Source organism: Bacillus sanguinis, assembly GCF_018332475.1.
Classification (GTDB): Bacteria; Bacillota; Bacilli; order Bacillales; family Bacillaceae_G; genus Bacillus_A; species Bacillus_A sanguinis.
Window position 1 is genome coordinate 1 of sequence record NZ_BOQB01000036.1, and the last position, 51011, is coordinate 51011.

Here is a 51011-nt window from a genome sequence, read left to right on the forward strand (position 1 = left end):
GTGATGATGATGATCATGGTGATTGTGCCCACCATGGTGGTGATGTCCTCCATGGTGGTTATGTCCTCCATTATGATGGTGACCTCCATGATTATGACGATAATACAATCCGTTATTTTCTATATAATTCATTAATCCCCTCTCCTTTTCCATTTTCTCATCTTAATAGGTATTATATGAATAGTGCGGACCTTATTGGTAACCTATATAATAAGAAGAATCCGCGTAATACGGATAACCATACCTTAGGCTTCATCATGCATCTGCCACAAACCTATGATCTGATTATTTCCTTTCCTATATAAAGGGCAAGTTTTTTGTCCCGCCGCCAACGTTTATTAACTAGCAAATAGCAAGATAATAACGTAACAATATACTGTATGTAGGACAAATGCGGAAAGCATGGGGAAAATGTCTATATTTTGTAAAAAAAACAAAACACTTTATAATAAGAATGTCGGATTGTACCTTCTTATATGAAAAGTCTATATTTAAGAAAGATTAGAGGAATTATATAGAAATGAAGAAACCTATCGTCCAATTACTATTAATATTTACAATTGTATCTATCGTTCTTTTCCTATTAAATACATCTTATATTTCGTTATATACATTTGTCGGCGTTCTCTGGTCCATCACAATTGTAGGAATTTCATTCGTTATTTTTATCGAAAATAGATCTCCTCAAAGTACCTTAGCCTGGTTTTTAGTATTAGCACTTCTTCCCGTTATAGGTGTACTTTTATACTCTATTTTTGGGCGTAGCCGTTGGAGAAGAAAAAAGCATCTCCATCGTTCAGAAGAGCAAAGAAAGTTATTCCGTGAAATATTAGAAGGAAGACGACTAGAGTTATCACTCAAAGTCCCATTAAGTGAACGCTCTGTCCATTTAACAGAAGTCGTACAAAAATTTGGAGGCGGGCCTGCAGCAGATAGAACAACTACAAAGCTTTTAACAAACGGAGATCAAACATTCTCAGAAATTTTGCAAGCGATCGAGCAAGCAAAACATCACATACATATTCAATACTATATTTATAAATCTGATGAGATTGGTACAAAAGTTCGGGATGCGTTAATAAAAAAAGCAAAATCTGGTGTTATTGTACGCTTCCTTTATGATGGACTCGGAAGTAATACGTTAAGAAGACGGTTTTTACAACCTATGAAAGAAGCTGGAATTGAAATTGTTGAATTTGATCCTATTTTTTCAGCTTGGTTACTTGAAACCGTCAATTATCGTAACCACCGTAAAATCGTCATTGTAGATGGAGAAATCGGTTTTACTGGTGGACTCAACGTCGGTGATGAATATCTTGGTCGTTCAAAAAAATTTCCCGTTTGGCGTGACAGTCATTTAAAAATAGAAGGAAAAGCACTATATAAATTACAAGCAATCTTTCTAGAGGATTGGCTCTATGCATCTAGTGGATTGAATACTTATTCTTGGGATCCATTTATGAATAGACAATACTTCCCTGGTAAAGAAATTTCAAATGCAGAAGGTGCTGTGCAAATTGTAGCGAGCGGACCAAGCTCAGATGATAAAAGCATTCGCAATACATTATTAGCTGTTATGGGATCTGCAAAAAAATCGATTTGGATTGCTACACCATACTTTATTCCAGATCAAGAAACTTTAACATTATTACGTTTAAGTGCAATATCGGGCATAGATGTACGCATTTTATATCCTGGTAAAAGTGATAGTATTATTAGTGATCAAGCATCTCAGTCCTACTTCACTCCACTTTTAAAAGCTGGTGCCTCCATTTATAGTTATAAAGATGGCTTTATGCATGCAAAAATTGTACTTGTTGATGATAAAATTGCAACAATTGGAACAGCAAATATGGACGTACGCAGCTTTGAATTGAATTACGAAATTATTAGCGTACTGTATGAATCAGAAACTGTTCATGATATTAAACGTGATTTTGAAGATGACTTTAAGCATTCTACTGAAATTAAATGGAACGCTTTCCAAAAGAGAAGTATCAAAAAACGAATATTGGAGTCTTTTATGAGACTTATTTCTCCGTTACTGTAAGCAATCAATGTACTATTGATTGCTTTTTCTTTTATATTTGTCCTCCTTCCTTTTCTTTGCATACCATATTAAAACAAGTTATCATAAGATGTATTACTTTATGAAAATAATGTTAGGTGGGACATACATGTTAGAACAATTTCATATACATGCAGATTTAAAACAGCAGCTTTCTACAATTCACGAAAAGAATAAACAAGAAGCTGGTGAAAATGCACATTTAATCGGTACAAAAATATATAAAGCATCTGATAATAGCATTATCGAAGATGCCATTACAGCACTTCTTCTTGGCAAAAATATTCTATTAAAAGGACCGACTGGTAGTGGTAAAACAGTACTAGCTGAAACTCTTTCTTCTTTATTCCAAAAACCAATGCATAGCATTAACTGTTCTGTCGATTTAGATGTAGAAGGTATTTTAGGATACAACACACTACAAACGAAAGATGGCGCATCTGAAGTTACATTCGTTAACGGTCCTCTTATGAAAGCAATGAAGAACGGCCATTTCCTATATATTGATGAAATCAATATGGCAAAACCTGAAACATTACCACTTCTTCACGGTGCATTAGATTACCGTAAAATGATTACAAATCCATTTACACAAGAAGTTGTATACGGTGATGATGAGTATCGTGTAATCGCAGCAATTAATGAAGGCTACGTTGGGACAAGTGAACTAAACGAAGCGTTAAAAAACCGTTTCGTTATTATTGAAGTTCCTTACATCCAAGGTGATACATTAAAAGAACTATTATTAGCAGAATCAAAATTAAAAGACACTGCAACAATCGAAAAGTTCGTTGCATTTGCAAGCGATCTTATGCCTTTAGCTCGTGATGGCCGCGTAAGTGAAGAAGCAGCAAGTATTCGTGGCATTATCGATGCATGTGATTTAGGTGTATATATTCCTGTTATGCGTGCAATTGAACGTAGTATTATCGCAAAATTAAACGATGAAACAGAACAAATGACTGTCCGTGAATTAGCAGAAAGTTATTTCTTTGAGGGATAATTTATGAGACAAATTTTTAGTGACAAAAAAATTGATGCGTCGCTGTTTCTACAAATGGAAAACTTAATGTATGCTCTTCTCAAAGAAGACGATGCCTACCTTGAGTATGGCTATAAAGCATACTACGACGAAATTGAAAAAAAGGTTGTCATTAGTCACTTTTGGGATGATCGAAAAGAAGAGGATACAGTAATCGGATTAAAAAGCGAAGTGTTTTTAAAAGCACTTGGTAATAAACATTACTCGGACATGACTTTAATTCGTTCTTATGCGATTAAATTACAAGAATCACCCTTAAAAAAGTTTTTAACACAATTATTTGTTCTATTAGAAGATTTACGTGTTGAGGAAATCGTAAAAAACTTACGCCCTGGCACAAAGCATATTTTTAAAAGAAGAAAAGAAATGTATCGCAATTACTTTGGTTCACAAAATGAAATCAATCGTGTTCGTAACTATCACGGTGATCGTCTATTTTGTCTCTGCTATCTTTCATTAACGAGCGATAAATATGAAATGTTTAATAATGAATATTTCGAGCAAATTGAAGCTATTCTGCATGAAACATTCCAAGCTCGTAATACGGAAGATATTATGTATATCGTTGAGAAAATTCGCTATCGTTTAGAGGAGCTTCTTGAAAGTGATATGCTTAACAATTATTTCGGACATGCTCCGCTCTACTTATCTGTTATTGCAGACGAAAAGAACTGTCGCGTCGAAGAGTTAGCAAATGATGATACGCAGCTCATAGATGACGATGAAAATAAAAACAAAATGGATGAAAGTTTCTCTACATGGCATCGTGAAAATAAAAATAACGAAAACGAGAACTTTTTACGCTTTGAATTAGAAAGCGGAACAAAAACAAACATGATGGGCGATACTGCTCGTGAATCAGAAGATGGCGACCAAGCACTTGGTTCTGTACAAGGTACTTCTCAAAAGAGTACACAATCCAACTTTGATGGTGCTGATACGGAAGAATCAAGAGCTTCACACGCTTCTAGCCAAAACGAGGGTGCATACGGTAAGTATAACGTTGGTGCTTCTCATACATTTAAAGAAGCTCGCAAAGCAAATACCGATGAGAAAAAAGATTACCAAGCTATCAAATCAGTCGTTAATAAAGATGTAAAAGAATTAAAAAAAATTATCGAAAAAACGATTGAGAATAAAACGAATGCAAATAGTGATAAATATTACGGAAGACTTCGTAAGAAATTCCTTCGTATTTATACTGAAAAGCAGCCGCGCATGTTTTATAAAAAAGGACAAGAATCACAAGAACTTGACGTTGCATTCCAACTACTAGTGGACTGCTCTGGTTCTATGTATAACAAAATGGAAGAAACGAAAAAGAGTGTGGTCCTATTCCATGAAGCATTGAAATCTTTAAAAATCCCGCACGCTATTAGCGGATTTTGGGAAGATGCTTCTAGTGCTAAGCCTGAAGATAAGCCGAACGTTATCCATGAAGTTGTAACGTATAAAAACTCAACGTTACCAAACGTTGGTCCCGAAATTATGCAGCTTCGCGAAGAAGAAGATAACCGCGATGGATATATTATTCGTATCGTTTCTGAAAAACTTGCAAAAAGACCAGAAAAGCATAAATTCTTACTTGTCTTTACAGACGGTGAACCTTCTGCGTTAGACTATCAACAAGATGGTATTTTAGATACGCATGAGGCTGTCAAACTTGCTCGGAAAAGTGGTATGGAAGTAATCGGAATCTTCATCGAAGAAGGTGAAGCGAAGGAAGCAACTTATCAATTAATGAAGAACATTTATAACCATCACTTCTTAGTTGCAAATCACGCTGAAGATTTACGTCTGAAGATTAAACCACTATTGAAAAAATTATTACTGAAGACGATTGAATAGAAAAACAGGAGCGTTGTCGCTCCTGTTTTTTCTTTCGATCACTTTGTTTCTGGTTGAAACTTGTATGGAATGGATACTTCTAATAATGCCTCGAATCCACCATCGTAGAATGGGAATCGTTCATTTGCGATTGTTCGATCCACCCACTCTATTGCAGAAATTTCTTCTTCATCTTCTGCAGTAAGTTCACCTGTTACTACATTTGCTCGGAATGTAAACAATAGCGCATGATTCCCTGCCTCTTCAAAGAATTTTTCATTGATCGCAACAAGTCCACCTGCCACAGTAGTTACACCTGTCTCTTCTTTTACCTCCCTTACTAGAGCTTCCTCTAATGTTTCACCCTTTTCAACAGCTCCGCCCGGTAATGACCAAACGTTTTGTTCTGCATTATGTACCATTAATACTTTATCCGTTTCTTCATCATGTATTAGTGCATATACGACGTCAACTCTTTGCATGAGACTTCTCTCCCTCCAAAAATAATGAAGAGCCAATTCCTAAGAATCGGCTCTTCCTCTCAATTCATCACTAACTCAGCTGTGAGCTTTTTTTTTAACTTAGCCAACATGTCCGTTGTCATTTTGTCTAAATCGTATTCTGCTTTAAAGCCCCACTCTTTCATTGCTGCCGTTGCATCAATTGAGTTTGGCCAGCTATCAGCGATTGTTTGACGAGCAGGATCTACAGCGTAATCCATTGTAAACGTCGGAATGTGTTTACGAATGGATGCTGCGATTTGCTCTGGCTCAAAGCTCATTGCTGTAATATTGAACGCGTTTCTATGCACAAGTTTACTTGGATCAGCTTCCATTAATGAAATAATCGCTTGTAAAGCATCTGGCATATACATCATATCCATGTATGTTCCTTCTGCAATGTATGAGGTGTATGTGCCTTTTTTAATCGCCTCATAATAAATTTCAACTGCATAGTCAGTTGTTCCGCCTCCTGGAGGAGCTACGTAAGAAATTAAACCTGGGAAACGTACACCACGCGTATCAACGCCAAACTTTTGATGATAATAATCACATAATAATTCTCCTGCTACTTTGTTTACCCCATACATCGTAGTCGGACGCTGAATTGTATCTTGTGGCGTATTATCTTTCGGCGTTGATGGACCGAATGCACCGATAGAACTTGGCGTGAAAAACTTACAGTTTAATTCACGAGCTGCTTCTAATGCATTTACAAGTCCGCCCATATTTAAATTCCAAGCAAATAACGGATTTTTTTCCGCCGTTGCTGAAAGTAAAGCTGCTAAATGAATAATTGTATCTACTTCATTACGTTTTGCGATATCATGTAGCTTTTGTCCATCTGTTACATCTAACGTTTCAAATGGACCAGATGTTACTACTTCACTATCTGTTTCACGAATATCTGTTGCAATAACATTTGATGCGCCGTATACATCACGAAGTTTCATTACTAGTTCAGAACCAATTTGCCCTAAAGAACCGGTTACTAGAATTTTTTTCATTTTCCCCACTCCTCATTTGCAAGCTATTCAAAAGATGCCTTTACTTAAATGATGCCCATTTCTTTCCCTACTTTTTCATACTTACGAATTGCTTCATCTAACATTTCTTTCGTATGAGCTGCTGTTGGCATATTACGAACGCGTCCGGTTCCTTTAGCTACAGTTGGGAACACGATAGATTTTGCATATACGCCTTCTTCATTTAGACGTTTACTAAATTCTTGTGTTAATACTTCGTCACCAATAATACAAGGTGTAATTGGCGTTTCACTTTCTCCAATGTTAAAGCCAAGTTCTTTTAACCCTTGTTTTAAATAGCGGCCATTTTCCCATAGACGATCATGTAACTCTGTGCTTTCCATTAAAATTTCAATTGATCGCATACATGCAGCTGCATCAGCTGGTGTTAATGCTGTAGAGAATAAGAATGGACGTGAACGAACTTTTAACCAGTCAATTAAGTTTTGTTTCCCTGCTACATATCCACCAATTACCCCAATTGCTTTTGATAATGTACCAATTTGGAAATCAACTTTGTCAGACAGACCGAAATGTTTTACAGTTCCTGCACCTTTTCCAAGTACACCTGAACCATGTGCATCATCTACATATGTCATTAAATCTAATTCTTCTGCAATCTCAACAATTTCTGGTAGTTTTGCAACATCTCCATCCATTGAGAAAACACCGTCTGTAATTACCATTAATTTATTGTAAAGCCCTGATTCTTTCGCCGCGATTGCTTTTTGGCGTAAATCTTCCATATCAGAATGTTTATAAACAATAATTTTTGCTTTTGATAGACGACTACCATCAATAATAGAAGCATGGTTTAATTCATCTGAAAGAATCGCATCATTTTTATCCATAACAGCTGAAATCGCTGCCATATTACAGTTAAACCCTGATTGATAAGCAATCGCTGCTTCTGTATGTTTAAACTTTGCAATTGTTTCTTCCAATTTAATATGCAAATCTAAAGTACCGTTAATTGTACGAACAGCTCCTGCTCCAACACCGTACTTATGAATGGCACCAATTGCAGCTTCTTGCAAACGGCTATCTGTCGCTAATCCAAGATAGTTGTTTGAAGATAAGTTAATATATTCTTTTCCGCCAATTGTAATAATCGGTCCATTTGAACTCTCAAGCGGATCAATTACGTTATAAAGCCCCTTTGATTTTAAATCCTCTAAATTTTCTTCTAAAAATTTCGCAAGTGTTTTACTAGACATCGTGAAGCCTCCCATCGTTCATGTAAGCGAATTATTGTCTTAATAGTTCTAATAATCCCTCTACTAGCTTAACACGTTTTCAGAATTTATTATAGAAAAATAGTTTAAAGTAACCGCTTACAATTCTAGATTATATACGATTCATTACAAGAAATCTATCATTTACTTTTCATATTTGGAACCTTTACTTTTAGCGTTCAACACCCTGTTATTACTTCTTCATTTGAAAGCTTACAAATGAGCGGGAAAAGAACGAGCTGGCTCGTCGATGATTATTTTAAAACGGGAAAACGCGTTGAACCTTGGATTGGTCAAGAAGTTATTAAATATCACCGCACAACGGAAGAATATTTTACACTATTACAACAAGCAGGCTTTACAATTACATCCCTAAAAGAAGCTACACCAAATCAAAACTATTTTCAAAGCGCGGAAGAATATGAACGTCGTTTACGTATTCCCCTCTTTCTCTTATTCTCTTGTCGAAAATAAAAAAGACGATGATTTCCTCATCGTCTTTTTCTTTATCTCATTGCATGAGCAACTTCTTTACGTACACGTCTTCCTTTTCCATGTGGGATACAAAGTGGCGTCCCAAATAACGGATCCGTACTAATTTGACATTCCATTCGGAATACATCACGTACTAGTTTCTCATCTACTACTTCTTCTGGCTTACCTTGTGCATATATTTGTTTATCTTGAATGGCTACAATATTATCTGCATAACGGCATGCTAAATTTAAATCATGTAGTACCATAACAATTGTTCTTTGTTCTGTTTCATTTAATTCGAATAATAAATCTAGCACTTCAATTTGGTGAGTCATATCTAAATAGGTAGTAGGCTCATCCAATAAAATAATATCTGTATCTTGCGCAAGCGTCATTGCAATCCAAGCACGTTGACGTTGTCCACCTGAAAGAGCATGCACATCACGCTCAGCAAATTCTGTCATACCTGTTGCTGCAAGTGCTTTCTGTACCATTTCCTCATCTTTTTCTGACCATTGCTTCAGCCATGTTTGATACGGATAACGTCCTTGCTTTACAAGTTGCAATACTGTAAGCCCTTCTGGCGCTTGCGGTCCTTGCGGTAAAATTGCCATTTGACGAGCGATTTGCTTCGTTTGCATACTTTGAATGGCTTGATTATCTAACAAAATGTCACCAGTTGTTGGTTTTAATAATCTAGCTAGTGAACGCAATAAAGTTGATTTCCCGCAACCGTTAGAGCCGATAAAGATTGTAATTTCACCTTTTGGAATTTCTAAATTCAACTCATCAATAATAATTGTTTCACCATAAGACAACGTCAAGCGTTTCGTCTCCAATGCTTTTTGCATATTCATCTCCCTTTATGAATTCCGACTTTTATAAAGTAAATAAATAAAATAAGGTGCACCAATTGCTGATGTAAATACCCCTGCTGGAATTTCAAGTGGGGTGAAAACTGTACGCCCAATTAAATCTGCAGCAAGTACTAAAATCGCACCGACAATAGCCGCAACCGGGAGTAATGCACCGTATAAAGAACCAACTAGTCTTCGTGAAATATGAGGTGCCATTAAACCGACAAATCCAATTCCACCAGCAAAGGCAACTGCTCCACCAATTAAAGCTGTACTAAGTAATAACATAAATATGCGAGACTTCGTTAAAGGAACACCAAGCCCTACCGCAATATCATCCCCTAGCTCTTGCGCATTTAAATGTCTAGCAGCTATAAACGATATTACCGTTAAAATGATAACCCACGGCGCAAGTACCATGACGTTTTGCCAAGAAGAACCGTAAACAGTGCCTGTAATCCATACATTCGCTTGACTCGCTTGATAAATTGGCGCTAACAACATAAACAAAGTCGTTGCCGCTTTCGTTAATGCCCAAAAGCCAACACCAATTAAAACAAGACTAATCGGTGATAATCCGTCATTTCTCCATGCAAATAAATATACAAAAAGTGCTACAATCGTTGCCCCAATAAAAGCGGCTAACGGCATATAATGAATGCTTACAGTTAGCGCATTATTTTTATCACTAAATATAGCTAAAAATAATACAACTGCAACACTTGCCCCGCCCGTAATCCCGATGATATCCGGAGAAGCAAGTGGATTTCGAACGAGGCCTTGTAAAATACACCCTGCTACAGCAAGTGCGATTCCTACAAGGATGGCAATTAAAATACGCGGCATACGAAATTTATTTACAACCATATTTGACATCGCATCACCATTTCCAGTAATAGCTTGCCATACGTCATAAGGAGCAATTTTCATATCCCCCATGCCTGCACTCGCAAAAAATAATCCTATTAAAACAACTAGTAAACTCACTAAGACGATACAAGCTCGTTTATACATTAAAAACGAGAATCCGTCTTTTCCTATACGAAACGGGATATACTTCTTCATTTGCTAAGCCCTCTCTTACGTGCAATATAAATAAAGAATGGTGCCCCGATAAATGCTGTCATAACCCCTACTGGTACTTCTTGTGGCATAATGACATACCTAGCTGCTATATCAGCTAAGATTAATAGTATTGCACCTAACAAGCCGCTATATGGTACTCTCCATCTGTGATCGACCCCAACAAGAAACCTGGCAAAATGTGGGGTAATAATACCAATAAATCCAATCGGACCAGCAACTGCAACTGCCCCACCAGACAACAGGACAATAATAAGTAGTACGAATGATTTCATTAAAATCGTTCTTTGTCCAAGTCCTTTCGCAACGTCTTCCCCCATCATTAATGTATTTACTTTCCCTGCCATCATAAGAGATGCGATCCAACCTATTAATAAATATGGGAATACAGATTGTAAAATTTCTAACTTTCTTCCTTGCACAGATCCGGCAAGCCAAAATAATACTTCTTCAAGCGCCTTTTCATTTAAAACAAGTAATCCTTGTGTTAATGATGAAAATAACGCACTAATTGCGACCCCTGCTAATGTTAACTTAAGAGGAGTTGTCCCTTCTTTTCCTAAAGAACTAGAAGCAAATACAAGCACAGCTGCAATTGCTGCCCCTAAAAAGGCAATCCACGTGAAAGCTGATAATGACGTCACGGAAAAGATAACAATTGCTACAACTATGAAGAATGCAGCACCTGAATTTAATCCAATAAAATCTGGAGAAGCAAGTGGATTCTTCGTTAAAGTTTGCATAAGACAACCTGCAATGGCTAAACTAGCTCCAACACTAGCTGCAATTAATGCCCTTGGAAGACGCACATTTTGAATAATAATATGTTCATTGGAACCATTAAAATGGAAAAAAGCATCCAACGCTAATTTCCAACTCGTATTTGTATATCCGAAAATAATACTGCCCCAAATACAAATAATGACTGCAATGATTCCAACAAATAATCCAATCCATTTTGCTCGATTTGTTTTTAATAACATGCAGCGTTTCCCCTTCAATGTATAATGATACGTTGTTAGTTTATTTCAACTTAATTCGCATTGTCAATAAAACTGATAATCATTTTCAGCGATATGTATTGACAACCGAGCAACAAAGTTTTAATATCATGCTTGCTATTGAAAAAAATTCTCAATATGTAGGGGGTACATAATGGATTTCATGCGAAAGAAATCGTTTACAGTATTTGTATTTTTACTAGCCTTTTCATTACTTTTAAGTGCTTGTGGAAAATCAAATACGAAAGAGGAAACAAAAGAAGATACGAAAAAAGAAATGATTACGGTGGAACATGCAATGGGCAAAACAGAAGTTCCTGCTACTCCAAAACGTGTAGTTATTTTAACAAATGAAGGAACTGAAGCTTTACTTGAACTAGGTGTGAAACCAGTTGGAGCTGTAAAATCATGGACTGGTGATCCATGGTATCCACATATTAAAGATAAAATGAAAGATGTAAAAGTTGTTGGTGATGAAGGACAAGTGAACGTGGAAACAATCGCTTCTTTAAAACCAGACTTAATTATCGGTAACAAAATGCGTCACGAAAAAGTGTATGAGCAACTAAAAGCAATTGCACCTACTGTGTTCTCTGAAACGCTTCGTGGCGAATGGAAGGATAACTTCAAATTTTATGCAAAAGCATTAAATAAAGAAAAAGAAGGTCAAAAGCTTTTAGCTGATTACGATAAAAGTATGAAAGATTTAAAAGCTAAATTAGGCGATAAAATAAATCAAGAAATCTCTATGGTTCGCTTCATGCCTGGTGATGTTCGTATTTATCACGGCGATACATTCTCTGGTGTTATTTTAAAAGAACTTGGATTTAAACGTCCTGGGGATCAAAATAAAGATGACTTCGCAGAGCGTAACGTATCTAAAGAACGTATTTCTGCAATGGATGGCGACGTATTATTCTACTTCACATTCGATAAAGGAAACGAGAAAAAAGGTTCTGAATTAGAAAAAGAATATATCAATGATCCACTATTTAAAAATTTAAATGCAGTGAAAAATGGTAAAGCATACAAAGTCGACGATGTTATTTGGAATACAGCTGGCGGTGTAATTGCTGCTAACCTACTATTAGATGATATCGAAAAACGCTTCGTTAAATAATATTTTTCTAACCAGCTCCTCTCCTATGGAGCTGGTTATTTTTCGATTCATTTAAATGTCACATTATTTCATTTTGTATTTTTATTCCCAATATGTTATATTATAAAAGTAAATAGAATATATTTTCTCTATATCAGAATAAATATTTTAATCTAAATTTTCTGATTAATCACTATTTTATGTTCTTTTAGAATTCAATTATTACATTTGAAAACGCTTATCATCTCGTTTTCAGGGCAAAATACAATAACGGTCGAAGAAAAATAGAACTTTTTCAGAAATTTTCTTTCTATTTCCATATAATTCTATTGACTTCTAAATATTTTGTGAATTAAAATTATTACATAAATATCCGTTATACAGGATTAGGGGGAAACAAACATGGATGCAGCTTTAAAATTAGACAAAGCTGGAGAGCAACAATCACCAAAAAAACATCCACCAGGATTATATTTGTTGTTCTTTACAGAGGCATGGGAAAGATTTAGTTATTACGGAATGCGTGGCTTATTAGTTCTTTATTTAACAACGAGCTTAGTAAGCGGCGGTTTAGGATTTGATAAAGCAGTTGCTGTACAAATTTACGGTATTTTCACAATGTTAGTATACTTCACACCAATTATCGGTGGTTGGTTAACTGACCATTTCATTACAAAACGCCATGCCATTACCATTGGTGGTATCATTATGGCACTTGGTAACTTTGTACTATTTTCAATGAACACTAAAACTGGACTATTTTTAGGATTAGGATTATTAGTTATTGGTAACGGATTCTTCAAACCAAATATTTCGACTTTATTAGGTCAATTATATAGCGACAACGATTCTCGTCGTGATAGTGCATTCACTATCTTCTACATGGGAATTAACTTAGGAGCTTTTATCGCTCCATTCATTTGCGGTTATTTCGCAGATTATAAATACGGATTCTTAACAGCTTGTATCGGTATGATCATTGGTCAGATTGCATTTAATACATTAGCACCTCGTTACTTAGGATCAATCGGAACAACTGTTGTCGGTAAAAAGTCTAAAGAAAAAAATGCAAAAGTAATTGAGAAAAAACCTTTAACAGCACAAGAGAAAAAACGTACAGCTGCAATTTTAATTTTAACTTGTTTCGTTGTATTCTTCTGGGCAGGATTTGAACAAGCTGGTAGTTCTTTAACACTTTACACAGATAAGTTCGTGGATCGTACAATTGGTGGATTTACAATTCCAACACCTTGGTTCCAATCTATAAACCCATTGTTCATTATCTTACTAGCATTACCGGTTTCTGCATTATGGATTAAACTTTCAAAAACAAAAAATGGTGACTTAAAAATCCCAACAAAAATGGCATTAGGTATGATTTTACTAGGGGTTGGATATTTAGTTCTAACTTTAGCTGTATTAAAAACTGGTAGCGATGAAGGTAATATTGCAATGAAAGCAAACTTATTCTTCATTATCTTCACTTACATGTTCCATACAATCGGTGAATTATTCTTATCACCAATCGGATTATCTATGGTAAGTGCAATCGCTCCTCTTAAATTAGCATCATTATTAATGGGTGTATGGTTAGCTGGTACTGGCTTCGCAAACTTATTAGCAGGACAATTAGCTGCTTTCACTCAATCTTTAGGATACTTAGAAGTATTCGCAAGCATCGGTATTATCGTAATCGTGCTAGGATTAATACTTCTTATGTTCTCTAAGAAAATTGCACATATGATGGAATAAGAAATAAAAAGACGCTTCTAAAATTAGAAGCGTCTTTTCTATTACTTCTCCTCTAAAGCCGTCACGTTCACGTGAACGCTTTCTCCGGGATTAGATACATCATACACTTGAGCAACTCCACTATGCTCGTCACAGCTCTCAATCCATACTGGTACGCCCTCATATGTAACGTCAATTCTACTTGAAGAAGATAAGATTTGTTTCACACGTTTTACATCCATACTACTATTCCTCCTTTTCCTTACTACACTCCTTTCTATCTTTTCTTTTCCCTTTAGAATATATTCCATAAAACAACATGTTAATTAATAGCCTTTTCTTCTTTACATGTTAACATTTACTCTCATATCACCTTTCTGACAAATAAAAAAAGACGTATATCCCACACGTCTTTTTTCCATAATATTCAAATTTTAAGAAAATAATGTTTTTACAACTTCACTTACTTTATCATTATGAATTTGATAATACACTTCTAGTCCTCGTCTTTCAAAGCGCACTACTTTATTTTGTTTTAATTTCGTTAAATGTTGTGAAACCGTTGATTGCGGAATTTCTAATACTTCCTGTAATTGTGTTACATTACAAGTTCCTCGTTGCATTAGTTCCATTACTAGGCGTAAACGTAACGGATGCGCTAGCGCTCTTAACATTTGTACATCTTCTTCTGAAATACGACATTCGAATTGATTTTGGCTCATAAAGTTCCCCTCATTTTCGTTTTTATTTTCTTTTTATTTATTTATATATCTGTTCTTATATTTCCTGTTACGACATAACTTTATCAACTTATAAAGCCGAAAATTTTTTCCATTTTAACCAACAAAGAACTCAGGAAAAATTCCTTGTTGATTTTGAATATTATACTATATGATATAACGAAAAAGCAAAACAGCGGGCTGCAAATACTTTGCTTGCAAACGTTGTTTTATCAGGCTTTTTGTTATATTTTTATCTCATTGCAACGTGCAGTAATGATATCGTAAAATACCATCTATAATTGATAACCTTTCGTAAAGTAGTTGGAGTATATTTAACCTCTTTGTTACACTAAAAGGAATTTTCAGTAAAAAAAGATACCGTAACATTAAAAATTAACTTATTGCTTTTTAATTCGTATTTAATAGCTTGAACTGTGACGGAATACTTCCTATTAAATGCATTCACTGTCCCCTTTCGGACTTGATCAAATAGGACAAGCTACACCAACCTAGCAAATCTGTATCCTTCCCTATTCGATACAAAGACGGCTTCTACTATAGAGCTGTAAGATCAATAATAAAAGAAAACAATATGTAAATAATTTATCTAGCGCGCTCAAATCTATTTGAGCGCGCTTTTTGTCTACTTTATGAACAAAGCATCCCTTTTAACACTATTATGGAATAATTATACTTTTTTACGTTGACAATAGTGTTGAAGGAGAATATACTAAGCATGTAAGTTGATTGTGAATAGTTTCACAAATAATGTGAATTTCTTCACATAAAATAGATAGGAGTTGTCATTATTATGAGTACTTGGACACAAATTTATGACCCACTAGACAATATTTGGTTATCTGCACTAATCGCAGCACTACCAATTTTCTGCTTCATCATTTGTTTAATGGGACTAAAAATGAAAAGTTATATCGCTGGTCTTTACAGTGTGATCGTCGCTATTATTCTTGCTATATTCGTTTATAAAATGCCAGCAACAGTAGCTGTAGCATCTGCCGGATTCGGTGTTTTATCTGGATTTTATCCAATTTGTACTATCGTTATCGCAGCAATTTTCCTTTATAAATTAACTGTTAAAACAGAGCAATTCAATGTCATTCGTGATAGTATTTCAAGCATTACAAATGACCAACGTTTACAAGTATTATTAATCGCTTATTCTTTCGGTGCTTTCTTAGAAGGCGCAGCTGGGTTAGGGGTTCCAGTTGCTATTACAGCTGCATTACTTGTAGGTATGGGCTTTAATCCATTAAAAGCAGCAGGTATTTGTTTAGTAGCAAACATCGCTGGTGGTGCTATGGGTGCTATGGGTATCCCAGTTACAGTACCAGCACAATTAACTGAGCTAGACGCATTAACTATCGGTCGTCAAACTGTTCTTATTTTACCATTCATTAGTATTGTTTTACCTTTCCTACTTGTTTCAATGGTGGATGGAATTAAAGGTATTAAAGAAACTTGGCAAGGTATTCTTGTAAGTGGTGTTTCTTTCGCAATTACTCAGTTCGTCGTAACTTATTTCTTAGGTGCAGAACTTACTAATATTTTCGCAGCCGTTGTAAGTATGGTCTCTCTTGCATTATTCTTACGTGTTTGGCAGCCAAAATCTTCTGCTAAAGAAGAAAAACAAGAAGAAAAAGGATCTCATACATTCAATCAAATTTTATATGCTTGGTCTCCATTCGTATTCTTAACTGCATTCGTAACAATCTTTAATTTAAAACCAATTAAAGCTTTATTTGCTCCGGATGGCGCACTAGCAAACTTAGTATTTAACATTCAGTTCCCTGGTCTTCATAATGCTGTTATGAAAACTACACCAATTACAAAAGCTGATACACCTTTCGCAGCTGTTTTCAAGTTTGATGTATTCTCTTCTACAACTACTGCAATTGTATTAGCAATTATCGTTTCACTTATCGTTTACCGCGTAAAAGGTAAAATGATTAAAGAACTAATAGTTGAAACAATGAAAGAACTAAAAGCTCCAGTATATACAATTTGTAGCGTTATCGCTTTAGCTTACGTAGAGAACTACTCTGGTATGTCATCTACACTTGGACTTGCATTCTCTTCTACTGGTAATGCATTCCCAGTTCTTTCTCCAATCTTAGGATGGATTGGCGTATTCATTACAGGATCAGTAGTATCAAGTGGTTCATTATTCGCACCGCTTCAAGCAGTAACTGCAGATCAATTAAACATCGTTCCTTCTACACTCGTTGCTTTAAACGTAGTAGGTGGTACAATGGCGAAAATGGTTTCACCACAATCTGTAGCAGTTGCTTGTGCAGCAGTTGGACTAGTTGGTCAAGAATCTGCCTTATTTAAAACAGCAATGAAATACAGTTTAATCTTCTTAGCTGTTATTAGCTTACTTCAATTAAACGCTGTATTTAATATTTTTTAAAAATTAAAATAAATCACAATAAAAAAGGAAAAAGTCCCGTTACAAATCGAGATTTTTTCCTTTTTTCAATTTCCTAATAAATCATTTTCTTTATATTGAGCATAAAATTTTTGTATCTACATTGTTAAAAGACAAATATAAAACTGATAGAAGAGTGAATAATAAACTAATTTGTGCAAGGATCAAACTAGAAAACAGCTCTTTTTCTTCAATCTAAATAATTCTGTGTAGGCTTTAATTTCTACACCCTAAATAATATAAAAATTAATTCTGATTCCCCCACTAGTACGCCCCATTTCCTTAGAATTTTATCTTATGCAATATATTCTCTCTTCACTTAGAATACTTAAACCACAAATGATTTTAAACAAACAATTTTATATGTATTATTTCCTTCCAAATCTAAATCGAATATCTTTTTCATACTCAATGCATAGATTAATATTCTTCAAAATATATTCCCTCTTGAATCCATAATCTATTCCTTTAATAACAATAACTCTTACACAACAAGACATTTTTAATATATTTATTTTTATATAATAAAAATAAATAATTAGATACAAATAACAAATATTACTTAATATTACATTTATAGTTGACTGAATACATTACAAGTAATATCCTTATATATAAATATAAATAAAGGGGGAGTCATCTTGAAAAGGTATTTTATTAGTTTAATAGCAACACTATTTATAGTGTGCGGTTTCAATTCATCTATTTTCGCGGAAGAGAATCGAATTGATTATTCATCACTATATAATCAAGCTATACAAGAAGGTGTTCTAGATAGAAATACTGTATCCTTAGAGCAATGGACACAACAAAATAAAGAAGAGTTTTATCCTGTATATGTAGAGGGTATTCAAGAAAAAGTGTTTGATCAGCCATTAACGTATGCAGAATGGTTAAAATTAAACAATTATGGACAAGCTCCTAAAACTAACTCAGATACATTAGAAGATGTAACATTACAGTATGCAACATGGAAAGGTGTTTCGATAAAAGCGGGAGATATTTTTATCACAAACGCCGCTATGTCTAAAGGGATTTTAGGTCATGCAGCTATTGCAAATGGGGATAATTATATTTTAGATATGCCTGGTTATGGCGAGGGCAATAGACAATCACGTGCCACAGATTGGTTAAACGAGTACTCACAAAATGGTCGCTGGATTAAAGTATATCGGGTTAAAGATCAAGCATTAGCTAGACAAGTCGCTAGCTATGCCGATAGAAACTTTTACTCTAGTACAGGAAGTGCTACTAGAAACATTAAGTTAGACTATAACCTGAGTCCACATTTATACTCAAAGAATCCTACATATTGTTCTAAGTTGGTTTTCCAAGCATACTATTATGGATCAGGTTCAAAACCTGTAATGAAATCTCCAAGTGGATATGTTCTTCCATATGGTTTAGTTGACACTTTTAATGACTCATATAAGCCATCATTAGTAAAGCAATTTAATGGTTGAATTTAGGAGGGAAGGAAGATTGAATAAAAAATTGATTATATTAATCTCAATTCTAATTCCTATCGTTTTAGTTACTGTATACATTTTATTTACTAAAGAGCAAGCGAAAAAAAGTATTTATAACTATATATCAAAACAAGGAATTGAGGAAAAACAATTAAAATACGTCGATTTTAAAAAAGATTTTAAGCGCGGCGGATATAACTTGTTTACGTACGTGAATGATGAAAAAGAAAATATTCACTATGTATATCATTATCAAGATGGGAAAATAACTTTCTCCGCTTATCTCAACGACCCAGATTATATTAAAGAGAAAGCTTGGGGGGGAAATAGGTTAACTGCTGAGGAATTAAGCATGCTAAAACATCCTCCATTAAAATAGTTCTTTAATCCATTCAAAAAACGTCTTTTTATAAGACGTTTTTTCTTGTTATATTGCTGTTCGTCTTATATAACTCAAAAATCCTCTCAACATGAAGTAAATTTGAATAGTGATATAAAAACACCTCCTGAATTCGCATACTACGTATGCAAATTCAATGGAGGTGTTTTTTCACATTACATCTTCTTATTCTTTAATAAAGAAGCACCAGCAATTTCAGGGTGTGTCATTTCGAATGGATCTAAAATAATATCCAATTCTTCTTCTGTCAGTACACCATGTTCTAAACATAACTCCCTAACAGATTTTCCTGTTTCAATCGCTTCACGCGCAATACGAGATGCTGCTTCATAACCAATATGAGGGTTAACTGCCGTAATAATTCCAACACTTTTCTCAACATATTGCTTCAGCAATTCTTCATTTGCTGTAATTCCTTTAATACAATATTCACGGAATACACGGAATCCGTTATTCATAATACTAATAGATTGAATTAAATTAAATACGAGTACAGGCTCCATTACGTTTAACTCTAATTGTCCTGCTTCTGATGCTAAACAAATTGTATGATCATTACCAATTACTTGGAAAGCAACTTGATTAATTACTTCTGCCATAACAGGATTTACTTTCCCTGGCATAATAGATGAACCAGGTTGACGAGCTGGCAATTGAATTTCCGCCAATCCAACACGTGGACCAGATGCCATAATACGAAGGTCATTCGCAATTTTAGACATATTCATCATACATACTTTTAATGCCGCAGATACTTCTGTGTATGCATCTGTGTTTTGCGTTGCATCAACTAAATGCTCTGCACCAACAAGTGGGAATCCGCTAAATGTTCTCAAGTGTTTAACCACTTGTTCAATGTACATAGGGTTTGCATTTAATCCCGTACCAACAGCTGTCGCCCCCATGTTCACTTCATATAAATGTTGGCGAGATTGTTTAATTCTCTTTATATCACGCTCAAGCACGCGGCTATACGCTTCGAATTCTTGTCCAAGACGAATCGGAACAGCATCTTGTAAATGTGTACGCCCCATTTTAATAACGTGATCGAACTCTTTTGCTTTTGCACGGAAAGCTGCATGAAGTTCTTCCATTGTAATAAGAAGTTCTTCTAACATCATAAGAGTTGCAATATGAATTCCCGTTGGAAACGCATCATTCGTCGATTGAGCCATGTTCACATGCGTGTTTGGACTAATCTTTGCATACTCTCCTTTTTCATATCCCATACGTTCTAACGCTCGATTAGCAATTACTTCATTTGTATTCATATTAATAGAAGTTCCAGCACCGCCTTGGATTGGGTCCACGATAAATTGATCATGGAATTTTCCATCAACAATTTCTTGCGCTGCTTCTGCAATTTCATGTCCAATGTCTTTCGCTAAGTAACCAGTATCCATATTTGCAAGTGCCGCCGCTTTTTTCACAATTGCCATTGCCGTAATGAGTGACGGATGAATGCGATATCCTGTAATCGGGAAGTTCTCAACAGCACGTAATGTTTGTACCCCATAATAAGCTACACTCGGTACTTGCTTTTCACCTAAAAAATCTTTTTCTATACGTATATCCTTCGTTGCTATCATTTTCATCACCTATACTTTTCATTCTAAATCCTTATCTAAAAAATTCGCCATCTAAAAATACGAGTATCATGCAGAAGAATTTTTCAGTATCCACCTTCACTATATAGCACCTTTTTTGAAAGCGCAAACATTTATTTTTCTATATATACCCTTTATAAAGTTAAACTGTAATCAGTGAGGTTTTTGTTCATCACCCACTGATTATCAGCTCTCACCAATCGGGCTTTTACGGGCAACCCGATCCCCACCTATCTTTTTCACTTTCGCTGAATTTTGAGGTGGGGTCTTACTGTCCGTTAATGCGCGAAAAAAATTTACAGAAAATCATTCTTCTACCTTCTTGACTTCCACTCGTTTAATTTGATGCATATCCTTTTCAAGAACTTTAAAAGAAAAGCCGGATTTTTCAATAATATCTCCTTCAGCAACGATTTGCTTTTGTACCATAATCCAGCCACCAATTGTATCTACATCATCAGCGATTAAGTGAATGCCAAATAAATCATTCACTTCACTAATAAGTACTTTTCCTTCTACAATTTTACACCCTTCACTTATATGCTCTATAGGCGGGTGTTCATCTTCATCGTATTCATCTCGGATTTCTCCAACAATTTCTTCTAAAATATCTTCCAGTGTAACAATCCCAGCTGTACCACCATATTCATCATATAATACAGCTAATGGAATGTGTTTTCTTTGCATTTGTAATAGTAAATCATGAATTGGAATATTTTCTAACACTTCAATGACTGGTCTTGTATATGGCGTAATCGAACACTCCTCCTCTCGATTACCATCCATATAATGAATAAATAAATCCTTTACATTAACCATCCCAATGATTTCATCTTTATCTTCCCCAAATACAGGATACCTCGTATATTTTTCTTGTGCGATTATTTTAATATGTGTTTCAAATGGTTCGTCCTCATATAAACCTACAACTTCCGTACGAGGTACCATAATTTCCTTTGCGACTCTATTATCGAATTCAAAAATATTATTTACATATTTAAATTCCCTTTGATTAATCTCTCCGCTCTCATAACTCTCTGATAAGATTAATCGTAATTCTTCCTCCGAATGAGCAACTTCATGTTCAGAAGCCGGATGTAATCCAAATAACCCTGTCACAAGCCTTGCAGAACCATTTAAAGCCCAAATAAACGGATACATTACTCGGTAAAAGTAAATAATTGGCTTCGATAATAATAAGCTTACTTGCTCTGCCCTTTGTATAGCGAGCGTCTTCGGAGCAAGTTCACCAATAACAACATGTAAAAACGTAATCACTGCAAAGGCAATAATAAATGAAACTGTACTTGCAATTGCAGGAGATAAATGTAGTTTTAAAAACAACGGCTCGAGTAAATGTTTTATAGTTGGCTCTCCTAACCACCCAAGCCCTAAAGCAGTAATTGTAATACCTAACTGACATGCTGATAAATATTCATCTAAATTCGAAGTTACTTTTTTAGCTGCCAATGCTCCACGTCGTTTTTCACTAACGAGTTGGTCAATACGACTGCTACGCACCTTAATAATTGCAAACTCAACAGCTACAAAAAAACCTGTTAATGCAATAAGGATGGCGACCATCAATAATTTTATAATATCCACATATACCCTTTAGCTTTATTAGCTAAAGTTACACCTCCTTTAAAAAAGAAGTTTCACTTTAGTTTCTTCATTTACACAAAAGCAACCCTATATAAAATTCACCAATTTCAAACCTCATACAATTCTAAAGGTAGCCCATCAGGGTCTTGGAAAAAGACGAATTTTTTTCCGGTTATTTCATCCATACGTATCAATTCAGTCTCAACACCACATTGATTTAAATGTTTCACAGCTTCTTCAATATTTGTAACAGCAAACGCTAAATGTCTAAGACCAGCCGCTTCTGGGAAGCTTGGACGATTAGGCGGACTTGGAAATGAAAATAATTCAATTTGATACTCTTCCCCTACACATAAATCTAACTTATAAGAATCCCGTTCCTTTCTATATACTTCATTTATCGCTTTAAAGCCTAATGTTCGAGTATAAAAATCCTTTGACACTTCATAATTCGAACAAATAATTGCAACATGGTGCACTCTACATATATTCATGCTCTCTCTATTCCTTTCTTTACCAAAGATGCATATTCTCCCTTGAAATGAAAAACATATATAGCAGAATATCTCTTTTAGGGGGCTTACTATGAAATTTATTACTTTTTTCGTGGGACTTATCGTTGTTTTCTTCCTTGCTTATATTGCTAGCAACAATAAGAAACATATTAAATTTAAACCAATTTTCATCATGCTTATTATACAATTGATTTTAACCTATTTATTATTAAATACAGAAATTGGTCTCATACTTATTCGGGTCATTTCCAGTCTGTTTACAAAGCTACTCGAGTATGCTGCTGATGGTATAAACTTCGTATTTGGCGGTCTTGCCAATAAAGGTGAAATGTCATTTTTCCTTACTGTATTATTACCAATTGTCTTCATTTCTGTCTTAATTGGTATATTACAACATTTCAAAATACTACCATTTTTTATTCATTGGATCGGTTACTTCCTGAGCAAAATAAATGGTCTTGGGAAATTAGAATCTTACAACGCTATCGCCTCTGCCATTGTTGGCCAATCAGAAGTTTTTATTACGGTTAAAAAACAATTAGCCCAAATTCCAAAACACCGTCTTTATACACTTTGTGCTTCTGCCATGTCAACCGTATCTATGTCTATCGTAGGTGCCTATATGACAATGATCGAACCTAAATATGTAGTAACCGCACTCGTTCTCAATTTATTTAGTGGTTTTATTATCATACTCATCATTAATCCTTACGATGTTAAAGATAACGAAGATATTTTAGAAATTAAAGGCGAAAAGCAAAGCTTTTTTGAAATGCTTGGAGAATACATTCTAGATGGCTTTCGCGTAGCTATTGTTGTCGGCGCTATGCTCATCGGATTCGTCGCATTAATTAGTTGCATTAATGACCTATTCCTTATTGTTTTTGGAATTACTTTCCAGAAATTAATCGGCTACGTATTTGCGCCTGTTGCATTCCTTATTGGTGTACCAAGTTCTGAAATTGTCACAGCTGGTAGCATTATGGCAACGAAGCTTGTAACGAACGAGTTTGTAGCAATGATGGACCTTAGTAAAATTTCTAATAGCCTTTCTCCTCGTACAGTTGGTATTATTTCTGTTTTCCTCGTCTCTTTTGCCAATTTTTCTTCTATAGGCATTATTTCAGGTGCGGTAAAAGGATTAAACGAAGAACAAGGAAACGTCGTTGCCAGATTTGGCCTTAAATTACTATATGGAGCTACTCTCGTTAGCATTTTATCTGCAATTATCGTAAGCATTATGTTGTAATCAGGTAAAATTTTATCATTTTCTTATCCCTATCTTTTGTATACAATAACGAATAGATGTCTTATAAAGTGAAACTTTAATCAAAGTGTGGCTATTCCCACTCCGATTATTAGTTGAACCAATCAGGTATTTACGGACAGTTATCTCTCACCTAACTTCATTGTATCCACTGGACTTTGAGGCGAGAGTTTTACTGCCCGTTAATACGGGATAAATAATCAAGACATCTATTTTTTATACATGTACAATCGCTTTTATTTAGCGTACAATATTTTTTATGTGTTTGAATGCGCTTCTAGATGTATACACTTTGATAGTTTTAAAGGAGAAAAAATGATGAAATCCGATATGAACAAAGATACTCGAGCCAAAAAAGGACGCTCAAAGAAAAAACGCCTACTTTGGTTCCTTCTTATTCCATTACTGATTATAGCACTAGGAGCAGGAGGCTACTCCTTCCATATATACAGTAAAGCGAAGTCTGTGTTAAGTAATGCCTATTCCGAACTGGGCCGCGGGGATAAATCCAGCAAACGTGAAAAAGCCGTGAAACCTATGACTGACAATATTTCCGTACTTATTATGGGTGTTGATGAAAGTGATATTAGGGACAAAAACTACGGAAAAGCAACTCGTACAGATGCGCTATTACTTGCAACAATTAATAAAAACGATAAATCTGTTAAGCTTGTTAGTATTCCACGTGACTCACGTGTCTACATTAAATCACGTGAGAAATACGATAAAATTACACATGCACACGTATTCGGTGGTGTGGATAGCACAATTGATACCGTAGAGAACTTTTTAGATGTTCCAGTTGACTACTATGTAAAATTCAACTTTAAATCATTTATCAAAATTGTTGATTCCCTTGGTGGTATTACTGTCGATGTTCCAGTTGAGTTTACAGAACAAAATAGTAAAGATGAAGCAGATGCAATTCACCTGAAAAAAGGACGTCAACATTTAAATGGCGAAGAGGCATTGGCGCTAGCTAGAACTCGTCATATCGATAGTGACTATATGCGTGGTCAACGACAACAGCTTGTTTTAGAAGCTATCGCTCAAAAAGCACTATCTCTTAATTCCATTAATAAGATCGGTGGTCTATTAGACGCTGTTGATAAAGACTTAAAAACAAATTTAACTTTTGATGATATGATGACAATTGCCAAAAATTCAATGGATTCCAATTTAAAAATGGACAAAATGCAAGTTGAAGGTACTGATAAATATATAAGTGGTATTTATTATTACGTTCCAAACGAAAAAAGCGTCAATAATATTTCGATAACACTACAAGAACATCTCGGTGTTACGAATAAAAATGAACATAAAAAATTATAATAAAAAGGCTGCTAGATCTTTCTAGACAGCCTTTTTGTTATAATTTTCAACATATTTCTCGTACATATTGTGACAAAAAGAGACAATTATTACACCAGTGTAACATTTTTTATAAAAACATTACACGCATAGTGAAAATAATAGTATACTAGTACGTACATAATGTTATTTTCATCATTTTTATACAAAAAATGTAATACATATATTTATACAAAAATTTCTGGGGGGAAATAAATGAAGCTAAGTAAAATACTGATCGGTTCTGCAATTACTGGAGGCATATTACTTTGTGTAGGCGGTGTTAGCGGATATCAATATGTATCCAAACTAAATAATCAATTAGATACTACTGCATTACCAAATACTACATTTGAAGGTATTTCTCTCGGTGGAAAAAATAAAAAAGATATTCAAGCTATTATTAATCAAAAAACAACTGAATTAGACCAAAAATCTCTTACTTACATATTCCAAAATGATAAGCAAACTTACACATGGAAAGATTTAGGGGTAAATTATAAAGAAAAAGATATTATCGACAAGATTTTTAAAGAACAAGAAGGCAACGCAATGAATCGTTACAAAATGCGAAAGCAAGCTGAAAACGGTGAATTAAAACGTGACTACAAATTAACACCTCAATTAAATACAACTACCTATGAAAGCTTTATGAAGGATAAATATAATGAAACATTAAAAAATCCTGTTAATGCTGAATTAAGTATTGAAGGCACTACAGTAAATATTAGCCAAAGTCAAAATGGAGAAAAGATCGATAAAGGAAAGTTAAGTGATTTAACGAAACAGGCAATTAATTCTGGCACATCTGATGTTACATTACCAGTTACGCTATTAAAACCTGAACGTTCTACAGAAGATATACAGAAAATGGGGATTAAAGAAGTAATCGCTGAATATTCGACTCCAATGGCTGGTCGTAATGGAAATCAATCCTTTAACGTAAATAAGTCAGCTAATACTTTAAGTGGAGTTATTGTCGCACCTGATGAAACATTTAGTTTTAATGGCCGCGTCGGTGTAACGGATGCTGCTCATGGTTATAAATCCGCTGCTGTATTTTCACAAGGTAAAGTTATACAAAGTGCAGGCGGAGGCGTTTGCCAAGTTAGTAGTACTTTATATAGCGCAGCTTTAAGAGCAGATTTAGGAATTGTTTCTCGAAGCAATCATTCTATGCCAGTAAATTATTTACCACTTGGGCAAGATGCAGCAGTGGCAGATTATGGTCCGGATTTGAAATTTAAAAACAATACAGGCAATCATATTTATATTCAAGCTTTTTCAAATGGAGGTAGTATTACTACACGCATCTTCGGTACAAATACTGGTAAAAATGTTGAAGTTTCTTCTCAAGTAATTAGTAGAACTGGTGATAAAATAACAGCGGTTACGTATAAAAAAGTAACACAAAACGGTGAAGTAATATCGAATGGGCAAATTTCAAAAAGCGTATATAAAAGTGCTCCAACACAATAAAAAACTATCAAATGGATAAATTGTAAAAATAAAAAAGGCGTGATCTACTCACGCCTTTTTCTTTTGCAATAATATTAAAAAGGTTGCAAGATGGTCTTTCGTTTCTTCTAACGACCACATGCGATTTCCTTGCTTCGCAGCTAATACGCACGCCTCTTCCCAAGCATCCTTTTTCTTCATATATAATAATTCATCGCGTAATTTCAAAACAATTTCTTCGTCTTCTTGCTCTATAAACTCTTCCATCACACCTACTATTTCATCTTCATGAACACTTAACGTACAGTACGATTTAAGAAAGTATTGTAATGTTGTATACATATGTACTCCCCTTTCTTATTTGTCAGATGGATAAGAAGTAATGATCTTATATCCTAAATCCCCTGACTTATCTCTCGCTAAAACCGTAACAGTTTTTACTAACTTGTCTTTTACATTCATATTTTTCTTTATTACCGTTTTTCCAACCGGGAATGAATGAGTTGTATTTAATACGAGACGAGCCTCTTTAGAATTTTCCAACCAACCTTGAATTTCCTTATCATGCTGCTTCAAACTATCTTTTACAGCTTTCGTCGCCGTTTCCTTATCATAGTATGTACTTGCCGCTGATACTTTATCTGTCTTCAAGCGATTCTTCAAATCCTCTTCTGATTTTCCTACATGTCTTTCAATCGTATGACCATTTTTAGGTGGTCCTTCCATTTCATCTAAAATATTATCACTAATTTTTTCTACTGATGTCGATTGATTCCCTGTTTGTTTCTCTGTTTTTTGTTCTTTTCCTGCACATCCACTTAAGATCAGCATTAGTGCCAATAAACTACTCAAGAAAAGACTACTTATTCGTTTCATCATATCACCTCTTTCATGATTATTATCGTAACTTACCTAAAAGTCAATTTCACAACGAAAAAACATACACATTTTTTAAATTCCTCACCTATTTTGCCATATTATCACCCGATTTTCATAAAATCGATATTTTATCCCCTTTCATAAATATACCCCTATGTTTTTCTGATTATTTCCTGAGTTAAACCACCCCTGAAACCACTGAATAAACCCTATATTTAAAGGGTTTATTCAGTGGTTTATTGAAAAGTAAAATATACCCCTTGTCTCATATACCTAATACCCTTATACGGTATATAGACGGTGTTTTATCTACGTTTTCTACATTATGTAAATTTGCACTTGCCTATACAATGGAAATATGGTGTAATGCAAAAAAAGATAAAGGATTTTAAACAATGGCTGAAACAATTCAAAACTTCTTAACAGAATATTATTCAATTGCAATTCCACTTAGTATCTTAATTAACATCGTCATTAGTCTTTTAGGTATTATCCCTAGTATTTTTTTAACCGCTATTAACATACAGCTCTTTGGCGTAACGAACGGAACCATTATTTCGATCACAGGTGAGGCCTTAGGGGCTATTATCTCGTTTTATATTTATCGTATAGGCCTTCAAAAGTTCACTCACGATAAAGTAAATAAGTACCCAACGGTAGAGCGTCTTCTTTATGTACAAGGTAGAGAGGCCTTTCTACTCGTTCTATCGTTTCGATTCATACCTTTCATCCCATCAAGTATCGTTACTTTATTTGCCGCTCTAGGTAAAATGTCATTACTCTCTTTCAGTATTGCCAGTACAATAGGTAAAATACCGGCTTTGCTAATCGAAGTATATTCGGCTTACCATGTCATGAATGGAACGAATGAAGCGAAGTGGATTGTAACAATCGCAGGGTGTGTTGGATTGTTTTATTTGTGGAAGAGATGGAGAAAAAAATAAAGAAGGAGCCTATGCTCCTTCTTTATTTTTGAGATATTTTATTAATAATAGTCTCTTAAATCCTTAGTTTACACCAACAGCACTATATGATTGCTTCACTGCTGCTACTTCTGCAGAATTAGCACCATATAAATCAGCTGCAGCTTGTACTAAACCAGCACGAGCTTGACTAAACGTAGTAGATTGAGTGAAATATTGCGTGTTTGCACGGTAATAAATCGCTCCTACCTTATCTTTACCAATACCACTTACAGTAACACCGTAATGTGTACCACCATTCGCTAATAAATAAGCTGCTTTGTTAATAATACCGCTATTCGTATGAACGCCGCCGTTATCACCAGTGCCTGTGTAACGCTTAGAATAATGATCTGGATCACCATATTTTGTTGGGTCACTCATAGAGCGAAGTGCATCTCCAGCTTTACCAGGCGTGTAAATATCTTCACCAATTTCCCAATCAGGGTTACGGTTATCATAATACTCTACTAATGTACCAAATACATCTGAGATAGCTTCATTTAATGCTCCTGATTCATTTTGATAAATTAAATCTGAGCTATATTCCGTAACAGCATGCGTTAATTCATGGCCAATTACATCAATTCCACCAGACAATGAAGTGAATGTTACACCATCACCATCTCCGTATACCATTTGAGAGCCATTCCAGAACGCATTATTATATCTACTTCCATAATGAACTGTTGATTTTAATGGTGCTCCTGCATCATTAATAGAGTTTCGATTAAATGTAGCTTTATAGTAATCATATGTTCTACCAGCATAGTAGTGAGCATCTACTGCCGCTGCATCATACGCTGCATTGAAAACATTATCCGCATCTACCCATAACGTTCCTGGTAATGTTGAGCGGTTTTTCGCATCATATGTGAAAATCGTTGCTCCGCGCGTATTATCTTGTAAGTAGTAAGATGAGCCAGATAGTGTTGTATTAAGCGACTTCGTATCTCCTAATACACCTTTACCAGTTCCTACTTTATTTGTTCCTGTTACAGTTGGCTTTGCTTCCTGTTTAGGTGCCTCTTGCTTAACTGGTGATTTATCTTCATTTGCTACATGATCAAGTTTATTATATTTATTTAATACTTTACCGCTGTCTGCTTCAATGAAATAGTAGTAGTTTCCTGGGCTTGGCTCTAAGAAGTTTAGATTTACAACGTATGCATATGTTGTTTCTTCACCATTTTGATATACATATAAGTCCGCTTTTGGTTCTACCTCATATTTCGGTGTAACACCTAAATCTTTTTGCGCAATTTCAATTGCTTTTGCGCCTTCAATCTTATTTTTATTTTTCAACTTTTCTTTTTTGTCTAAATCAGGTGCAACTGTTCCAGACAATACTTTTAAAGAACCATCTTTACTTACGTGAGCTACTTGCGTAGAACCCCATACAGGTACTCCTTCGTAAACTTGTTGCAAACGTAATACTGTTGAATCAGTTACAGCATCTTTCTTCGCTTGTTTCACTTTGAAAGAATCTTGCGCACTCTTTTCCCCTAACTTATAATCACCTTTTGCTGCATTTAAGTAATCAAACACAACAGATTCTGCTTTCTTACCAGTTGCTTCAGTTAAATCCCCAGAAACAAACTCCGGTGACTGCACCGTCTCATTATACTTCTTCGTAGAGAGCACATTTTTAGAATCTGCAAATGCAGAGCCTGTCCCTCCAAACGTTGTAACTGCCATTCCTGTCGCTAACACTAACGCTAAACTTTTCTTTTTCATGAACCTTCCCCCTAATAAAAAATTTTTTTGAAAAAGAGTAGTTTCATATTAGCATTATGTTTCCACTATTAATATACTAAAAATTCAATTAATTTTTTTCTCAAGTTTTGTAGAATTTTGAGGAACAAATATTGAAAAACCCCTTTCCGATTGGAAAGGGGTTTTTATTAAGAATTTATTACTTCTATTACTTCTTTAGCTTGACCATACATATCTCCAGTCCAAGCATATTGAGGTTCTAATACTACTAATATAGCCACTAATGCTAATGCACCAAAAATCATTTTTTTCATATTCATCTTCCTCCCTTTTCTTCTAATAAATTAATAGTTAGTCTATAATATCGATTACTTTCCTGGAATTCTAATACTTCCTCATGATATTTTGCTAATTCTAAATATACCTTTTTTAAATCTTTTTTATTTTCCTCTTGCTTAAAAAATGTTAAAGCTTCTGTTTCTAAAAACTTTTTATACACCCCCTTCTCTTCAAAATATTTATATTGAAGTATTAAAAGTGTATATAACATACTTTTATACTTCTCATCTCTTTTCGCAACTTCTATCCCTTTATTAATCCACTCTTTTACTTCTTCAAATTCCTTCAATTCAATACATTGCAATGCAATCTCATATACAGCATCAATGTAATCTAAATCTTCTTCCTTCTTGTATTGTAAACATTGTAAATAATACTCTTTCGCTTTTGCATAATCCTTTAAATGGTAATGTAAATACCCCATGTTATTTAGAGCAATCGCTGTTATGTTATCTTTATCCGCAAAAGAATTAGCCTCTCTTAAAATATTTCTATAAATCCCCAAAGCCTCGTTATATTGTTTTTTCTGTATATAACTTAACCCTATCAATAACTGGCAATTAATCACATGACGAAATTTATATTCATTCTTAAAGCCTTCCATAGCTAAATGAGCAAAATGTAAAGCCATATGTTCTATTTCTAATTCATTATAAACGAGAGCTAAATTATAATAGATTCCAGTTTCATAATAGCCTTGTTCTTTCGCCATCACTTCAGTTTGAACTAAATAATCTAAGGCCGTTTTATATTTATGCTGTAAAAAATAATATAGACCTTTACTATACGTATATAATAGTTTCTGAAATGGCGAATACTTTTTGTACATCTTTTTTAATCTCTCTAATTCTTCTTCAACAGCAGGAAAATCTCGTTTCATAATTAAATAACGAGTATAAAGCAGTTTATAATAATTTATAATTTCAAAATCCAAAACATGCTTCACTTCACCTTGCAACTCTTCATATATGCGTTCTACTTGTGGCTTGTCCAAATGAACTAATGCATTTAACCAGTCATCCAGCTTCCCCTTCACATCTTCTTCTACATCTCTCAAATCCGTCACGGCAATTTCTAATCTTGCGCAGAGCAATTGTAGAATTTCTTCTGATGCTTCGATCTTTCCGTTTTCGATTTTACTTAAGTATGAGACAGAACAAATGCCCTGACATAATTCTTCTTGTGTCATTTTTTGCTGTAGCCGTTTATAAAAGACTTGTTTGCCTATTTTTTCTAATGTTTGTTGCATTGTCCTCCTCCATTCTCATTACCCCCATTACTCTAATAATACATAAAATCTTGAGAAATATAAATTGATAAATGTTAATTTTCTAAAAAATATGCAATATTTCATTTTTTTACCTCTTGACTATACTTTCATATCCATTCTTTGCTACGAGCGATGAAAAATTGGTATACTATAACCAAATTATGGAGGTGTTTTCGCGATGACTTATTATAAAGACGATAGCTATGCCTTACATACAGATTTATATCAAATTAATATGGCTTATACATATTGGAAAGATGGTATTCATAATCGCCGCTCGGTGTTTGATTTATACTTTCGAAAGCTTCCATTCGAGAACGGTTATGCTGTTTTTGCTGGCCTTGAAAAGATTGTAGAGTACATAGAAAACTTCAGTTTTACGGAAAGCGATATCGCTTATTTAGCAGAATTACAATTCGAAGAAGAATTCCTTCAGTATTTACAAAATATGAAATTTACCGGGACGGTTCGAAGTATGCAAGAAGGTGAAGTTGTATTTAATAACGAGCCTTTATTACGTGTTGATGCACCGCTCGGCGAAGCACAAATTATTGAAACTGCCCTGTTAAACATTGTGAATTACCAAACATTAATTGCAACAAAAGCTACTCGTATGAAGCACGCTGCAAATAATGACGAACTTTTAGAATTCGGTACAAGACGTGCTCACGAGTTCGATGCTGCTCTTTGGGGCACACGCGCTGCCTTTATTGGTGGTTTCTCATCTACGAGTAACGTACGGGCCGGGAAGCGCTTCGGAATACCCGTAGCCGGCACACACGCTCACTCTTTCGTTCAAGCGTATCGCGACGAATATGTCGCGTTTAAGAAATACGCTGAAACTCATAAAAAATGCGTCTTCCTCGTTGATACATACGACACTTTAAAATCAGGTGTTCCAAATGCGATTCGCGTCGCGAAAGAGTTTGGAGATCGTATCGATTTTTACGGCATTCGCCTTGATAGTGGTGATATGGCTTATTTATCTAAAAAGGCAAGAAAACTATTAGATGAGGCTGGATTTACACATACAAAAATTATTGCTTCTAGCGATTTAGATGAGTACACAATTATGCACTTGAAATCTCAAGGCGCAAAAATTGATGTATGGGGCGTTGGAACAAAATTAATTACATCCTTTGAACAACCAGCGTTAGGGGCTGTGTATAAGCTAGTTGCGATTGAAGATACTGATGGAAAATTAAATGATACAATTAAAATTTCATCTAATCCTGAAAAAATTACCACTCCAGGACTGAAACGAATTTATCGCATTATCAATCGAGTTAACAATCATGCAGAAGGTGATTATATTGCATTAGATTCTGAAGATCCAGGAAAAGAAGAACGTTTAAAAATGTTTCATCCTGTTCACACGTATATAAGCAAATTTGTAACAAACTTTGAAGCTCGCGAACTGCATAAAGACATTTTCGTTAACGGTGAAAGAACATATGAACTACCAGACATATTAGATATTCAAAAATACAATGAACAGAGTCTCGCACTATTTTGGGAAGAGTATATGAGAACTTTAAATCCCGAAGAGTACCCTGTCGACTTAAGTCAAGAATGCTGGGATCATAAAATGAATTACATTCAAACTGTTCGAGAACAAGTTGAAAAAAACATACAAAAGTAAACAGAGAAGTTTCTCCTTCTCTGTTTTTTTCAATACTATATGGATATTTGTAAAAAATATATTAAAATAATAAGATGAATGTTTTTTATTTGTAAATTTTAATATTATACTATTCAAAAATAAAATAATATTTGATATTATTTTATTGAATCAATTTCAACAAAATCACTAATAAAAAAGAGGACGCAGGTTGCGTCCTCTTTTTTATAAATCCTTCACTCGTAATACACGCATTGCATTTAACACTGCAAGTAGTGTCACACCAACATCTGAGAAGACAGCTTCCCACATTGTTGCAATACCAAACGCACCAAGTAATAAAACTAATCCTTTTACACCTAATGCAAAGATGATATTCTGCCATACAATGCGTCGTGTGCGTTTTGCAATGTTTAAGGCTGTTGCAATTTTTGAAGGCTCATCAGTCATAATAACAATGTCTGCCGCCTCAATCGCTGCATCTGATCCTAAACCACCCATCGCAATACCAACATCTGCTCTTGCTAATACCGGTGTGTCATTAATACCATCACCAACGAAAGCAACTTTTTCTTTTCCGTGCTTCGCCGCATCAATTTTTTCAATCTCTTCTACTTTTTGTTGCGGTAATAGTTCTGCGTGAACTTCATCTAAACCTAATTCTTTACCAACAGCTTCACCGACTAGCTTTGCATCACCAGTTAACATGACCGTCTTCTTAATACCTAGTTCTTTTAATTTTTGAATTGCTTGTTTTGAATCTTCTTTTACCTCATCAGAGATAACAATATAACCTGCATATTCCCCATCTACAGCAACATGAACTAATGTACCTACCGTTTCTGGTTGCTTAAATGTAATGTTTTCTTTTCTCATTAATTTAGCATTACCTGCAAAAATTTTTTTTCCTTGTACTTTGACGACTGTACCGTGACCAGAAATTTCGTTATAATCATCGATTATTTTTTCATCAATTGATTCTCCATATGCCTTTCTAATCGATTGTGCAATTGGATGGTTAGAATACACTTCAGCAAATGCTGCATACTCTAATAATTCTTCATTTGTAATACCTTCGCTTGGTTCCATTTTTGTAACTTTGAAGACACCTTTTGTTAATGTTCCTGTTTTATCAAAAACAATATATTTTACATCATTTAAAGCTTCTAAATAGTTACTTCCTTTTATTAACACACCGCTTTTAGATGCACCACCAATTCCTCCAAAGAATCCAAGAGGTATAGATACAACTAACGCACATGGACAAGAGATTACTAAGAACACTAAAGCTCTATAAATCCATTCTGAGAATGTAGCTCCTTCTAAAATAAGTGGTGGAATAAACGCCATAATCGCTGCTGTAATAACTACAACTGGGGTGTAGTAACGCGCGAACTTCGTAATAAAGTTTTCTGTTGGCGCTTTTTTACTGCTTGCATTTTGAACTAAATCTAAAATTTTTGATACAGTTGATTCACCAAATTCTTTTGTAACTTCAATTGTTAATACACCATTTTGGTTCACAAAACCACTTAATACATCATTTCCAACTTCAACTTCACGTGGTACAGATTCACCAGTCAATGCTGAAGTATCTACCATTGATGTTCCTTCAACTACTTTTCCGTCTAATGGTACTTTCTCACCAGGCTTCACAATAATATAATCGCCGATTTGTACATCTTCTGGTGATACTTGTTTTGTTTCATTTCCAACCTTCACATTCGCGTAATCAGGACGGATATCCATTAATGAAGTAATTGATTTTCGAGAACGGTTTACCGCAATACTTTGGAATAGTTCCCCTACTTGATAGAATAGCATTACCGCAACAGCTTCTGAATATTGTTGAATCGCGAAAGCTCCTAGTGTTGCGATTGCCATTAAGAAGTTCTCATCGAAGACTTGGCCACGAGTTATGTTTCTTACCGCTCTCCAAACGATATCTCCACCTATTAATAAATATGCAAGGACGAATAGCGTAATTGTTATCATTTGTGGTAAGCCAGCTAATGCAGCAATTGCTGTCAAAATTCCGCCGACCACTAATCGTCCTACCATCTTTTTCACATTTGCTTCACCATGGTCGTGACTATGTCCGTGGTCATGACCACCTTTTTCTTCACGAACAACTTTCACATCGGGTTCTAACTTTTGTACGATATTTGTTATATTTGCTACAGTTGCTTCTAATTCTCTTTTATTCGCAACTTCAACTCTTAATTTCTTTGATACGAAATCAACAGTTGCTGCTGAAACAGTGGGCATTTCTTTCACTTTATTTTCAATCTTCATCGCACAGTTCGCACAATCTAAACCTTCTAATATAAATACTTCTTTTGCAACTTTATTTTTTTGTTCTTCTTGTACTTTAATGTGCGGTTCTAATTTTGTAACGAGTTGTTTTGCTTCTGTAACAATTTCACTTTCTTTATTTTGTGCCGTTTCTAAAACCATTGTTTTTGTCGCGAAATTTACAGAGCAAGAGTTTACTCCTTCTATATTCCCAACGCCTTTTTCAATTTTCATTGCACAGTTCGCACAATCTAAACCTTCTAACACCAGTTTCTTTTTCACTAATGCTTCAGCCATCGTTCTCCCTCCTCACGTTCTTTTTTATTCTTCCTCATTTACGTGTTCAAACGCTTGCTCGAAGATATGAATTACGTGCTGGTCAGCTAACGAATAATAAACGACCTTTCCTTCTTTACGATTCTTTACCAGCTTCGCTTGCTTTAATACACGAAGCTGATGTGAAATAGATGATTGTGTCATTCCTAATAAATAAGCTAAATCACAAACGCACATTTCAGCTTCAAATAATGCATGTAATATTCTCGTCCGTGTACGATCTCCTAATACTTTAAATAATTCTGCTACTTTACTTAAACTTTCATCAGTTGGAATTGTTTGTTTTACTTGATCAACAACTTCTTCATGAATTATCGTTTGAGAACATGTCTCTTGTGGTGTTTCTACTTTATTTCCAGCCATTATAGCTCACCTCTTCATTTGAACATATGAACAATCATTCATATATCTTATACTCTTATTATATGAGCGTCTATTCATATGTGTCAATGAAATCTGAAATATTTTTCATGAACATTCCGTTCACATTTAAAAAAGATCTATCCATATTTTCCGCATCCATTACATTCTCATACAAGAAAAGATGTACATTTTGCACAAAAGAAAAAAGCCTTGCGCGTTCCCTAGACGCACAAGGCTTACTTATACTTATATCCCTTTTAATTAGCTGTTAATTAGCTTGTTCTAAATTATCCTGCGAACTTCCATCGTCTTTTAAATGACTATGTTTTTTCGAATAAACAAAGTATACAACTACTCCAATTGCTAACCAAACACCGAAGTAGATCCATGTTGTTAATGGTAGGTTAAACATTAAGAATAGACAACATGCGATTGAAATAATAGGTAGCGTTGGTACAAGCGGTACCACAAAGCCACGTTGTAAATTCGGATGTGTTTTACGAAGAATAATAACCGTCACACCAACCATCGCAAATGTTAACAATGCTCCAATATTCGCTAAATTCGACAATTCTTTTAAATCGACAAATCCAGCAATTAAAGCACTACCAATACCTGTTAACCAAGTTGAGAATACTGGCGCTTCTGTTTTCTTATTAATTTTCGCAAATGATTTTGGTAATAAACCATCACGGCTCATCGCGAAGAATACACGTGTTGTTGCATAAATGTAAGCAAAGATTACAGCCATAATACCAATTACAGCTCCAACTGCGATTACACCTGCTACTTTATCTTGTCCTACAACTTCTAACACATATGCCATAGCTTCTGGTACATCTAATTCTTTATAAGAAACCATACCTGTCATAACAAGACAAACTACAACATAAATGATTGTACAAATAATTAACGAAGCAATAATACCAATCGGTAAATCACGTTGTGGATTTTTTACTTCTTCAGCAGAAGTTGCTAATGCATCAAATCCTAAGAAAGCAAAGAATACTGCTGCCCCTCCGGCAAAGACTCCACTAACACCGTATGGCATAAATGGTGTCCAGTTTTCTGGTTGTACGTAAAACGCACCAACTGCAATGAATAAAACAACAATACCAATTTTAATTAATACCATTATGTTATTCACACGCTTACTTTCTTTCGTACCTCTTGATAGTAACCAAGTTAAAACTAATGTAATGATGATTGCTGGTAAATTCACGATACCACCTTGTGATGGAATCTTTAACAACTCTGTCGGAATTTCTAATCCAAATCCACTCACTAAGTTATTGAAATAACCTGTCCATCCACCAGCTACTGCGGCAGTTGTTACGACATATACGGATAGTAATGTCCATCCCATTAAGTGGGCAATAAACTCACCAATTGTCGCATATGAATATGTGTACACACTACCTGAAACCGGCAGTGTAGATGCAACTTCTGCATAACATAACGCTGCAAATCCACAAACAATCGCTGCAATCATGAATGAAAAAATAACTGCTGGACCAGCATCTCTTGCTGCTACTAATCCTGTTAATACTAGAACTCCTGTACCGATTATCGCACCAATCCCTAGCATTGTTAGGTCAAATGCCCCTAGCGTTTTCGTTAAAGTTTTACTTTTACTTTCCCCTAACAATTGCGTAACGGATTTCTTTTTAAATAGGTTGGCCACGATGTATGCCCCCTTTTGCCAAGAAGAGCTAAGAGATATTCACTCTTAGCTCTTATCATGTTGGTTTATATATTGTTCGATTTTGTTTTGTATAATGCTTCTATTAGCAAGATACTGTTTCTGCTTCTAATAATTCTTTAGCACCTTTGTACTCTACACCGTGAGCTTCTGCAACTGCTTCGAATGTTACATAGCCATCTAATGTATTAATACCTTTTAGTAATGCAGAGTTGCCTAGGCAAGCTTCCTTGTAGCCTTTGTTAGCAATTTGTACTGCATATGGTACTGTTACGTTTGTTAATGCAAGAGTTGATGTACGTGGAACCGCACCTGGCATGTTTGCAACTGCATAATGAACAACGCCGTGTTTTTCGTAAGTTGGGTTATCATGAGTTGTAATACGGTCAGTTGTTTCGAAAATACCACCTTGGTCAATCGCGATATCTACAACAACAGAACCTGGTTCCATTGATTGAATCATTTCTTCTGTTACAAGTTTTGGCGCTTTTGCACCTGGGATTAATACTGCACCGATTACAAGATCAGACTCTTTTACAGCTTCTGCAATATTGTAAGGATTAGACATTAAAGTTTTTACTTGGTTTCCGAAAATGTCATCTAATTGACGAAGACGTTCTGCACTTAAGTCGATGATTGTTACATCCGCACCTAGTCCAACTGCAATTTTAGCAGCATTTGTACCAGCTTGTCCACCACCGATGATTGTTACTTTACCACGTTTAACCCCTGGAACACCTGCAAGTAAGATACCTTTACCGCCTTTGTTTTTCTCAAGGAATTGTGCACCAATTTGTGCAGCCATACGACCAGCTACTTCACTCATAGGTGCAAGTAATGGTAGAGAACGGTTTTCTAATTGTACTGTTTCATATGCAATCGCAACAACTTTCTTCTCGATTAACGCTTTTGTTAATTCTGGTTCTGGAGCTAAGTGTAAGTATGTGAATAAGATCAAACCTTCGCTGAAGTGTTTGTATTCGCTTTCAATTGGTTCCTTAACTTTCATAACCATTTCCATGTTCCAAGCTTCTTCAGCTGTATCAACGATTTTTGCTCCCGCTTCAACATACTGAGCATCTGTGAAACCAGATCCTAAACCTGCACCCTTTTGAATGAATACTTCGTGATTGTTACGAATTAAATGTACAACACCTGCTGGTGTCATTGCCACACGGTTTTCGTTGTTTTTAATTTCTGCTGGTACCCCAATACGCATAATGAAATGCCCCCTTATAATTAACAGAAAAAAGAAAGTCTTTTTTCTTTTTGTAATAATTAATAACTTATGTCCTTATTCTAGCATAACTTAAAAGTTATGAAAACGCTAACATATCATTTTTTTAAAGTTTATATATTTAGAATAGTGTAAATATATGGAACATTGATTCTATTAGCATCTTCGTTACATTTCATTATCTATTACTCTATTTTTATTATACTCCTTAAAAATAAGCAGCAATCATTTATTATTCGACAATAATGTAACAATGTAAGAAATCCCATTGACGCCGTATACATATACAGTTATTAATTTGCACATTACTTTAGGGATATATTCTTTTCATAAAAAAAACAGCTGCGGGCATTTAGCCAGCAGCTGGATAACTTATAAATAACTTGGAAAATAAATCATCTGTTGTTTCAGTAATTTTATCAAACAGATCACTTTCTTCCTCTTCTTGCTCTTTTAACATCTTAATTGTTTCACGTGCATCTTCAGGATAATCGGTAATGATACCATCTACGTTTAATTTATAATATCCCTTTAAACTTTCCATATCATTTACCGTCCATACGTAAATTGGCTTGTTTAACTTCCTTGCTTCTTTTACTAATTTCTTATTTAGCATGTATTCTTCTGCTACATAAAAATCAGCCTTCACATTCTTTAAGTGAGCTCTACTTGCATACAGTATATATCCTACTTTTATATTTGGATTTGCACGCTTAAATTCTTTTATAAGCGGATAGTGTAACGTTTGAATGACACATTGCTTTTCAAATTCATTATCTTTAATCGTTTTTAATACTTTGTTTACGAAATCTTTTTCGCCCCCATGAAGCTTCACTTCAATATTGAGTTTGATTTTTCCTTTTGCCAGCTTAATAATCTCATCAAGTGTACTTATTTTTCCTGAAAACCCATCTTGACTAAGAGTAAGTTGTCTTAACTCGTCCATCGTTAAATCTGATACATGAACATTAGCATTAGCAAGGCGTTTCAACTTCAAATCATGTATAACTGCTAATTCACCGTCTTTTGTTTGCAGTACATCAATTTCAGCGTAGTCTGCTTTCGCATCAATAGCGCCTTGCAAAGCTTCTTTTGTATTCTCTACACCTTTTGAAATATAACCACGATGAGCCATAATAATTGGTTCTTTATACGTGTTTGTAATAAAGGTCACAATGAAGGCAACAACCATTCCGGCCGTAATAATTCCTACAATATATACGCCAATAAATTTCCAACGATGTTTTTGGAAGAAACATTTATCTGCTTTCGTTTTCGAATAATCTAATCCTTCTTCTAATAAAACATCTTCAACCGGAACCTTTTGTAAATACAATCTCGTAATCGCCATAATATAAAATGGTGTCACGATAAAGCTAAATAAATACAATGTACTCGTTAGAAATACAGAAATTGTTGATTCCGCTAATAATGCAAATGTCCCTTTCGGGTTTGTAAATTCATAAACACCCCATAGACATAATAAATATATTCCTAAAAATAGGACATAGACAATTCCTATTGAAATAAAAAATCCTACTAAAAAGAATAGTACTTTAAAAAAGCTTTCTTTTACTAACTTTGCACTTTTACGTGCTGCCACGCGAAATGGCTTTTGTTCTAAAACAACAATAGGTAGAACAAAAATCCAGCGAAGGTTCAAATACGCAACTACAGCAAAGAATGTGTAATAACCCACTTGTCCCATCGTTGTCTTAAACAGTTCTCCCGTAATGAAGTTAGGAATTTGAATTTGCGGGATTAATGCTGTTTCATATCCCATATTTAGAAGAGGTAATAATACGACAGCATATAAAATAAATCCCGGTAAGCAATATGTGAAAAGAGTAGGTAAATACGTTACTGTTTTATACAAAATTGGACGTAATCTCACCTTTTGCCTTTTATGAGCAAAGTACGAAATAATAATAAGCACCGCAAATTCCGTAAAGATAAGAAACAGAGCTAACAATGATAAAATTACGATTGCCACAATGCCGTATGGCGTCTTTAAAAATGCTAATAATTCATCATTCGTCGCATTTGCATAACCACCAAAATACAATAACTTATTAAAAATGATCCCAAATAGCGGGACAAATACAATCGCTGCTAATAATTTATAAGCGAGTTGAAAGGTTAATACATTCCAAAAAGCAAATTTAACCGTTTGAAAGGAATGTCCCATTACTCCTGGTATAGATAGTCTTTTACGGTGTTGCATATATTCCTCCACATTCTAAAACGATATTTGAGATGGATTCCATATTTCCATTTCTAACCCATCTTTTTAATAATAATATATTCCGCTTAACATGAACACTCTTATACATACAATGAAAAAAGTGATGGTTACTCCCCATCACTTTTTTCATTTACTCTATTTTTTCTCTAACCCTTGTCCAAATGCTTTCAAGAAGCTAAAACCGAATGTAATGGCTCTATTGATATCTGGATCTTTTAACACTTTAAAGAAATCCATCACTTTTGTTTTTTTTCCACTATTTAATTCATCTGTAGCAAATTGCAATCCAGCAACTAAACTCGATGTGATTTGCTTTGTTACTTCTGGGTCAACTGCGGATAGCGCTTCCCCTGCCCCCATCATATTATTGAGTGCATTTTTAACTGGTTCACGATTTAATTGCTCCACAGCGATTTTTGAAACATCTTCCTTCGCAGCAAGTAAACTAATCGCCGCATCTAATATACCAGCCTTTTGCAACTGTGCTAAAAGCTGCATTGCTTCTTCTACTGCTTCACGATTATTAGATAGCTCATTTAGAAGTTCATCTGCTACTTGCTGTTTCTGTTCTTCCTCTGTTACAACTTTCTTTTTAATTAACGTAATTTCTTTCGCCACTATCTCCGCCCCCTAGTCCACAAGTGATACGTATTGTTTTCTTTGCCACTTTTGCTCGATTTCAACACCATTTTGCGGATTGCGCTTTTTATCTCGCGGGTTTGAAGATGGTAACGGACGATTTCCTTTTTCACGTAATACACGCATTTTCACCATCGTTTGTTTATACGCTGGTGTACACGTATACAGGTCTGTTGCCGTCCCAGTTAAAATATTAATCGCTTCTTCATTTATCGTTGCATGCATCGGTAAATATAGCTCTTTCCCCGTTACACGATCAGTAATAAGCGCTTGTACTTTAATCTTTCCAAATGGTGATGCTAATTCTACAAGACCACCATCTTTCACATTGCGCTCTAGGGCAAGTTCAGGCGAAATTTCAACGAATACTTCAGATACTTTAGATAAAATACCAGCCGACTTATTCGTCATATTCCCTTCATGGAAATGTTCTAGCATACGACCATTATTTAAAAGTAAATCATACTCATCTGGCGCTACAACCGGTGGTACCCATTCATCTAATGATAAGCGAGCAAGTTTATCTGGGAAGTTAAATCCATCTACATATAATAACGGTGTATCGCTACCATCATGACTACCCCAACATAAACTATTCCATCCTTCTAAACGGTCGTACGTTGCTTGAGAATATAACGGTGCAAGTGATGCTATTTCGTCCATAATTTCACTTGGACTTTCATAATTCCAATCCCCGCCTAGTGCACGAGCAACTTTTTGTAATATCCACCAGTCTGGTTTTGAATCCCCAAGTGGTTTCAATACTTCGTATAATCTTTGAATACGGCGCTCTGTATTCGTAAATGTTCCTTCTTTTTCTAAACTTGGTGCCGCTGGTAAAATAACATCGGCAAAACGAGCTGTTTTTGATAAGAACATATCTTGAACAACAAGGAAATCTAAATTAGCTAAAATATGTTGCACATGGTTCGCATTTGAATCGACTAAAGCCATTTCTTCACCCATGACATACATACCGCGTAGTTTTCCTTCTTCCGCTGCAAGTAACATTGCAATATTATTTAATCCTGGTGCTTTCGGAATCGTTGTACCGTATGCTTTTTCAAATTTCGCACGAAGCGTATCATCTGATACTGCTTGATAACCAGGAAGCCAGTTTGGTAATGTTGCCATATCACAAGCACCTTGTACGTTATTATGTCCACGTAATGGATATGCACCTGCACCAGGACGACGATAGTTACCCGTAACAAGCAGTAAATTTGAAATGGCAGCGGACGTTGTACTTCCTCCTGTATTTTGAGTCACACCCATTCCCCAAAGTACACACGTACCATCTGCTTCATATACCATACGAGCCATTTCTTTCAGATTCTCTTTCGAAATCCCCGTAATTTCTTCTGTATAATCAAGCGTATACTTTTCTAACATTTTGCTATATTCATCAAAGTTCTTCACATTTTCAGCTAAAAACTTTTTATCATGCCAATCTTGATCAATAATATATTTCGTAATACCAGCAAGCCATACGTAATCCGTACCTTGGCGCGGGTGAATAAATAAATCTGCACGCTCTGCCATTTCATGTTTACGAAGGTCTGCTACAATCAGTTTTTGCTCGTGTAATTTATGAGCACGTTTTACACGCGTCGCGAGTACAGGATGTCCTTCTGTTGGATTCGCACCAACGATAATGACAAGGCCTGCTTCAGCTATATCTTTCACTGTTCCAGCATCCCCACCCATACCAACAGTTTTAAATAAACCGTCTGTTGCTGGAGATTGGCAATAACGCGAGCAGTTATCTACATTATTTGTTCCATATATTTGTCGGGCTAGTTTTTGCATAAGATAATTTTCTTCATTCGTTACTTTCGAAGAAGAAATAAATCCAAATGCATCGCTACCGTATTCAGTTTTAATATGCTGCATGTTAGAAGCAACAACTTCTAATGCTTCTTCCCATGAAGCTTCAACAAACATATCTCCTTGGCGAATTAATGGCTTCGTAATGCGATCTTCACTGTTTACAAAGTCCCATCCAAATTTACCTTTTACACATGTGGAAATACCATTAACCGGCGCATCTGAAACAGGTTGCACTTTTAATATATGGCGATCTTTCGTCCATACTTCGAAGGAACAACCGACACCACAAAATGTACAAACGGTTTTTGTTTTATTAACTTTCGTCTTACGCATCGCAGCCTCTACTTCTGAAACCGCTAAAATACTACTATATCCAGGCTCTACATCCTTTACAAAATCAATCATCGGATCTAACACATCTGGTTTTAATCCTGTCATGAACCCAGCTTCGCCTAACATTGATTTTTCCATTAACGCATTACATGGACATACTGTTACACATTGCCCACAACTTACACAAGATGAGTCATTTATACCTACACCATGATCCCATATAACACGTGGACGATCTAAGTTCCAGTCTATCGATATCGTTTCATTAACCTGTAAGTTTTGACATACTTCTACACACTGTCCACAAGCAATACATTGATTTGGATCATACCGATAAAACGGATGTGACATATCCACTTCACAAGCACTTACTTTCGGCTCATACGGATATTTCTGTTCTTCAATTCCCATCATATGTACTGTGTTATGGACTTTACAGTTACCATTATTGTTATCACAAACGGTACAATACAATAAATGATTCTCTAATATTCGATCCATTGCCTCAGTTTGTGCCTCTTTTGCACGCTTGGACTGTCTTTCGATATGCATACCATTCTCTAATTTCGTTGAACAAGCACGCAATAACTTCCCATTTACTTCTACAATACACGTATCACAAGTTTGAATTGGATCTACTTCTGGTACATGACAAATTTGAGGATGTTCCAAATTACTCTCGTTAAATAATTGTAGTATCGTCTTTTCACCCGATATGGAAAATTCTTTACCATCCACGGTTACACGGACTGTCTGTTCTGCCATAGTTTCCCCTCTCCTTACAACCAACTGTACAACACAATTATGAATCCGTTTTCAAAATTGCATTACTGTACATATTTTTGAAACGCTCTGTCCAAATACTTTTCTTATGAAGTCGATTCTAGATGTTATAAGGTATAACTACGAAAGCTTAAAAATATCACTATTCTACAGTTCTATTATATCGTACATATACAATAATAACCAAAATAATCTGTAATCTTCTTGCTAATAGATGTTTTTATTTCCCCATTGTTTTATGATAAATATGGGAGAGAAATACATATAAAAGGGGAATTTAATATGGGGCTTACGCAAGAGACTTATACAATTGTACGCTATCAATCTGGTACATTTTCAAAACAACTTGATGAGATTGTTACAGAATCTCCTATTACTATTAAATTAAACGGTGAGGAATATGTAACAGTTGTATGCACACCAAATTACATTGAAGATATGGTAATTGGTTTTTTAATTTCTGAGGGGATTATTTCATCCTATAAAGATGTTGAAGAACTATGGGTTCAAAAAGATAACGGAATTGTCCATGTAACCTCATCAAAAGTAAATCCGCTCTATCAAACTTTATATAATAAGCGTTACATCACTTCTTGCTGTGGAAAAGGTAGACAAGGTTTTATTTTCGTTAACGATGCAGCAAAAGCAAAAGATTTACATGATATACACGTGAAAATTACTCCTGAAGAATGCTTTCATTTAATGAATACTTTACAACAATCTTCCACTACCTTTCGCCAAACTGGCGGTGTTCACAATACTGCGCTATGTGATCGAAATAATATCCTTATATCAAGAATGGATATCGGAAGACATAATGCATTAGATAAAATATATGGCCATTGTTTGCGTAACGATATATCTGTTAAAGGAAAAATCATCGCATTTAGCGGGCGTATTTCATCCGAAATTTTACTCAAAGTTTCAAAAATAGGATGTGAAATTGTTCTATCTAAATCCGCTCCAACAAAATTAGCATTGCAACTCGCGCATGATTTAGGCATTACAGTCGTAGGATTTATTAGAAATGAATCTTGCAATATTTACACACATCCGCATAGAATTGATGGTTATCAATTGAATAACTAAAATAACTCCTCAATTGAGGAGTTATTTTAGTTATAAAAATGTAATATATTAAACACTTGAATAGTTAATAAAGTTAATATATAATTTCATTACATATTAAAAACAAAACATTATAGCATATATCTTTTCATTCTTTTACAAATTAAAAGAGACTGCTAACAAAACGCATACACAAACTTATAAAAGTAATCGATTTATTTTATTTGAAATCGACCAAGGAGGTAACAACTATGGAAATTCGCTTATTAACGACAGAGGATGCAGAAATATATTTAAAAGTTTGTATGGAAGGTTTAACGAAGAACCCGGAAGCTTTTAGCTCTTCTTATGAAGATGTTCTGAAACATGAGGATCCTGTGGCTGCTATGGCAAAACGATTAAGCAATCCGGATAAGTATACTCTCGGGGTCTTCAAAGATAACGATTTAATCGGCATTGCTACTTTAGAAACAAAGCCTTTCATTAAACAAGAACATAAAGCAAAAATCGGTTCCGTTTTTGTTTCCCCTAAAGCGCGTGGCCTTGGGGCAGGACGAGCTCTCATTAAAGCAATTATTGAAAACGCTGATAAATTACATGTAGAACAACTTATGCTCGATGTCGTAGTTGGTAACGCTGGTGCCAAAAAATTATATGAATCATTAGGTTTCCAAACTTACGGCGTACAAGAGCGTTCATTAAAACATAACGGTCAATATTGGGACGAGGAACATATGGTTCTGTTCTTAAATGATTAATACTTCAATATCGTTTTTTAAAAGCATCTTCTTATTAAGAAAGGTGCTTTTTTCATTACAACAATGTAATCTTCATGTCACCTTTATCGATCGTACCAAACCTTTCCATTCATTATACTAAAAGTATAAAGTGAGGCACCAATTATGAAACGAACGTATAGCATTCAATTGATAGGTAGAGGAGAATGTGACATGAAACAAAACAAACGAGCTATGCTTTTAATATTTACTACAGCAATTGTAACTTCTGGATTAGCAATTTTACCTTGGTTTATTATATAGAACGATTCCCCTAATAATGAAAAAAGCTTATTGCTTCTTAAGAAGCAATAAGCTTTTTTATATTATAAAATTCCCAAAATTTTATTTACACAACTTATAATAATAACCATAGATACGGCAATGCACATGACAACCGTATTACGATCTTGCTTTTCTTTTTTTGAAATTTCTTCTTTTGGATTCATGTGTATGATCTCCTTTTAAAAAAAGTGTGAGATAGGAAATTTTTCTTATCCGATGCGAGGTGAATACGAAAACCCTCTCTATCTCACATACACAATAGAATGGAATTGTCATTTTATAAATAAAATGACATGACGTTATGTCGCAACATAGGGTATTTTGTGTCGCTACGTTTTCTATTATAAAAAATAGTTGTGCAAAACTAGTGCATTTTTTATGTCAATTACTCTGAGCGAAAAATAACTCTTCCACTCAATCACATAAAAAGAGTTTTTTATTATTTTCATGTAAACTATACAAGTAGAATGAACAGTTTGGGGTGCACAAGATTATGGTTAAAATTTTATTAGTAGACGATGAAGAACGCATGTTACGATTATTAGATCTGTTCTTAAGTCCTCGTGGCTATTTTTGTATGAAAGCTACCTCTGGCCTTGAAGCATTAAAGTTAATAGAACAAAAAGACTTCGATATTATTTTGTTAGATGTTATGATGCCGAATATGGATGGCTGGGATACTTGCTATCAAATCCGTCAAATTTCCAACGTTCCAATCATCATGCTAACAGCTCGTAATCAAAATTACGATATGGTGAAAGGCCTCACTATGGGCGCGGATGACTATATTACAAAACCATTTGATGAGCATGTATTAGTTGCACGAATTGAGGCTATATTACGCCGTACAAAGAAGGATGGATTTGTTAGCTTCAATGGTATTGAGTGGGATAAAACAAAACATACTGTCACAGTATATGATGAAAAAATTTCACTAACTCCTATCGAATTTTCGTTACTTGGACTATTTTTGCAAAATACAAACCGTGCTTATAGCCGAGATGATTTAATCGAAAAAATTTGGGGTTACGAAACAGACATTGAATATAGAACAATCGATTCACATATTCGCAATATCCGTGATAAATTACGCAAAAAAGAATTTCCTGTTGAAAATTACTTAGAAACTGTCTATAAAGTCGGATATAAATGGAAAAGTGAATAATTACTTCGGTCAGTGAGCAATAGTATATCACTGACCCTTTATCCCGCTTTAATGGGCAGTAAGACCCCCACCTCAAAATGCAGCGAAAGCAAAGAAGTTAGGTGGGGATCAACTGCCCATAAAAGTCCGATTGGTGAGGGCTAATAATCAGTGGGGGATGAAGAAAACCCCCACTGATTAAAGTTTCACTTTATATGAAATAAGGTATGGTGAGAAAATGAGTAAACTTTCCCTTAAAATTGGGACATACTTTTTAATATTAGCTTTATGTATTGAAACAATTGCTTTCGTATCTTTTTACAAAAGCATTTCAACAATGCGGATTGAGGAAGAAACACTTGCTCTTTTAGAAAAAGGTAATCGCTATAGTAACAAAATTACACAACGCGCAAAGTGGAGTGCCATTGCTAAAGAAAAGAAACACGTCGGACGCACTGAATACAATAAAAATCCTAACCGTCCTGTGTATCCAGAGTTCGATATCGCGGATGAAGCTGAACACTTAGTAGAATCAGAATTAATTGCCAACTCTGATATAGCTATCATAATAACGGACAATAATGGCAAAATCATTTCCACTTCAGAACCCGTAACAAAAGCAATGCAAAAACAACTTACATGTAAAACAGAACCTATTCCAGCAAACGGATTGGTTGTCGAAAAGAACTGGAAAAAATCAAAATTCATCACAACGGTATGCCCACTTAACACAGCAGAGTTTCAAGGAAAGTTATATATGTTATTAAAAACATCTTTCTTAGAAAATATGTTACTTAAACTCATGAAGCAATTTCTTATCATTAGTGTTTTGACAGTTATTTTAACGACTATTTCTGTCTTTGTTTTTTCTCGTGTTATTACAGAACCGCTTATAAAAATGAAGAGGGCAACAGAAAAAATGTCAAAATTAAATAAACCAATTCAATTAGGTATTAAACGGAATGATGAACTTGGAAGCTTGGCAAAAACAATTGAAGATTTATCCAGCGAACTGACTTATATGAAAAAAGAACGCAATGAATTTCTCGCTAGTGTTGCCCATGAACTATTAACTCCATTGACCTATATGAAAGGTTATGCGAAGGTAGCAAAAAGGGACTCTTTAACGAAAGAAGAGCGTGAAGAATACTTACAAATCATTGAGGATCAAACAGATAGTGTGACTGATCTCGTCCAAGATTTATTTATGCTGGTGCAATTAGAACAACACCAGTTTGTTATCAAAAAACAAAAAGTGATTCTTAGGCCATTTTTAGAACGAATGGTTGAAAAAACAAAAACAACATTAACAAATAAACAAATGCAACTCCATGTATATTGCAAAGATAATTTAGAAGTTTGCATAGACGAAAGACGTATGGAACAAGTTATGTTAAATTTATTACACAATGCTTATCAACATTCGCCAGAAAACACATCTATTACGATACGTGTACTCACGGAAACAAATTCTTTTACAATAAGTGTAGACGATGAAGGAGAAGGTATTCCTGAAGAAGATATCCCGCATATTTTTGATCGTTTTTATCGTGTTGATAAATCTAGAACGAGGGCTACTGGCGGAAAAGGTATTGGGCTAGCTGTTGCAAAAGAAATTGTAGAATTGCATAACGGTTCCATTCTAGTAACAAGCCAAATAGGAGTAGGAACAAACTTTATAATTGAGCTACCTTTTGAATAAGATGCGTGTGAAAACACCAGTAGTAGTAAACACTACTGGTGTTATTTTGTTCATAAAATGAGCTCATATAAGCTAAGCTTTTGAAATTATTCTTATTTCAATATAAAATAAAGGTACATTTGCAAAGATTTGGAGGGTGATATAATTGGATATCCATGTATTAACAAAAGACGAAGCGGAAATTTACTTAGAACTTCGTGTAGAAGGATTAAAGCAAAACCCTGAAGCTTTCAGCTCTTCTTATGAAGATATTATTAATAAAGAGTGTGCGATTGAATATAAAGCACAAAAATTAGCACAAGATGAAAACTATACGCTAGGTGCATTTAAAGATGGACAATTAATCGGGGTTGCGACACTGGAAACGAAACCATATGTAAAACAAGAACATAAAGCTAAAATCGGTTCTGTATATGTGTCTCCAAAAGCACGCGGGCTTGGAGCAGGAAAAGCACTTATTAAAGAATGTCTTGAACTTGCTAAATCTTTAGAGGTAGAACAAGTTATGCTTGATGTTGTTGTTGGCAACGATGGAGCAAAAAAACTTTATGAATCATTAGGATTTAAAACATTCGGTGTACAAGAACGTTCATTAAAATATAACGGACAATATTGGGACGAAGAGCATATGGTCTTATTCTTAGATGAAAATAAATAGTAAAAAACATCCTCTCATGTATGAGGATGTTTTTTACTATT

At 34.9% G+C, this 51011-nt stretch carries 43 protein-coding genes and 2 pseudogenes; 20 read left to right on the top strand and 25 right to left on the bottom strand.

Going from position 1 to position 51011, the window contains the following annotated elements; translation table 11 throughout:
* Positions 1 to 132: pseudogene (locus KI369_RS29430) on the bottom strand (cobalt transporter); the annotation flags it as partial.
* Between the two features lie 388 nt (positions 133 to 520).
* Here KI369_RS29430 and KI369_RS05385 point away from each other — a divergent pair.
* The 3 genes from KI369_RS05385 (at position 521) to KI369_RS05395 (ending at position 4958) form a co-directional block, all read left to right on the top strand.
* On the top strand, positions 521 to 2050 hold the full coding sequence (locus KI369_RS05385; protein WP_212955290.1) for a cardiolipin synthase: 1530 nt from the start codon (positions 521 to 523) through the stop codon (positions 2048 to 2050).
* A gap of 127 nt (positions 2051 to 2177) precedes the next feature.
* The gene (locus KI369_RS05390) at positions 2178 to 3071 is read left to right on the top strand and encodes an ATP-binding protein (RefSeq protein WP_000892977.1); all 894 of its coding nucleotides are present in this window, start codon (positions 2178 to 2180) and stop codon (positions 3069 to 3071) included.
* Positions 3072 to 3074: 3 nt separating this feature from the next.
* Entirely contained in the window at positions 3075 to 4958 is a 1884-nt protein-coding gene (locus KI369_RS05395) for a vWA domain-containing protein (protein ID WP_212955291.1), read from the top strand.
* A 38-nt stretch (positions 4959 to 4996) separates the two neighbouring features.
* Here the strand turns inward: KI369_RS05395 and KI369_RS05400 are convergent, their stop codons facing one another.
* The 3 genes from KI369_RS05400 to KI369_RS05410 are packed head-to-tail and all read right to left on the bottom strand — an operon-like array spanning position 4997 to position 7679.
* Entirely contained in the window at positions 4997 to 5419 is a 423-nt protein-coding gene (locus KI369_RS05400; protein ID WP_212955292.1) for an NUDIX hydrolase, read from the bottom strand.
* 59 nt (positions 5420 to 5478) lie between these two features.
* Complete coding sequence (locus tag KI369_RS05405) at positions 5479 to 6444, bottom strand: L-threonine 3-dehydrogenase (protein ID WP_000723139.1); 966 nt, start codon at positions 6442 to 6444, stop codon at positions 5479 to 5481.
* A gap of 44 nt (positions 6445 to 6488) precedes the next feature.
* The gene (locus tag KI369_RS05410; protein ID WP_000095906.1) at positions 6489 to 7679 is read right to left on the bottom strand and encodes a glycine C-acetyltransferase; all 1191 of its coding nucleotides are present in this window, start codon (positions 7677 to 7679) and stop codon (positions 6489 to 6491) included.
* A 171-nt stretch (positions 7680 to 7850) separates the two neighbouring features.
* On the opposite strand from KI369_RS05410, the pseudogene KI369_RS05415 reads away from it, so the two are divergent.
* Positions 7851 to 8171: pseudogene (locus tag KI369_RS05415) on the top strand (SAM-dependent methyltransferase); the annotation flags it as partial.
* A gap of 32 nt (positions 8172 to 8203) precedes the next feature.
* On the opposite strand, the gene KI369_RS05420 reads toward KI369_RS05415, so the two are convergent.
* From KI369_RS05420 to KI369_RS05430, 3 genes are read right to left on the bottom strand one after another with little or no spacing between them, the layout of a single operon-like run.
* Positions 8204 to 9025, bottom strand: coding sequence for an ABC transporter ATP-binding protein (locus tag KI369_RS05420; RefSeq protein WP_001167959.1), 822 nt, complete (start codon positions 9023 to 9025; stop codon positions 8204 to 8206).
* A gap of 12 nt (positions 9026 to 9037) precedes the next feature.
* Complete coding sequence (locus KI369_RS05425; RefSeq protein WP_212955293.1) at positions 9038 to 10096, bottom strand: FecCD family ABC transporter permease; 1059 nt, start codon at positions 10094 to 10096, stop codon at positions 9038 to 9040.
* Positions 10093 to 11097: a FecCD family ABC transporter permease gene (locus tag KI369_RS05430; RefSeq protein ID WP_212955294.1), complete on the bottom strand. Its 1005-nt coding sequence runs from the start codon at positions 11095 to 11097 to the stop codon at positions 10093 to 10095. Before KI369_RS05430 ends, KI369_RS05425 begins: the two co-directional genes overlap by 4 nt.
* A gap of 172 nt (positions 11098 to 11269) precedes the next feature.
* Between KI369_RS05430 and KI369_RS05435 the strand changes: the two genes are divergently transcribed.
* Both KI369_RS05435 and KI369_RS05440 read left to right on the top strand, forming a co-directional pair.
* On the top strand, positions 11270 to 12235 hold the full coding sequence (locus KI369_RS05435) for an ABC transporter substrate-binding protein (protein ID WP_212955295.1): 966 nt from the start codon (positions 11270 to 11272) through the stop codon (positions 12233 to 12235).
* 381 nt (positions 12236 to 12616) lie between these two features.
* Positions 12617 to 13966, top strand: coding sequence for a peptide MFS transporter (locus KI369_RS05440; protein ID WP_212955296.1), 1350 nt, complete (start codon positions 12617 to 12619; stop codon positions 13964 to 13966).
* 41 nt (positions 13967 to 14007) lie between these two features.
* On the opposite strand, the gene KI369_RS05445 is transcribed toward KI369_RS05440, so the two are convergent.
* Both KI369_RS05445 and KI369_RS05450 read right to left on the bottom strand, forming a co-directional pair.
* Complete coding sequence (locus KI369_RS05445; RefSeq protein WP_210626305.1) at positions 14008 to 14187, bottom strand: acid-soluble spore protein H; 180 nt, start codon at positions 14185 to 14187, stop codon at positions 14008 to 14010.
* 192 nt (positions 14188 to 14379) lie between these two features.
* Complete coding sequence (locus KI369_RS05450; RefSeq protein ID WP_000081429.1) at positions 14380 to 14667, bottom strand: ArsR/SmtB family transcription factor; 288 nt, start codon at positions 14665 to 14667, stop codon at positions 14380 to 14382.
* Positions 14668 to 15478: 811 nt separating this feature from the next.
* Here KI369_RS05450 and KI369_RS05455 point away from each other — a divergent pair.
* From KI369_RS05455 to KI369_RS05465, 3 genes are all read left to right on the top strand, one after another.
* On the top strand, positions 15479 to 17098 hold the full coding sequence (locus KI369_RS05455; protein WP_212955297.1) for an L-lactate permease: 1620 nt from the start codon (positions 15479 to 15481) through the stop codon (positions 17096 to 17098).
* Positions 17099 to 17757: 659 nt separating this feature from the next.
* The gene (locus KI369_RS05460) at positions 17758 to 18579 is read left to right on the top strand and encodes a C40 family peptidase (RefSeq protein WP_212955298.1); all 822 of its coding nucleotides are present in this window, start codon (positions 17758 to 17760) and stop codon (positions 18577 to 18579) included.
* Between the two features lie 19 nt (positions 18580 to 18598).
* Positions 18599 to 18964: a DUF3139 domain-containing protein gene (locus tag KI369_RS05465; RefSeq protein ID WP_212955299.1), complete on the top strand. Its 366-nt coding sequence runs from the start codon at positions 18599 to 18601 to the stop codon at positions 18962 to 18964.
* 176 nt (positions 18965 to 19140) lie between these two features.
* Here the strand turns inward: KI369_RS05465 and aspA are convergent, their stop codons facing one another.
* The 3 genes from aspA to gloA2 form a co-directional block, all read right to left on the bottom strand.
* The gene (gene aspA / locus KI369_RS05470) at positions 19141 to 20574 is read right to left on the bottom strand and encodes an aspartate ammonia-lyase (RefSeq protein ID WP_212955300.1); all 1434 of its coding nucleotides are present in this window, start codon (positions 20572 to 20574) and stop codon (positions 19141 to 19143) included.
* 324 nt (positions 20575 to 20898) lie between these two features.
* The gene (locus tag KI369_RS05475; protein WP_212955301.1) at positions 20899 to 22197 is read right to left on the bottom strand and encodes a hemolysin family protein; all 1299 of its coding nucleotides are present in this window, start codon (positions 22195 to 22197) and stop codon (positions 20899 to 20901) included.
* A 107-nt stretch (positions 22198 to 22304) separates the two neighbouring features.
* Positions 22305 to 22691, bottom strand: a complete 387-nt coding sequence (gene gloA2, locus KI369_RS05480) for an SMU1112c/YaeR family gloxylase I-like metalloprotein (RefSeq protein WP_212955302.1) — start codon at positions 22689 to 22691, stop codon at positions 22305 to 22307.
* Positions 22692 to 22782: 91 nt separating this feature from the next.
* Between gloA2 and KI369_RS05485 the strand changes: the two genes are divergently transcribed.
* The 3 genes from KI369_RS05485 (at position 22783) to KI369_RS05495 (ending at position 26808) form a co-directional block, all read left to right on the top strand.
* Positions 22783 to 23961 carry a NupC/NupG family nucleoside CNT transporter gene (locus KI369_RS05485; RefSeq protein ID WP_212955303.1) on the top strand — a complete coding sequence of 393 codons (1179 nt, stop codon included), beginning with the start codon at positions 22783 to 22785 and terminating at the stop codon, positions 23959 to 23961.
* Between the two features lie 333 nt (positions 23962 to 24294).
* Entirely contained in the window at positions 24295 to 25311 is a 1017-nt protein-coding gene (locus tag KI369_RS05490; protein WP_306467435.1) for an LCP family protein, read from the top strand.
* A 234-nt stretch (positions 25312 to 25545) separates the two neighbouring features.
* Positions 25546 to 26808 carry a VanW family protein gene (locus tag KI369_RS05495; RefSeq protein ID WP_212955305.1) on the top strand — a complete coding sequence of 421 codons (1263 nt, stop codon included), beginning with the start codon at positions 25546 to 25548 and terminating at the stop codon, positions 26806 to 26808.
* A 48-nt stretch (positions 26809 to 26856) separates the two neighbouring features.
* Here the strand turns inward: KI369_RS05495 and KI369_RS05500 are convergent, their stop codons facing one another.
* Positions 26857 to 27129, bottom strand: coding sequence for a hypothetical protein (locus KI369_RS05500; RefSeq protein WP_144615722.1), 273 nt, complete (start codon positions 27127 to 27129; stop codon positions 26857 to 26859).
* 15 nt (positions 27130 to 27144) lie between these two features.
* Positions 27145 to 27663 carry an RNase A-like domain-containing lipoprotein gene (locus KI369_RS05505; RefSeq protein ID WP_212955306.1) on the bottom strand — a complete coding sequence of 173 codons (519 nt, stop codon included), beginning with the start codon at positions 27661 to 27663 and terminating at the stop codon, positions 27145 to 27147.
* Between the two features lie 398 nt (positions 27664 to 28061).
* On the opposite strand from KI369_RS05505, the gene KI369_RS05510 reads away from it, so the two are divergent.
* Positions 28062 to 28610: a TVP38/TMEM64 family protein gene (locus tag KI369_RS05510; protein WP_212955307.1), complete on the top strand. Its 549-nt coding sequence runs from the start codon at positions 28062 to 28064 to the stop codon at positions 28608 to 28610.
* 63 nt (positions 28611 to 28673) lie between these two features.
* Here KI369_RS05510 and KI369_RS05515 read toward each other — a convergent pair whose 3' ends face one another.
* From KI369_RS05515 to KI369_RS05525, 3 genes are all read right to left on the bottom strand, one after another.
* Positions 28674 to 30365 carry a M4 family metallopeptidase gene (locus tag KI369_RS05515; protein WP_212955308.1) on the bottom strand — a complete coding sequence of 564 codons (1692 nt, stop codon included), beginning with the start codon at positions 30363 to 30365 and terminating at the stop codon, positions 28674 to 28676.
* 167 nt (positions 30366 to 30532) lie between these two features.
* Positions 30533 to 30658, bottom strand: coding sequence for an NprX family peptide pheromone (locus tag KI369_RS05520; RefSeq protein ID WP_000738188.1), 126 nt, complete (start codon positions 30656 to 30658; stop codon positions 30533 to 30535).
* Between the two features lie 2 nt (positions 30659 to 30660).
* Entirely contained in the window at positions 30661 to 31932 is a 1272-nt protein-coding gene (locus KI369_RS05525) for a helix-turn-helix transcriptional regulator (RefSeq protein ID WP_212955309.1), read from the bottom strand.
* Between the two features lie 199 nt (positions 31933 to 32131).
* On the opposite strand from KI369_RS05525, the gene KI369_RS05530 reads away from it, so the two are divergent.
* On the top strand, positions 32132 to 33595 hold the full coding sequence (locus KI369_RS05530) for a nicotinate phosphoribosyltransferase (RefSeq protein ID WP_212955310.1): 1464 nt from the start codon (positions 32132 to 32134) through the stop codon (positions 33593 to 33595).
* A gap of 204 nt (positions 33596 to 33799) precedes the next feature.
* Here KI369_RS05530 and KI369_RS05535 read toward each other — a convergent pair whose 3' ends face one another.
* From KI369_RS05535 to fdhF, 7 genes are all read right to left on the bottom strand, one after another.
* The gene (locus KI369_RS05535) at positions 33800 to 36166 is read right to left on the bottom strand and encodes a heavy metal translocating P-type ATPase (protein WP_212955311.1); all 2367 of its coding nucleotides are present in this window, start codon (positions 36164 to 36166) and stop codon (positions 33800 to 33802) included.
* Between the two features lie 24 nt (positions 36167 to 36190).
* A complete protein-coding gene (locus KI369_RS05540; RefSeq protein WP_000918377.1) occupies positions 36191 to 36568 on the bottom strand; it encodes an ArsR/SmtB family transcription factor in 378 nt (125 codons plus the stop codon).
* Between the two features lie 268 nt (positions 36569 to 36836).
* Positions 36837 to 38252, bottom strand: coding sequence for an amino acid permease (locus KI369_RS05545; protein WP_212955312.1), 1416 nt, complete (start codon positions 38250 to 38252; stop codon positions 36837 to 36839).
* Positions 38253 to 38355: 103 nt separating this feature from the next.
* Positions 38356 to 39489 (bottom strand): alanine dehydrogenase, encoded by a 1134-nt coding sequence (gene ald, locus KI369_RS05550; protein ID WP_088083212.1) that lies wholly within the window; start codon positions 39487 to 39489, stop codon positions 38356 to 38358.
* Positions 39490 to 39859: 370 nt separating this feature from the next.
* Positions 39860 to 41731 carry a glycerophosphoryl diester phosphodiesterase membrane domain-containing protein gene (locus tag KI369_RS05555; protein ID WP_212955313.1) on the bottom strand — a complete coding sequence of 624 codons (1872 nt, stop codon included), beginning with the start codon at positions 41729 to 41731 and terminating at the stop codon, positions 39860 to 39862.
* A gap of 156 nt (positions 41732 to 41887) precedes the next feature.
* On the bottom strand, positions 41888 to 42370 hold the full coding sequence (locus KI369_RS05560) for a helical membrane plugin domain-containing protein (protein WP_212955314.1): 483 nt from the start codon (positions 42368 to 42370) through the stop codon (positions 41888 to 41890).
* Between the two features lie 12 nt (positions 42371 to 42382).
* On the bottom strand, positions 42383 to 45319 hold the full coding sequence (gene fdhF, locus KI369_RS05565; RefSeq protein ID WP_212955315.1) for a formate dehydrogenase subunit alpha: 2937 nt from the start codon (positions 45317 to 45319) through the stop codon (positions 42383 to 42385).
* A 300-nt stretch (positions 45320 to 45619) separates the two neighbouring features.
* On the opposite strand from fdhF, the gene fdhD reads away from it, so the two are divergent.
* The 3 genes from fdhD (at position 45620) to KI369_RS05580 (ending at position 47445) form a co-directional block, all read left to right on the top strand.
* Positions 45620 to 46426, top strand: coding sequence for a formate dehydrogenase accessory sulfurtransferase FdhD (gene fdhD / locus KI369_RS05570; protein ID WP_212955316.1), 807 nt, complete (start codon positions 45620 to 45622; stop codon positions 46424 to 46426).
* Between the two features lie 230 nt (positions 46427 to 46656).
* Positions 46657 to 47163: a GNAT family N-acetyltransferase gene (locus tag KI369_RS05575; RefSeq protein WP_000405874.1), complete on the top strand. Its 507-nt coding sequence runs from the start codon at positions 46657 to 46659 to the stop codon at positions 47161 to 47163.
* Positions 47164 to 47307: 144 nt separating this feature from the next.
* Positions 47308 to 47445 (top strand): hypothetical protein, encoded by a 138-nt coding sequence (locus tag KI369_RS05580; RefSeq protein WP_212955317.1) that lies wholly within the window; start codon positions 47308 to 47310, stop codon positions 47443 to 47445.
* 62 nt (positions 47446 to 47507) lie between these two features.
* Here KI369_RS05580 and KI369_RS29620 read toward each other — a convergent pair whose 3' ends face one another.
* Positions 47508 to 47630: a hypothetical protein gene (locus KI369_RS29620; RefSeq protein ID WP_001068388.1), complete on the bottom strand. Its 123-nt coding sequence runs from the start codon at positions 47628 to 47630 to the stop codon at positions 47508 to 47510.
* Between the two features lie 329 nt (positions 47631 to 47959).
* On the opposite strand from KI369_RS29620, the gene KI369_RS05585 reads away from it, so the two are divergent.
* The 3 genes from KI369_RS05585 to KI369_RS05595 all read left to right on the top strand — a co-directional run bounded on the left by KI369_RS05585 (position 47960) and on the right by KI369_RS05595 (position 50970).
* On the top strand, positions 47960 to 48631 hold the full coding sequence (locus tag KI369_RS05585; protein ID WP_212955318.1) for a response regulator transcription factor: 672 nt from the start codon (positions 47960 to 47962) through the stop codon (positions 48629 to 48631).
* A gap of 217 nt (positions 48632 to 48848) precedes the next feature.
* Positions 48849 to 50312, top strand: coding sequence for a sensor histidine kinase (locus tag KI369_RS05590; RefSeq protein WP_212955319.1), 1464 nt, complete (start codon positions 48849 to 48851; stop codon positions 50310 to 50312).
* Between the two features lie 145 nt (positions 50313 to 50457).
* Positions 50458 to 50970: a GNAT family N-acetyltransferase gene (locus KI369_RS05595; RefSeq protein WP_000351216.1), complete on the top strand. Its 513-nt coding sequence runs from the start codon at positions 50458 to 50460 to the stop codon at positions 50968 to 50970.
* Positions 50971 to 51011: the final 41 nt, after the last annotated feature.

Bases quoted from the DNA above. Each gene is read 5' to 3' on its own strand.
- fdhD (WP_212955316.1), top strand. From the start codon at position 45,620: ATGGGGCTTACGCAAGAGACTTATACAATTGTACGCTATCAATCTGGT.
- KI369_RS05455 (WP_212955297.1), top strand. From the start codon at position 15,479: ATGAGTACTTGGACACAAATTTATGACCCACTAGACAATATTTGGTTA.
- fdhF (WP_212955315.1), bottom strand. From the start codon at position 45,319: ATGGCAGAACAGACAGTCCGTGTAACCGTGGATGGTAAAGAATTTTCC.
- KI369_RS05405 (WP_000723139.1), bottom strand. From the start codon at position 6,444: ATGAAAAAAATTCTAGTAACCGGTTCTTTAGGGCAAATTGGTTCTGAA.
- KI369_RS05435 (WP_212955295.1), top strand. From the start codon at position 11,270: ATGGATTTCATGCGAAAGAAATCGTTTACAGTATTTGTATTTTTACTA.
- gloA2 (WP_212955302.1), bottom strand. From the start codon at position 22,691: ATGAATATATGTAGAGTGCACCATGTTGCAATTATTTGTTCGAATTAT.
- KI369_RS05575 (WP_000405874.1), top strand. From the start codon at position 46,657: ATGGAAATTCGCTTATTAACGACAGAGGATGCAGAAATATATTTAAAA.
- KI369_RS05525 (WP_212955309.1), bottom strand. From the start codon at position 31,932: ATGCAACAAACATTAGAAAAAATAGGCAAACAAGTCTTTTATAAACGG.
- ald (WP_088083212.1), bottom strand. From the start codon at position 39,489: ATGCGTATTGGGGTACCAGCAGAAATTAAAAACAACGAAAACCGTGTG.
- KI369_RS05500 (WP_144615722.1), bottom strand. From the start codon at position 27,129: ATGTATACAACATTACAATACTTTCTTAAATCGTACTGTACGTTAAGT.
- KI369_RS05400 (WP_212955292.1), bottom strand. From the start codon at position 5,419: ATGCAAAGAGTTGACGTCGTATATGCACTAATACATGATGAAGAAACG.
- KI369_RS05445 (WP_210626305.1), bottom strand. From the start codon at position 14,187: ATGGATGTAAAACGTGTGAAACAAATCTTATCTTCTTCAAGTAGAATT.
- KI369_RS05505 (WP_212955306.1), bottom strand. From the start codon at position 27,663: ATGAAACGAATAAGTAGTCTTTTCTTGAGTAGTTTATTGGCACTAATG.
- KI369_RS05440 (WP_212955296.1), top strand. From the start codon at position 12,617: ATGGATGCAGCTTTAAAATTAGACAAAGCTGGAGAGCAACAATCACCA.
- KI369_RS05510 (WP_212955307.1), top strand. From the start codon at position 28,062: ATGGCTGAAACAATTCAAAACTTCTTAACAGAATATTATTCAATTGCA.
- KI369_RS05425 (WP_212955293.1), bottom strand. From the start codon at position 10,096: ATGAAGAAGTATATCCCGTTTCGTATAGGAAAAGACGGATTCTCGTTT.
- KI369_RS05540 (WP_000918377.1), bottom strand. From the start codon at position 36,568: ATGGCTGGAAATAAAGTAGAAACACCACAAGAGACATGTTCTCAAACG.
- KI369_RS05450 (WP_000081429.1), bottom strand. From the start codon at position 14,667: ATGAGCCAAAATCAATTCGAATGTCGTATTTCAGAAGAAGATGTACAA.
- KI369_RS05430 (WP_212955294.1), bottom strand. From the start codon at position 11,097: ATGTTATTAAAAACAAATCGAGCAAAATGGATTGGATTATTTGTTGGA.
- KI369_RS29620 (WP_001068388.1), bottom strand. From the start codon at position 47,630: ATGAATCCAAAAGAAGAAATTTCAAAAAAAGAAAAGCAAGATCGTAAT.
- KI369_RS05520 (WP_000738188.1), bottom strand. From the start codon at position 30,658: ATGAAAAAAATGATTTTTGGTGCATTAGCATTAGTGGCTATATTAGTA.
- KI369_RS05515 (WP_212955308.1), bottom strand. From the start codon at position 30,365: ATGAAAAAGAAAAGTTTAGCGTTAGTGTTAGCGACAGGAATGGCAGTT.
- aspA (WP_212955300.1), bottom strand. From the start codon at position 20,574: ATGATAGCAACGAAGGATATACGTATAGAAAAAGATTTTTTAGGTGAA.
- KI369_RS05410 (WP_000095906.1), bottom strand. From the start codon at position 7,679: ATGTCTAGTAAAACACTTGCGAAATTTTTAGAAGAAAATTTAGAGGAT.
- KI369_RS05535 (WP_212955311.1), bottom strand. From the start codon at position 36,166: ATGGCTGAAGCATTAGTGAAAAAGAAACTGGTGTTAGAAGGTTTAGAT.
- KI369_RS05555 (WP_212955313.1), bottom strand. From the start codon at position 41,731: ATGCAACACCGTAAAAGACTATCTATACCAGGAGTAATGGGACATTCC.
- KI369_RS05390 (WP_000892977.1), top strand. From the start codon at position 2,178: ATGTTAGAACAATTTCATATACATGCAGATTTAAAACAGCAGCTTTCT.
- KI369_RS05385 (WP_212955290.1), top strand. From the start codon at position 521: ATGAAGAAACCTATCGTCCAATTACTATTAATATTTACAATTGTATCT.
- KI369_RS05485 (WP_212955303.1), top strand. From the start codon at position 22,783: ATGAAATTTATTACTTTTTTCGTGGGACTTATCGTTGTTTTCTTCCTT.
- KI369_RS05490 (WP_306467435.1), top strand. From the start codon at position 24,295: ATGATGAAATCCGATATGAACAAAGATACTCGAGCCAAAAAAGGACGC.
- KI369_RS05580 (WP_212955317.1), top strand. From the start codon at position 47,308: ATGAAACGAACGTATAGCATTCAATTGATAGGTAGAGGAGAATGTGAC.
- KI369_RS05495 (WP_212955305.1), top strand. From the start codon at position 25,546: ATGAAGCTAAGTAAAATACTGATCGGTTCTGCAATTACTGGAGGCATA.
- KI369_RS05585 (WP_212955318.1), top strand. From the start codon at position 47,960: ATGGTTAAAATTTTATTAGTAGACGATGAAGAACGCATGTTACGATTA.
- KI369_RS05530 (WP_212955310.1), top strand. From the start codon at position 32,132: ATGACTTATTATAAAGACGATAGCTATGCCTTACATACAGATTTATAT.
- KI369_RS05590 (WP_212955319.1), top strand. From the start codon at position 48,849: ATGAGTAAACTTTCCCTTAAAATTGGGACATACTTTTTAATATTAGCT.
- KI369_RS05395 (WP_212955291.1), top strand. From the start codon at position 3,075: ATGAGACAAATTTTTAGTGACAAAAAAATTGATGCGTCGCTGTTTCTA.
- KI369_RS05420 (WP_001167959.1), bottom strand. From the start codon at position 9,025: ATGCAAAAAGCATTGGAGACGAAACGCTTGACGTTGTCTTATGGTGAA.